At 42.0% G+C, this 48,730-nt stretch carries 48 protein-coding genes and 1 pseudogene; 32 read left to right on the top strand and 17 right to left on the bottom strand.

Features of this window, described 5'->3' with window-relative positions; all coding sequences use genetic code 11:
• From QZ076_RS13070 to QZ076_RS13055, 4 genes and pseudogenes are all read right to left on the bottom strand, one after another.
• Positions 1–207: pseudogene (locus QZ076_RS13070) on the bottom strand (hypothetical protein); the annotation flags it as partial.
• 25 nt (positions 208–232) lie between these two features.
• Complete coding sequence (locus tag QZ076_RS13065) at positions 233–1,057, bottom strand: hypothetical protein (RefSeq protein WP_293713749.1); 825 nt, start codon at positions 1,055–1,057, stop codon at positions 233–235.
• 6 nt (positions 1,058–1,063) lie between these two features.
• The gene (locus QZ076_RS13060) at positions 1,064–1,918 is read right to left on the bottom strand and encodes a hypothetical protein (protein WP_293713748.1); all 855 of its coding nucleotides are present in this window, start codon (positions 1,916–1,918) and stop codon (positions 1,064–1,066) included.
• A gap of 147 nt (positions 1,919–2,065) precedes the next feature.
• Positions 2,066–2,848: a DUF4469 domain-containing protein gene (locus tag QZ076_RS13055; protein WP_293713747.1), complete on the bottom strand. Its 783-nt coding sequence runs from the start codon at positions 2,846–2,848 to the stop codon at positions 2,066–2,068.
• Between the two features lie 376 nt (positions 2,849–3,224).
• Between QZ076_RS13055 and metA the strand changes: the two genes are divergently transcribed.
• The 5 genes from metA to QZ076_RS13030 all read left to right on the top strand — a co-directional run bounded on the left by metA (position 3,225) and on the right by QZ076_RS13030 (position 8,312).
• Entirely contained in the window at positions 3,225–4,157 is a 933-nt protein-coding gene (gene metA / locus QZ076_RS13050) for a homoserine O-succinyltransferase (protein ID WP_293713746.1), read from the top strand.
• 14 nt (positions 4,158–4,171) lie between these two features.
• Complete coding sequence (locus tag QZ076_RS13045; RefSeq protein WP_293713745.1) at positions 4,172–6,007, top strand: U32 family peptidase; 1,836 nt, start codon at positions 4,172–4,174, stop codon at positions 6,005–6,007.
• 36 nt (positions 6,008–6,043) lie between these two features.
• A complete protein-coding gene (locus QZ076_RS13040; protein ID WP_293713744.1) occupies positions 6,044–6,862 on the top strand; it encodes a peptidylprolyl isomerase in 819 nt (272 codons plus the stop codon).
• A 78-nt stretch (positions 6,863–6,940) separates the two neighbouring features.
• The gene (locus QZ076_RS13035; RefSeq protein WP_293713743.1) at positions 6,941–7,591 is read left to right on the top strand and encodes an NAD(P)-dependent oxidoreductase; all 651 of its coding nucleotides are present in this window, start codon (positions 6,941–6,943) and stop codon (positions 7,589–7,591) included.
• A 94-nt stretch (positions 7,592–7,685) separates the two neighbouring features.
• Positions 7,686–8,312: an HAD family phosphatase gene (locus tag QZ076_RS13030; RefSeq protein ID WP_293713742.1), complete on the top strand. Its 627-nt coding sequence runs from the start codon at positions 7,686–7,688 to the stop codon at positions 8,310–8,312.
• Positions 8,313–8,327: 15 nt separating this feature from the next.
• On the opposite strand, the gene QZ076_RS13025 is transcribed toward QZ076_RS13030, so the two are convergent.
• The 11 genes from QZ076_RS13025 to QZ076_RS12975 all read right to left on the bottom strand — a co-directional run bounded on the left by QZ076_RS13025 (position 8,328) and on the right by QZ076_RS12975 (position 19,531).
• On the bottom strand, positions 8,328–10,685 hold the full coding sequence (locus tag QZ076_RS13025; RefSeq protein WP_293713741.1) for a response regulator: 2,358 nt from the start codon (positions 10,683–10,685) through the stop codon (positions 8,328–8,330).
• Positions 10,686–10,701: 16 nt separating this feature from the next.
• Positions 10,702–11,061: an Hpt domain-containing protein gene (locus QZ076_RS13020; RefSeq protein WP_293713740.1), complete on the bottom strand. Its 360-nt coding sequence runs from the start codon at positions 11,059–11,061 to the stop codon at positions 10,702–10,704.
• A gap of 270 nt (positions 11,062–11,331) precedes the next feature.
• A complete protein-coding gene (gene galE / locus QZ076_RS13015; protein WP_075558431.1) occupies positions 11,332–12,372 on the bottom strand; it encodes a UDP-glucose 4-epimerase GalE in 1,041 nt (346 codons plus the stop codon).
• 22 nt (positions 12,373–12,394) lie between these two features.
• The gene (gene rsxA, locus QZ076_RS13010) at positions 12,395–12,967 is read right to left on the bottom strand and encodes an electron transport complex subunit RsxA (protein ID WP_007657600.1); all 573 of its coding nucleotides are present in this window, start codon (positions 12,965–12,967) and stop codon (positions 12,395–12,397) included.
• Positions 12,968–12,985: 18 nt separating this feature from the next.
• Positions 12,986–13,570, bottom strand: a complete 585-nt coding sequence (locus QZ076_RS13005; protein WP_293713739.1) for an electron transport complex subunit E — start codon at positions 13,568–13,570, stop codon at positions 12,986–12,988.
• Positions 13,563–14,195 (bottom strand): RnfABCDGE type electron transport complex subunit G, encoded by a 633-nt coding sequence (locus QZ076_RS13000; RefSeq protein WP_293713738.1) that lies wholly within the window; start codon positions 14,193–14,195, stop codon positions 13,563–13,565. Before QZ076_RS13000 ends, QZ076_RS13005 begins: the two co-directional genes overlap by 8 nt.
• 2 nt (positions 14,196–14,197) lie before the next feature.
• Positions 14,198–15,157 carry an RnfABCDGE type electron transport complex subunit D gene (locus QZ076_RS12995; protein WP_075558427.1) on the bottom strand — a complete coding sequence of 320 codons (960 nt, stop codon included), beginning with the start codon at positions 15,155–15,157 and terminating at the stop codon, positions 14,198–14,200.
• Positions 15,158–15,168: 11 nt separating this feature from the next.
• On the bottom strand, positions 15,169–16,500 hold the full coding sequence (gene rsxC / locus QZ076_RS12990) for an electron transport complex subunit RsxC (protein WP_293713737.1): 1,332 nt from the start codon (positions 16,498–16,500) through the stop codon (positions 15,169–15,171).
• A gap of 12 nt (positions 16,501–16,512) precedes the next feature.
• Positions 16,513–17,460 carry a Fe-S cluster domain-containing protein gene (locus tag QZ076_RS12985; protein WP_293713736.1) on the bottom strand — a complete coding sequence of 316 codons (948 nt, stop codon included), beginning with the start codon at positions 17,458–17,460 and terminating at the stop codon, positions 16,513–16,515.
• 9 nt (positions 17,461–17,469) lie between these two features.
• Positions 17,470–17,889 (bottom strand): SoxR reducing system RseC family protein, encoded by a 420-nt coding sequence (locus QZ076_RS12980; RefSeq protein WP_365325632.1) that lies wholly within the window; start codon positions 17,887–17,889, stop codon positions 17,470–17,472.
• 100 nt (positions 17,890–17,989) lie between these two features.
• Positions 17,990–19,531, bottom strand: a complete 1,542-nt coding sequence (locus QZ076_RS12975) for a DUF3078 domain-containing protein (RefSeq protein WP_293713734.1) — start codon at positions 19,529–19,531, stop codon at positions 17,990–17,992.
• A 183-nt stretch (positions 19,532–19,714) separates the two neighbouring features.
• On the opposite strand from QZ076_RS12975, the gene QZ076_RS12970 reads away from it, so the two are divergent.
• From QZ076_RS12970 to QZ076_RS12840, 27 genes are all read left to right on the top strand, one after another.
• Complete coding sequence (locus QZ076_RS12970; protein WP_293713733.1) at positions 19,715–20,674, top strand: site-specific integrase; 960 nt, start codon at positions 19,715–19,717, stop codon at positions 20,672–20,674.
• A gap of 630 nt (positions 20,675–21,304) precedes the next feature.
• Positions 21,305–22,477: an MraY family glycosyltransferase gene (locus tag QZ076_RS12965; protein ID WP_293713732.1), complete on the top strand. Its 1,173-nt coding sequence runs from the start codon at positions 21,305–21,307 to the stop codon at positions 22,475–22,477.
• 27 nt (positions 22,478–22,504) lie between these two features.
• Positions 22,505–23,545, top strand: coding sequence for a glycosyltransferase family 4 protein (locus QZ076_RS12960; protein ID WP_293713731.1), 1,041 nt, complete (start codon positions 22,505–22,507; stop codon positions 23,543–23,545).
• 2 nt (positions 23,546–23,547) lie between these two features.
• The gene (locus QZ076_RS12955) at positions 23,548–24,732 is read left to right on the top strand and encodes an O-antigen ligase family protein (RefSeq protein WP_293713730.1); all 1,185 of its coding nucleotides are present in this window, start codon (positions 23,548–23,550) and stop codon (positions 24,730–24,732) included.
• Positions 24,732–26,471, top strand: a complete 1,740-nt coding sequence (locus tag QZ076_RS12950) for an ABC transporter ATP-binding protein (protein ID WP_293713729.1) — start codon at positions 24,732–24,734, stop codon at positions 26,469–26,471. Before QZ076_RS12955 ends, QZ076_RS12950 begins: the two co-directional genes overlap by 1 nt.
• A 2-nt stretch (positions 26,472–26,473) precedes the next feature.
• The gene (locus QZ076_RS12945; RefSeq protein WP_293713728.1) at positions 26,474–27,256 is read left to right on the top strand and encodes a glycosyltransferase family 25 protein; all 783 of its coding nucleotides are present in this window, start codon (positions 26,474–26,476) and stop codon (positions 27,254–27,256) included.
• A gap of 306 nt (positions 27,257–27,562) precedes the next feature.
• Positions 27,563–27,805: a DUF4248 domain-containing protein gene (locus QZ076_RS12940; RefSeq protein WP_293713727.1), complete on the top strand. Its 243-nt coding sequence runs from the start codon at positions 27,563–27,565 to the stop codon at positions 27,803–27,805.
• A gap of 36 nt (positions 27,806–27,841) precedes the next feature.
• A complete protein-coding gene (locus tag QZ076_RS12935) occupies positions 27,842–28,744 on the top strand; it encodes a glycosyltransferase family A protein (RefSeq protein WP_293713726.1) in 903 nt (300 codons plus the stop codon).
• Between the two features lie 4 nt (positions 28,745–28,748).
• Positions 28,749–29,834 (top strand): hypothetical protein, encoded by a 1,086-nt coding sequence (locus QZ076_RS12930; protein WP_293713725.1) that lies wholly within the window; start codon positions 28,749–28,751, stop codon positions 29,832–29,834.
• A 282-nt stretch (positions 29,835–30,116) separates the two neighbouring features.
• Complete coding sequence (locus QZ076_RS12925; RefSeq protein WP_293713724.1) at positions 30,117–30,803, top strand: acylneuraminate cytidylyltransferase family protein; 687 nt, start codon at positions 30,117–30,119, stop codon at positions 30,801–30,803.
• Entirely contained in the window at positions 30,787–31,803 is a 1,017-nt protein-coding gene (locus QZ076_RS12920) for a glycosyltransferase family 52 (protein WP_293713723.1), read from the top strand. Before QZ076_RS12925 ends, QZ076_RS12920 begins: the two co-directional genes overlap by 17 nt.
• A complete protein-coding gene (locus QZ076_RS12915) occupies positions 31,769–32,701 on the top strand; it encodes a glycosyltransferase family 8 protein (RefSeq protein WP_293713722.1) in 933 nt (310 codons plus the stop codon). The genes QZ076_RS12920 and QZ076_RS12915 overlap by 35 nt, the downstream gene beginning before the upstream one ends.
• Positions 32,702–32,756: 55 nt before the next feature.
• Positions 32,757–33,734 carry a glycosyltransferase family 10 gene (locus tag QZ076_RS12910; protein ID WP_293713721.1) on the top strand — a complete coding sequence of 326 codons (978 nt, stop codon included), beginning with the start codon at positions 32,757–32,759 and terminating at the stop codon, positions 33,732–33,734.
• Between the two features lie 167 nt (positions 33,735–33,901).
• Positions 33,902–34,351: a hypothetical protein gene (locus tag QZ076_RS12905; RefSeq protein ID WP_293713720.1), complete on the top strand. Its 450-nt coding sequence runs from the start codon at positions 33,902–33,904 to the stop codon at positions 34,349–34,351.
• A 316-nt stretch (positions 34,352–34,667) separates the two neighbouring features.
• A complete protein-coding gene (locus tag QZ076_RS12900; protein WP_293713719.1) occupies positions 34,668–35,159 on the top strand; it encodes a hypothetical protein in 492 nt (163 codons plus the stop codon).
• Entirely contained in the window at positions 35,159–36,547 is a 1,389-nt protein-coding gene (locus QZ076_RS12895) for a DnaB-like helicase C-terminal domain-containing protein (RefSeq protein ID WP_293713718.1), read from the top strand. The genes QZ076_RS12900 and QZ076_RS12895 overlap by 1 nt, the downstream gene beginning before the upstream one ends.
• Positions 36,544–37,785 carry a CHC2 zinc finger domain-containing protein gene (locus tag QZ076_RS12890; RefSeq protein ID WP_293713717.1) on the top strand — a complete coding sequence of 414 codons (1,242 nt, stop codon included), beginning with the start codon at positions 36,544–36,546 and terminating at the stop codon, positions 37,783–37,785. The genes QZ076_RS12895 and QZ076_RS12890 overlap by 4 nt, the downstream gene beginning before the upstream one ends.
• A complete protein-coding gene (locus tag QZ076_RS12885) occupies positions 37,763–38,641 on the top strand; it encodes a sulfotransferase domain-containing protein (protein WP_293713716.1) in 879 nt (292 codons plus the stop codon). Before QZ076_RS12890 ends, QZ076_RS12885 begins: the two co-directional genes overlap by 23 nt.
• Before the next feature lie 17 nt (positions 38,642–38,658).
• On the top strand, positions 38,659–39,690 hold the full coding sequence (locus QZ076_RS12880) for a glycosyltransferase (RefSeq protein WP_293713715.1): 1,032 nt from the start codon (positions 38,659–38,661) through the stop codon (positions 39,688–39,690).
• Between the two features lie 36 nt (positions 39,691–39,726).
• Entirely contained in the window at positions 39,727–40,857 is a 1,131-nt protein-coding gene (locus QZ076_RS12875; protein WP_293713714.1) for a glycosyltransferase, read from the top strand.
• Between the two features lie 16 nt (positions 40,858–40,873).
• Complete coding sequence (locus QZ076_RS12870; RefSeq protein WP_293713713.1) at positions 40,874–41,149, top strand: HU family DNA-binding protein; 276 nt, start codon at positions 40,874–40,876, stop codon at positions 41,147–41,149.
• A 7-nt stretch (positions 41,150–41,156) separates the two neighbouring features.
• Entirely contained in the window at positions 41,157–41,936 is a 780-nt protein-coding gene (locus QZ076_RS12865; RefSeq protein ID WP_293713712.1) for a polysaccharide biosynthesis/export family protein, read from the top strand.
• Between the two features lie 6 nt (positions 41,937–41,942).
• On the top strand, positions 41,943–44,270 hold the full coding sequence (locus QZ076_RS12860) for a tyrosine-protein kinase (RefSeq protein ID WP_293713711.1): 2,328 nt from the start codon (positions 41,943–41,945) through the stop codon (positions 44,268–44,270).
• Complete coding sequence (locus QZ076_RS12855; protein WP_293713710.1) at positions 44,242–45,051, top strand: glycosyltransferase family 25 protein; 810 nt, start codon at positions 44,242–44,244, stop codon at positions 45,049–45,051. Before QZ076_RS12860 ends, QZ076_RS12855 begins: the two co-directional genes overlap by 29 nt.
• 257 nt (positions 45,052–45,308) lie before the next feature.
• Positions 45,309–46,454 (top strand): hypothetical protein, encoded by a 1,146-nt coding sequence (locus QZ076_RS12850; protein WP_293713709.1) that lies wholly within the window; start codon positions 45,309–45,311, stop codon positions 46,452–46,454.
• Entirely contained in the window at positions 46,454–47,395 is a 942-nt protein-coding gene (locus QZ076_RS12845) for a hypothetical protein (protein ID WP_293713708.1), read from the top strand. Before QZ076_RS12850 ends, QZ076_RS12845 begins: the two co-directional genes overlap by 1 nt.
• Positions 47,385–47,954, top strand: a complete 570-nt coding sequence (locus QZ076_RS12840) for a putative colanic acid biosynthesis acetyltransferase (RefSeq protein ID WP_293713707.1) — start codon at positions 47,385–47,387, stop codon at positions 47,952–47,954. The genes QZ076_RS12845 and QZ076_RS12840 overlap by 11 nt, the downstream gene beginning before the upstream one ends.
• 30 nt (positions 47,955–47,984) lie before the next feature.
• On the opposite strand, the gene QZ076_RS12835 is transcribed toward QZ076_RS12840, so the two are convergent.
• Positions 47,985–48,209, bottom strand: a complete 225-nt coding sequence (locus QZ076_RS12835; protein WP_293713706.1) for a hypothetical protein — start codon at positions 48,207–48,209, stop codon at positions 47,985–47,987.
• A gap of 6 nt (positions 48,210–48,215) precedes the next feature.
• The coding region (locus tag QZ076_RS12830; protein ID WP_293713705.1) for a glycosyltransferase at positions 48,216–48,730 on the bottom strand (515 nt) is incomplete at its 5' end.

Below are 48,730 nucleotides of genomic sequence, written 5' to 3'. Positions count from 1 at the left end.
CCCACCCGCCGTAGCGTTCAGAGCTATTTTTACTTCCGTAGTTGTGGCGCGGGTAGCAACGTTTCCCTCAAAAGCCGGACAGGTTGCCGAGATAGTGAGAGGCACTGTTTGCGAAGCTTCGTAATCTTCCTCCGCGCAGCCACACAGGATGCCGGCCAATGTCAGCATACCGGTGATGCCTTTGTTGAATAAACGATTTATTTTCATTTGAGATATATTTATTGACTGGTGATTATGGTTTGAGTTCGCCGGGGACGTCTACACCGTTAAAGTCACTGACTGTTATACTGGTTATCGTAAGATTAAACGATGCATCCAGTTTAACGGTGAGCGTAAATCGCTTACCGGATGCCTCATCATAATTTTTACTATTGGTGTAGGTTATGGTAGCAGTCTTCCCTCTTAGTGATTGTGGAGTGCCGTTGCCACTTCCTAATGTCAGGGTTCCCAGAGTGATGTTCGTGCCTGTTGGTACGGAGTTCGACGGGATGATTGTCCGGAAGGTGCTTCCCTGATGGTATGCCTTGAGTCTATATTTTCCACCTGCATAGACTATAGGGATGCTCAATCCGGCAGCATCGGCCATTGCGCTTGCAAACTGTCCGTTCCATCCGCTACCCTCTGTAATATTGATTACCATATCGGCATGCTTATGGGCAAGGCTGCCACTGATCGTGACAACGTTGAGCGATCCGGTGCCGCTCATATAGTCTGCAAGGCGGTAGGCACTTTCCGTCGTTTGATCTATAACGTATTCAAACTTGCCAAAAGTTAACAAGACACGATCCGTCGCCACCACGCCTATTGCTTCTTTGGTAAAAGAAGTATTCCCGCAACTCCATTTCCCATCGGCAGTACGTGTATAAACGGCGGTCTTACTGTTTGCCGTTACGGTCAGTTCATCCCCCGTTTTCCATTCCCACTCGCTTGTTTCGCCGGAGCGCGTGTCGATCTCCCCGATACGGAGAATGTTTTCTCCCCTATCGGTATTCTCTGCTATTTCGTTCGAGCAACTTACTGCTAGCAAAATAATGGCTGGTAAATAGAATCGTTTCATGAATTATCAATTGTTAGGGATTTCCCATACGGGATATGGGTATTTCAGGAGTACGTTTGTAATATGGCCGGGGGTTACAGTGAAACTATAGCTGTCATTTTCGGAGTCGAATCGTTCGAGACGTACTTCTCCTTGACGGTGTGAACGCTCCAATACTACACCACGTACTATAAAACCGCGATCCCCCCTATAAAAAGTTTCGAGACAGTTGTTGATTATGGGAAATGGATCAGGATCTCTAGCCCAATCTGTAATAAGCGTTGCATTTGTAAAGGTTACATATACATGTCCATTGGCATCCTCCTCTATCGGATCACCGGGATCCATTATATCAAATTCTATCTTTAGGCAAGAATAGAGCTCAGGACGCGTGAAGTTGAAACTGCAAGTATATGTTTTGGTTGATTCGTCATAGACAGGAGTAGCATCTTCTGACTGCAAGCAGTCGGTAGTGCCGAAACTCTCGTATCCCAATTCGGTTCCATATTCCGCAAAAATGGTATAATTGGTGTTGGGGCGGAGCATTAATGATGTGCCGTCTAGCTTTTTCCAAGTGCCGTCAGACTGCAGAAAAACATAGGTAGAGCCCTCACCGGAAATGTATAGTACTAATGCATCCCCCTCTCTGAATTCCATTCTGACGATATCCGGAAGTTCTGTCGTTCCGGCTTTACTCATCGGGCTTACTTCCATCTTTTCGATGCTGGCAATGTTGATTTCTAAGGGTACCCATTCCTCGTCTATGACTTCCGGCTCCGGCTCGCTGCTGCATGCCGTTAGTGCCGACAGGAATAACAGGCAGGCAGCGATGCAAATGCAAGCTGCCTGATTGTATGTATGATGATTCTTTTTCTTCAACATGTGAATTGATTTTACCTCTTTTGCTTTTTTTGTTTGGAAACTTTTTTTGACGACGATCGTCAACGCTAATTGACGGACATCGTCACCTCTCGTTGACGGTCGTCGTCAATGGGCATTGACGGTGACCGTCAAAGTGAGCGGGGGAAATTATTCGATTACCGGACGGTCGTCGTCGTCATCACCCGAACCTACGGTAAGGATATAGGGAAAACGGTTGCGTCGAACTTCTTTTACCAGTGTCTTGCTGTTTGTTCCTGCCTGGGTAGCTACTTCCAGATAATAAGTGCCGTCGGGCAGTTGCGGGATGATAAAGGAGAAATAAGAAGGATCGTTGCGCGAAAGGGCGGTCATGGGGACGGCTGTTTCGGTATCGTCGGCTGTGTTGATAAAGAAATAGCCGACTTTCTTGCCTTCTTCGCCAATGATGCGTACCCGTTTGCCTTCGCCGTTAAGGCTGCCGCCCGGGGTGATCGTAGCGTTTACCTGTCCTGTAACAACGTCGGTTACTTTGGTAATGGTTGGCAAACCTTCGGATACCTGGCCTACAATTACGTCTATCTCGGAGAGTTCCTTTTTAAAGATTGTGCGGGGCGTACAACGCATGACAACGTTGTTGACAGCAGGGTCGAACTTCGCCCCCGGCCCGATGAAAGGCCCGTCTACGCCCAATGAGTTGTTGGAGAAGCCGAATTCGACTGTGGCGGCGGAAAAGAGTTCGGTTTTCGCCACCTCTTCCAGGTCGTTGTAGGCACTTTCGAGTTCGGATGCGGTGAATTTACTTTTACCTTTTGCGGCTAACTGGCAGAGATCCTTGATACTACGGTTAGCGGTGTAGGTAACATTGAAGGTGTAATCATCTTCGCGTTCTGTTAGCATATTGGCTACTAAATTGCCGGTAATGCTGTGTTTTTTGGGTTCGTTGTTTGCCATATTGAGTTGTATTATACCATAGTTCTTAATGGACTATGGTGTTTTATTATTCCATATGAATCTATATATCAATATATTAAGTGTGTAATAAATTAAAAAAAATGACTATCGCCGGGTTTGCCTGAAATAAAAAACATTATATAAAGCTTTGTATATCAATATTTCTTTCTACATTTGCAACTGTTAACAAAATCATAGTCCATTAAGGACTATTATGTTAAAACCGGATGTCTTTTAATTTTTGGGATTCTAAATTGCTTCTTGCTCATTTACCAGATTCTGCGTAATAATCTAAAATTCTTGTATAGGATACGTTTCAAAATCGTATATTTTGCTTAAGTTTGTACTTCTTAAAAATAAATAGACAGGAATCGCGATGCCATTAAATTTACAAAAGAATTTACCCGCTATTGAGCTTCTTAAGAAGGAACACATCTTCGTGATGGATTCCTTACGGGCTTCGGAACAGGATATCCGCCCGCTGCGTGTGGTTGTATTAAACCTTATGCCGCTGAAGATCACGACAGAGACAGACCTGATCCGTCTGCTGAGTAATACCCCTTTGCAGGTTGAGCTTGACTTTATGAAGATAAAGGGTCATACCCCGAAGAATACCCCGATCGAACATATGCAGGAGTTTTATAAGGACTTCGATGATATAGAAAAGGATTATTATGACGGTATGATCATTACCGGTGCACCGGTGGAGCAGATGCCTTTTGAGGAGGTCAGCTACTGGGATGAAGTGACGACAATCTTTAACTGGGCCCGTACGCATGTGACTTCTACATTATATATATGTTGGGCGGCACAGGCCGGTCTGTATCATTTCTATGGTGTGCCTAAATATGATTTGCCTGCGAAGATGTTCGGCGTGTTCCGTCATACGTTGCGCGAGCCTTCTTTGCAGATATTCCGCGGGTTCGATGATGAATTTTATGTGCCGCACAGCCGTCATACGGAAATCCGCCGCGAAGATATCCGCAAGGTGCCCGAACTGACCTTGCTTTCAGAAAGTGAGGAGTCGGGTGTTTATATGGCGATGTCGCGTGGTGGTCGTGAATTCTATATTACCGGACATTCGGAATATTCGCCTTATACATTGAGCGATGAATATATCCGCGACTTGAATAAAGGACTTCCTATTTCGGTTCCTCACAACTATTATCGTAATAATGATCCGGCCCAGGGCCCGGTTGTCCGTTGGCGTGGTCACGCCAACCTGCTCTTTACGAACTGGCTGAACTATTACGTTTACCAGGAAACACCGTTCAATATCGAGGATATAAAGAACCTGGGAAGTCTGTAATAAGAAACAACAATATGCCAATAAAACCCCGCCGCATAGAATTACTATCGCCGGCTAAAGATCTGAACTGCGGTATCGAAGCCATTAATCATGGAGCCGATGCCGTGTATATTGGCGCCCCGAAGTTCGGCGCCCGTGCCGCAGCCGGTAATTCATTGGATGATATCCGTGCCCTTTGCGAGCATGCTCATTTATATAATGCCCGTATTTATGTCGCTCTGAATACGATCCTTCGCGAAGAGGAATTGCCGGAAGCGGAAAAACTGATATGGGATCTTTATCAGGCCGGTGCCGATGCCCTGATCGTACAGGATATGGGGATCACTCGTCTGAACCTGCCGCCGATCCCTTTGCATGCCAGTACCCAGACAGATAATCGTACACCGGCAAAGGTGAAATTCCTGGAATCAGCCGGTTTTACCCAGGTCGTCCTGGCACGCGAATTGTCATTGAACGAGATCAGGCAGATATCGGAACAGACGACTGTGCCACTTGAAGTCTTTGTGCATGGGGCGTTGTGTGTGAGTTATAGCGGACAGTGTTATTTGAGTGCCGCCCTTAGCGGACGTAGTGCCAACCGGGGGGAGTGTGCGCAGTATTGCCGCCTGCCTTATTCGATGGTCGATGCGAACGGAACCGAGATCGTGCATGATAAACATCTGTTGTCTCTTAAGGATATGAACCGTTCCGACCAACTGGAAGCTCTGTTGGATGCGGGGGCTTCCTCTTTTAAAATAGAAGGGCGCCTGAAAGATGTCACTTATGTAAAGAATATAACGGCTTATTACCGGAAGAAGCTCGACGCCATTTTGTCGCGCCGACCCGAGTATATCCGTGCTTCGGCGGGCAAAAGCACATACGACTTTGAGCCGGTAGCCGAAAAGAGCTTTAACCGCGGATTTACTCCCTTCTTTTTGCATGAACGAACAAACGATATAACAGCCTTCAATACGCCGAAGTCATTGGGTGAACCCGTCGGAACTGTCAAGGAACTGAAAGGTAACTCGTTTACCGTTGCCGGTGTGAAGCAATTGAATAATGGCGACGGTCTGGTGTTTTTCAATAGCCGTGGCGAGTTGGAAGGTTTCCGCGTCAACAGGGTAGAGGAGAACCGTGTATTTCCGTTGGATATGCCGGACATAAAGCCCAAGACACCTTTGTATCGTAACTTCGACCAGGTTTTTGAAAAGCAGTTGGCTAAACCTTCTGCCGAACGTAAGCTGGCTGTAAAGATGGAATTTCTTGACAATCCTTTCGGCTTTACGTTGGTTATGGAGGATGAAACCGGCGCACGTGTCATGCTGACCGAGCCTTTCAATAAAGAGCTTGCCCGCCGTGACCAGCAGGATAATATCCGTACACAGCTTGGCAAGCTGGGGAATACACCTTTCGAGGCGTCGGAAATACACATAGAGATGGGTGAGAATTGGTTTGTTCCGTCGTCTCTCCTGGCTGATATGCGTCGCAAGGCTGTCGAGAAGTTGCAGGCAGATCGTATGATCCGTTATCAGCGTGAGCTGTCGCGTAAGGTCGAACCTGTTCAAGAGGTTCCTTTCCCTGAACGCCAGTTGACTTATCTGGGGAATGTTTCGAACAGCCGGGCGGAGGCTTTCTATAAAGCACACGGGGTAGAGTCGGTTGCCACTGCTTTCGAGTTAAAACCGGAGAAAGATGTCCCGTTGATGTTTACGAAGCATTGCCTGCGATATAGCATGGGTTGGTGTCCGACATATCAGAAACAAAAGTCTCCGTATAAAGAACCGTATTATCTTTTATATAAAGACACCCGGCTCCGCCTGCAGTTCGATTGCAAGCGGTGCCAGATGTTGTTGTTTGCTGAAAACCTTTAATTGTAGCTGATTAATTATATGATAAAATAACTCATTATGAAACAACAACTGTTTACCCTTTTACTCGTATTGTTTACCCTGGCCTCCTGTGCCGATAAACCGCTCGATCCCTCTAAACCCGTTTATGTGACGGTAAAAACAACGATGGGGGATGTCACTGTCATGTTGTATGACGATACCCCGCTGCATCGTGATAACTTTATTAAACTGTGTCAGTCCGGTGAGTATGAAGGAATGCTTTTCCACCGTATCATCGAAGACTTTGTCGTGCAGGGCGGAGATCCGACAAGCAAAGCGCATGAACCAGGTGTCTTGTATGGCGATGGTGACGGAGGTTATACCGTTCCGGCCGAAATACTTCCCAACCATTTCAATAAACGTGGTGCTCTGATCGATGCCAAGGAGAGCGACGATGTAAATCCCGAACGTGCATCAGCCGGTACTCAGTTTTGTTTCGTGCAGGGAAAAAAACATACCGATGCCGAACTGGACGAGAAAGAGGCGCGGATCAACCAGATTCGCCGCAACTGGTTATATTATAAATTCATGGATCGACTGAAGAAGGAAGATCCTTCTCTGGCTGTCGATTCGATGGAAACGGAACTGACCAACCGTGCGCTGATCATGGTAGAAGATACATTGGCTGAACTCGGCCCGTACGAGATTCCGGCTGAATACCGTGAAGTGTATAAAACAGTGGGAGGAGTACCCCATCTGGATAGCTCCGTGACCATCTTCGGAGAGGTGGTAGACGGCTTCGACATTGTAGAAAAGATGTCGCTGGTAAAGACCGATAAGAACGACCGGCCCATCCGCGATGTTATGATTAAATCGACAAAAGTATTTCAGAAATGATTTCTCCCCGTGTCAGGCACGGGAACAGTTGGCTACTGTATGTTGTTCTATATAAAGTAATCAAACATACATATAGTCATGAAGAAAATAGTTATCATAGGCGCAACCGGTTATGTCGGTTCAGCTATTCTGAAAGAAGCGTTAGGAAGAGGACATCAGGTAAAAGCAATTGTACGGAATCCTTCGAAACTAACGATTGTAAACCCGAAATTGACAGTTGTAGGAGGCGATGTTACCGACACCGATTTCTTATCCCGCGAACTGGCAAAGGCGGATGCCGTGATCAGTGCTTTCAACCCCGGCTGGTCGAATCCTAATATTTATGATGAAACGATAGAAGGGTACGGCTCTATTCTTTGTGCTGTAAGAAATTCAGGCGTGCACCGTTTCCTGATGGTTGGCGGTGCCGGAAGCCTGTTTGTCGCTCCGGGGCGTTTACTGATGGATGAGCCGGATGTTCCGAAGAAACTTTTACCTGGCATACGCAGCCTGGCAAAAGTATATACCGACCTGTTACTTCCGGAAAAGTCGGTCGATTGGGTCTTCCTGAGTCCGGCGGCTAATATGGCGCCCGGGGAGCGTACCGGTAAATTCCGTCTGGGTAAGGACGAACTGATTGTCGACGAGAGTGGCGACAGTAATATCTCTGTTGAAGATTTTGCCGTGGCTATGATCGATGAGCTGGAACAGGAAAAACATCATAAAGAACGGTTTACGCTGGGGTATTGACTTAGAGTAGTACATGGGCTGTTTTTACACTTATTCTTCTTATCTTTGTTCTGCATTACGATAATAACAAGATAGACGTAAAAGAGTTATAGTTATGGCAAAGATTAAAAACATTGTATTTGATTTGGGAGGAGTCCTTATCGATCTGGATCATGGTCAGGCAGTCCGTCGTTTTAAAGAGATTGGCGTGACAGATGCTGAACAGCTGCTGGATCCTTATGAGCAAAAAGGTATCTTTCTGGAAGTGGAAAACGGGACGATCACTGCCGAAGAGTATTGTGAAAAGCTTCGTAAACATACGGGAAAAGATATTCCTTATGAGGACATAAAACATGCCTGGCTCGGATTTATCACCGATACGCCCCAGTATAAGCTTGACTACCTGTTGAAGCTCCGCGAACATTACAATGTTTATCTGTTGAGTAACACCAATCCCATCATTCAGGAAGGTTGGGCGAGGACGGATCAATTCACTCCGGCGGGTCGTCCGATCGGTGCTTATTTTGACAAAATGTACACCTCGTATGAAGTCGGTGTAACAAAACCTGACCGCCGTATCTTTGACTATATGATCAAAGACAGTGGCCTGATCCCTTCGGAAACACTCTTTGTGGATGATGGTGGCAGTAATATAGAAGTAGGGCAGGCGCTTGGCTTCGTTACTTACCAACCCAAAAACGGGGAAGATTGGCGTGAAGCCGTCGATGCCCTTCTGAAATAAGCTATTCCTGTTTATTTAATGAAACCATTTCCCCATGATACTGTAGAGTTTTTCAACCTCTATAGGCTTGGGGATATGTTCGTTCATACCCGCTTCCAGGCTTAACTGCACATCTTCGGCGAAAGCATTGGCAGACATAGCGACGATCGGCATGTCTTTTATATCCTTCCGGTCGAGCAGGCGGATGGCCTTTGTTGCTTCCAGACCATTCATCACGGGCATTTGAATATCCATGATTATCAAATCGTAATATCTTTCCGGAGAGGCGGATACCTTGTCTACTGCATCTTGCCCGTCAACGGCTGTTTCAATTTCTGCTTTGGTTTCCTTTAGCAGCTCGTAGGCTATCTCACGATTCAGGTCGTTGTCTTCCACCACCAGTATTCGTTTGCCGGGAAAAGAGGTGATGCTGGCAGGAACAATGGTCAGTAGTTCTTCCTCTTTCTTGTCCGTAACGAACCTTTTCATCAAGTGGAATAACTTTGATTTCATGATGGGTTTACTGATAAAGCCGTTGACTCCGGCTCTCAGGGCTTCGTTTTCGTAACCCGAATAGTCGTAAGCCGATATGATGATGATAGGGACATCTGGTCCTACATATTCCCGTATTTTCATGGTGGTTTCGATGCCGTTCATTCCGGGCATCATCAAGTCTACGATAATGGCAAAATAGCTGTTACCGTCGGTTACTTTCTGTACGGCCTCCTTGCCGGAAAGAACCGCTTCCGGTTTCATGCCCAGTTCCTGTAAGTTCTCGCAGGCTATTTCACAGGAGATATCATCGTCATCCACAACCAGTACCGGCAGGTCGACCAATATATTTTTATCATACTCGTCCATACCTCCCAGCTTAACATGGAATGTCATGGTGAATTTGGAACCTTTTCCGTATTCGCTTTCCACTACGATATCACCGTTCATCATCTGGGCGATATGCCGGCTGATAGACATACCGAGACCTGTTCCCTGAATATTGCGGATAGATATATCTTCCGAACGTTCGAAGGGATCGAACACTTTGTGCAAAAATTCCGGTTTCATGCCTATACCGTTGTCTTCGACTGATATCTCGAACCGTCCATAACCATTATATACCGAAGGTTTCTCTTCCACTACTATTTGTATCTTTCCTTTTTCCGGGGTATATTTGATGGCATTTGTCAGCATGTTCATCAATGCCTGCTGTATGCGTTGTACATCACCGATCAGGCATTCGTGTTTTACCTTGGTGTGTATAAGAAGTCTTTGCTTCTTCGTTTCGAAAGAGGATTGTACCATTATAAACAAACTCTCCAGCAGTTCGTCGAGTCTGAAAGTTTCTTCCGATAACATGATATGTCCGCTTTCCAGTTTCGACATATCCAATACTTCGTTAATCAGGTTGAGCAGAAGTTTGGAGGATATGGTTATTTTCTTCAAACAGTCGGCTATACGTTTCTGGTCATCCATGTGCAGGCTCGCTATTGCCGTCATACCTACGATGGCATTGATAGGAGTACGTACGTCATGACTCATACGGGATAGAAAGTCGGATTTGGCGCGGTTGGCGGCTGTAGCACTCTCCAGGGCTTCCTGCAACAGTAGCTTTTGTCGTCTTTCTTCCTTGATTTCCGTTATGTCGGTTCTTGTCATCAACCAGATATTTTTCTCTTTGTTGAAGTAACTGTACCGCATTTTTTTCTCCCGGTTTTCACCTTTCTCTATCATGGTTCCGTATAAGATATATTCTCCATATTTCCGCAGTATCGGATCGACATGGGCTATGTTCATTTTTTCAGTCATAGCATCGCAAAGTTCCGGGGCCATATATTGTCGGTTATATTCAGCAACGACAGCGTTGTAATTGCTGCTGGCGACAGGGGGAGGTGTTTCACTTGCTGAACCGGCTGTGTACATAACATAGCTGTTCTTCGAAGCTTCAATATAAACTACATAGTCGTATTCTGACTTTACGGCAGTTTCTATGATTTGTGATTTTCTGAAATCATTGACATTTCGGCTGGATAGAAGTACCCTGTCCGGCTTTCCTTCTTCATCGACAAGGATGTCGATAAAGGATTCGTGCCATTCAAAACCGAAAATATCATTGCTGAAGCGCATATCGAATGTTTTATGGAAACATCCTTCGGCAATCATTTTCTGAAAAGCTTCAAGTGAAACGGTTTCATCCCATACGCTATAATCAGAAGGATAGACATCCTTTTTTATGAAGCTATTGAGACTGATATAATCATGTTTTGTGTTCACTAGTTCCGGGTACATGGAATCTTTTTGTATTTCAATACATCCATCTTTCAGGTAGATAGTCCAGATGGTGTCCATGAGGTACCAGTAGTTTGCCAACGATCTGTTTGGCTTAAGTGTATTTTCCATGTTATTCGTTTTTATATCAGGCGTTATATTCAGAAATTAGTTCGCAGATTCGCTTATACTCTATTTTTAATTCATCGAATAAATCTTGTATACCTTCTGTTTCACCGGTTCTGAGTTGTTCAGTTATCGGAGTCAATATTGTTAATAGATTTGTCAGATCAAGTGTTGCCGCCAGTCCTTTCAAGGTATGGGCATGTCTGAATGCCAAGGGAATGTTATTCTCGTTGAGACTTTTTTCCATTAGGGTGAAGTTTTCATCCTTTGGAAATTTGGAAAGTATCCTTTCATAGAACTGTTCATTTTCCATGAATCGGTTTAATGCGCTGTCAAGGTCAACTCCATACGCTTGTAGCTTCTCTTTATATTCGCTTGTCATATTTCTTTAATACAATTTGTGTAACGAACATTTACCTGTGTCCGAAGGAATTGTACAAATGTAGATAAAAAATGAATATGGAAACAGAAAAGGCATTATAATTCAATAGGAATAGACGCTTTTCCCATCGTTTTGCTATTTATATCCCTTAAAGTGGCTCTTTTCTTCGTTGATATTGGTTATTAAGCTCTGTCGGGAAAAAAAACAAAGACATGAAGTATATAAACTCCATGCCTTTGTATATTTTGTAAATATGTCTGATCTGATACTTTATTGGATACCGCGTTCGCGCAGTCTTTCCTGCCATTTCCAGGCAGAAGCCAATGTATCAGCCAAGGTTTCTTTTGCAGTCCAACCCAATACTTTGTTAGCACGTTCCGGATTAGCCCAAACCTTTTCGATATCACCTTCGCGACGGCCTACAATTTTGTGAGGAACTTTTACGCCGGTAGCTTTTTCGAATGTATTGATCAGTTCCAGTACGGTTACACCGTTTCCGGTTCCCAGGTTGAAATATTCGACATTAGCATCTGTCTTACCGCCCAACATACGATCCATAGCGATCACGTGTGCTTTGGCCAGGTCGACAACATTGATATAATCACGGATACAAGAACCGTCGGGAGTATCGTAATCGTCACCGAATACACTTAGTTCCTTACGGATCCCCATAGCTGTCTGAGTCAGATACGGGATCAGGTTCTGAGGAACACCGTTAGGTAATTCGCCGATTTCTGCACTCGGGTGAGCACCGATCGGGTTGAAGTAACGCAGGATAATGCTCTTGAACGGAGCGTTTGCGTGAATAGTATCGCGGATGATTTCTTCGTTGATCTGTTTGGTATTACCGTAAGGAGAAGTAGCCGGTTTGATCGGTGCATCTTCTGTTACAGGCAGGTTTTCAGGATCAGGCTGTCCGTAAACGGTACAGGAAGAAGAGAACACGATACCTTCGATATTGAATTCAGGCATCAGTTCCAACAGGTTGACCAGCGTAACGACATTGTTGCGGTAGTACTTTAACGGTTGTTGAACAGATTCGCCGACTGCTTTGCTGGCAGCGAACAAGATGATACCGTTGATACCCGGGTGAGCCTTCAATGCTTCGCGGGTTCCTTCTTTATCTTTTAAATCCAGCTTGATGAATTCAGGGCGGATACCGGTGATCTTTTCGATGCCATCCAATACCTCGATATTGGAGTTTGACAGGTCGTCGATGATTACCACATCATAACCTGCATTCTGCAACTCAACTGTAGTGTGAGAGCCAATGTATCCGGTTCCACCTGCTACTAAGATTTTCTTTTTCATGCTAGTCTCTATTTAGATTAAATTATACGATTCCAGAGAATCCCATAAACGCCATAGCCAGTAAACCGGCTGTAATGAGCGCAATAGGGGTACCTTTCATACCTTCGGGAACGCGGGTCAAAGCCAACTGTTCTCTAATCCCTGCAAAGATAACTAAAGCTAGCGCAAATCCAATAGCTGTTGATATTGCATATACAACAGATTCCAATAAATTATACTCTTTTTGTATTACGAGGATGGCGACACCCAGGATACAACAGTTGGTGGTAATCAACGGAAGAAACACGCCGAGTGCTTGGTAGAGGGCCGGTGAAACTTTTTTGAGAATAATTTCCACCATCTGAACCAAAGCTGCGATGATCAGGATAAAGCTGATCGTCTGCATAAAGCCTAATCCGAACTTATCCAGGATATATTTCTGGACAAGGAAGGTAACAATAGTTGCGATAGTAAGCACGAATGTTACTGCTGCACCCATACCTGCTGCTGTTTCTACCTTTTTGGAAACGCCCAGGAAAGGACAGATTCCGAGGAACTGCGCTAATACAACGTTATTAACGAATACAGCTGCAATAAATATTAGTATATATTCCATATCTTTCGTTTTTTAATATCAGGCTTTACGCAATTTGTTTACAATAGCAATCAGGTAACCTAATGCGATGAAGGCACCTGGAGCCAGAACGAAGATCAGCGAACCATACTGTTCCGGCATCAATGTTATACTGAATAGTTTACCGGTTCCCAACAGTTCACGAACGGCTCCCAGCAAAGTAAGTGCAAGGGTGAAACCTAATCCCATTCCTAATCCGTCGAAAGCAGAAGATATTACACCGTTTTTAGCAGCGAAAGCTTCTGCACGTCCCAGTACGATACAGTTTACAACGATCAATGGAATGAACAAGCCGAGGCTGGCATACAAGGCTGGAACGAAAGCTTCCATACACATTTGTACCACCGTTACGAATGTTGCGATCACAACGATGAAAGCCGGGATACGTACCATATCGGGGATCAGGTTCTTTAAGGCTGAAATAACCATGTTTGAACAGATCAGAACGAACATGGTAGCAAGCCCCATACTCATACCGTTCAGTGCTGAAGAGGTTGTACCCAAAGTAGGACACATACCCAGCAACAATACAAATGTCGGATTTTCTTTGATGATACCGTTCATCAATACTTTCATATTACTCATTGTCGTTTCCTCCCTCTTTAGTGTTAGCGGTTGCACCTGTTACTCCATCAGTACCGGCAAATGCACTGTAAGCGCGGTTCACTGCGTCCAGGAATGCACGGCTTGTGATGGTTGCTGCTGTGATAGCATCTACGTCGCCACCGTCCTTGGTTACTTTTAAGCCTCCGTCTGCCAGATTGCGTCCCAGCACACTTTGTTTGTTCTTATCCGTACTGAACCATTCCTGCATCTTGGCTCCGAGACCCGGGGTTTCCGCATGCTGCAATACTGAATAGTTTAACAGTTTTCCTGTTTTATCGAATCCGACGATTACTTTGATCTCACCGCTAAATCCTTTCTTGGTGTTACTTTCAACGGCAGCACCTACGAATTCACCGCCTTTGGTGGCCGGGTAGATCTTCAGTGAGTCGCCTTCAGCTGTAACGGCCATATAGGCATCTTCCGACGGTTTGTTGTCGAACTCAGGGGTAACAGCTTTGATCGCTGCTTCCAGCGCAGCCGCTTTGGAGGCGGCAATCGGACCAGTGGTGTACATGTTCACTCCGGCTAATATAGCTCCGGCCGCCACACAAATGATGGTAAGCGACAAAAGCATATTGGGTAATGTTGATTTTAGTTTTGCCATGCTTATTTCCCTCCAAAATGTTTAGGTTTGATATAACTGTTGATCAGCGGGGTAAATGCATTCATAATAAGAATAGCAAACGACATACCTTCCGGATAAGAGCCGAACAAGCGGATCACTGTGGTCAGGATACCGATACCGACACCGTACACCAGCATTCCGTTCTTGCTCATCGGGGAAGTTACATAGTCAGTCGCCATAAAGATAGCTCCCAACATCAAACCTCCTGACAGCAGGTGAACGAACGGGCTTGCGTATTGTACCGGATTGACCAGATGCATAATACCTGTAAATACAAATACCGTAACCAGGATGGAAACAGGAATCTGCCAGGTAATGATCTTTTTCCATAACATATAGCATAGTCCCAGAAGCAATGCCAACGCACTTACTTCACCGAGGCTACCACCCATTTTTCCTAGCAGCATATCAACGAGTGTCGGTAACTTGTCTAAAGCACCTTCGTTCATTAATGACAAGACGGTTGCACCCGTTGTAGCATCTGTATAAGCAGTCAACTGACCAACTTCCGGCCAGGTTGTCATCTGTGCCGGGAAAGAGATCAACAGGAATACACGACCGACCAATGCCGGGTTGAAGATGTTGTTTCCTAATCCGCCGAACGACATCTTACCGATACCGATCGCAGCCAGCGCACCGATCAGGATGATCCATACAGGCAGGTTGGAGGGTAAGTTGAATGCGAGCAAGACACCGGTCAGGATGGCTGAACCGTCGCATACGGTCGGTTCCTTTTTCATCAGGAACTTCTGGATCAGATATTCAAAAAGGACACAGGCTATAACTGATGTTGCAGTAACGATCAATGCACCCAGTCCGAAATAGTAGAGGGATACCAGGAAAGCCGGAACAAGGGCAATCAGTACACCATACATATTTTTGCTTATGCTATCGCCACCGTGGATATGGGGCGAAGGAGATACTATTAAATTATTTTCCATATTGCTCTTTATTATGACTTTCGTGCCCGTATAATACCCATTACTTTTCCTTTACCTGAACGGATATAATCCAGTAACGGACGGTTGGCCGGACAAGTATAACTACAAGAACCGCACTCGATACAGTCGGTTATATAATTCTTTTCTGCCAGATCCCATTCGGTGAATTCTGTCGCATTCATCAGCAGGGTAGGGTTGAGGCCCATCGGACAAACATTTACGCATTTGGCACAGCGGATACAATCATACACCGGTTTGCGTACGGATTCTTCCTTAGTCAACAGCAGTACGCCTGAACTACCTTTGGTAACCGGCACTTCCGGACTGATCAGCGCTTTACCCATCATCGGACCCCCACCGATCACTTTACCTGTGTTTTCAGGAATGCCGCCGGCCGCTTCGATCAGTGCACTTATCGGTGTTCCCATACGAACCAGAAAGTTGGATGGATTGGCAACGGCCTTACCAGTGACGGTTACGACGCGTTCGAACAACGGTTTGTTTTTCATTACCGCTTCATATACCGCATAAGCCGTACCGACGTTCTGCACAACTGCTCCGGCAGAGATAGGAAGTGCCCCGCTTTTTACCTGTCGGCGTATCACAGCATCGATCAGCTGCTTTTCACCTCCTTGCGGATATTGTACTTTCAGCGGCATGATCTCGATACCTTTATAGGCGGTAGCGAGTTTTCCCAAATGAGCGATGGCATCGGGTTTGTTATTTTCGATACCGATCACGGCCTTTGTTACGTTTACGGCTTTCATCAGCAGTGTAACACCAACCAGGATCTGCTCTGCTTTTTCCATCATCAATGAATGGTCGGAAGTCAGATAAGGCTCGCATTCGACGGCATTGATGATAATGATTTCTGCTTTGCTTCCGGGAGGAGGCATCAGTTTTACCTGTGTCGGGAAAGTTGCACCTCCCAGACCAACGATACCGGCGGCAGCAATTTTGTCAACAATCTCTTTGGATGGTAGCGGGCATTCTTTTACGAGTGTCTCGCTGCGATCGATGGATTCTTCCCATTCGTCACCTTCCACATCAATATAGATAGCGGGACGTTTGTATCCGCTAGCGTCGAGAGCATTGTCTATTTTGTTTACTTTACCGGATACCGGCGAGTGGATATTTGCCGATACAAAACCTCCGGCTTTCGCCAGGAGCGTACCTACCTTGACCTGATCACCTTTCTTTACCACAGCCTGGGCTGGAGCTCCGATATGCTGGCTCAATGGTATAATGACCTGCTTGGGTATAGCCAGTCCGGTGATTTTCTTTCCGGCAGACAATTTATTTTCGGGTGGATGTATACCGCCGATTCGAAATGTCCTTAGCATACTATTAGATTTTTATTTTTGAGTTGTTTCTTCTGTTGTTTTTGTTTCGGGCGCTGTTGCTGGCGTAGCTTCGGCTTTCGGTGCCGGTGCTGCTTTAGGCATTACAGGCTTGACTTTGTCGGCGTCCACAGCCGGGGTAGCTTCTTTACGGGGCGGGAAGTTCAGTTCATGAATGGCTCCGGTAGGACATACGGCTACACATTTGCGGCACAGGCGGCATTTGCGGTAGTCGATGTAAGCTACATTGTTTTCAAGTGTGATTGCCTCGAACGGACATTCTTTCACACATTTACCACAACCGATACATGCATTGGCACAAGCTTTCTTGGCAACGCCTCCCTTGTCTTTATTCACACAGCTTACGAAAATACGGCGTGATTTCGGACCTTTCTTGCGCAGCTCGATGATATTTTTCGGACAAGCCTTGACACAGGCACCGCAGGAAGTACATTTGTCCTCTACCACTTCCGGTAGTCCGGTAGTCGGATCGATGTGGATCGCATCGAAAGCACAAACTGTCACACAATCACCGAAGCCCAGGCAACCAAACGTACAGTTTGTTTCGCCACCATACAGGGAAGATGCAATGGTACAACTTTGTACGCCATCATAACGGTTGGTACGCGGACGGGCTTCACAGGTTCCGTTGCAACGGACAACAGCTACCATCGGTTCGGCTGCTGTAGCTTCCATTCCAAGGATGGAGGCAACTTTTCCCATTGTTTCGGCTCCACCGACCGGACACAAAAGTCCTTCCAGCGAATCGGCTTTTACGCAGGCAGTAGCAAAGCCACCGCAACCGGGATATCCGCAACCTCCGCAGTTGGCTCCGGGAAGTGCTTCCTGAACTTGTGCGATACGAGGATCTTCGTATACTTCGAACTTCTTGGAGGCGGCGTAGAGAAATACTGCACCGATGGCTCCAATGGCTCCTAATGAAATAACGGCAATTAAAATCATGATATTTGATCAATTAAGTTTTTTCAAGGTAAATATGAATTTTCTTTTTAGTTTTTCGCGTAAAAAGTATAATATGCAGTAGTAGGGAACTAATAGTAATAGACCGGTTAACCCGCTGGTTGTTTCGTCCCATTGCAAATAATTTCCTGCTACAATGGCCGCGACTACAATGATCAACGGAAGAATAAAGGCCAGTAATACCGCTTGTAGTCCGAGCGAACTCTGACCGCATAGCGTAACTTCTTCGTTTATGTGGAATCTGCCGGAGTTGGGATCGTTCACTTCAATAATCTTTTCTTTCTGATCGGATGCACTGCACATACCCTTTGCGTGGCAACCGGAACAAGCCGATTGTTGAATGATCCTGACAAAGATCGTATCGCCTTCGATCTTTTCGATTCTACCGTTGTGATTGATACTTCCGCTCATGTTTGTAATCTCGACATTGCAAAACCAGGGCAAAAGTAAGGATTATTTAGATAATATGTCACGATTAACAAAGTTTATTACAGAAATAATTGAGCTTTGCTTACCATTTGTAATTAAAACCAAAGCTCAAGAGTTCGTTGATCTGTAAATAGCTGTCGAAGTCTTCGTTTTTCGCGATTCCGTCGTCATAACGTAAATTGAGTGAAATGATGGTTGAGAAGAATCGGCTGATCGCCATATTCAGTCGATTTTCAAATTCACCCTGGATACGTTGATAGTTGGTTGTATAGTTCAGACGCGAATACCAGCTAATATTACGGCTGAATTGGAATGTCATTGTTGCATTCACAGTGGAACCGAACAAGCTTTGTTTGTACGGATAATTTTCTTCGTTATCTTTCTTCTGGAAGTGGCGTCCTAAATCAATGTCTTTATCAATGGTACGTATGTACGTATAAGATATAGGGGCAATGTTAGCTGAAAGGGCAACTTTTTTATGCTTTGACGACGCGAACGTTTTATTCAGGTCGTACTGCATACCGAGACCGATATTGATACTAAACGGAGAAAGTAATCCAGCCAGTTTAACATCTTGATTCTCTGCATAACTACTGAATAACTGGGTTTTGAAGTCGACCTCCAATGTATAATACCATTTATTGAAAGCCTTGTAACCTAAGTTGCTGTAGATACGGAATACATCATCTCCGACCTTATAGTCACGTAAAGTATCTTTAGGCGCTGTATATAAATTATTCTTTATTTCGAGCGAGTTCGTAAACTTTACTTTATTCTTATTATAATTAAATGTAAACAATTCACGGTTTGTCAGGTTCAGCGTGCTTACACCTCCCTTATGCCAGTTAGGGGAGATATAGTTTTGTGCAAACTGAATAGCACTTTCAAAATGGGAAGTCCAGTAACGTATTTCCGGAATGAATTTCACCGGAGCATCCACATCGCTGAAATCGGCTTCGCTTTCTATTTTGATTAGTTCCGGTTCGTAATGGGTTTTCTTGATAACTTTGGCTACAACCTTATCTTGAGGCAGGTCTCTCATCGAATAACGGAAGTAATCCGGATAGTTCGATTGTACATATTTATATGCTTTGTCTTCTATCTCTTTTTTCAACTCTTCCTGCTTGAATAAAGTGTCGGGAGTGAACGGCAAAGGTAGCTGTTCATTCTTTATCCAGAAGTTCTCTTTATAAAATGTAAGATCCTTCGGTAATAGTTCGCCTTTAAACACTATCGGCAAAAACAATGGGTTGACGATCACTGTATCGCGAAAGGTCATATTATTATCGAATATGGTAGAGGCGTCACGTACCAGGCGGGCCCAGTACATTGCTTCATCGGATATTTCCACTTCGTCCTTTTTAAGGAAACGAAGTAGATTCTCATTGGGTACGACCGGAGCGGAATATGACCGGTTCTGTTTTTCGAACTGTCCTCGCAGACTTATGATGTTGTCCAGGTCCGGATCTTCTATTTCAATCATGGGGATAGTATCTGGTACATCACGTTGTGTTGTATTATTATTGACATTAGTTCCGGTAATAATAACTTTTTCCTGCGCTTCTGCCAGGCTTGCCAGTGATGTAAATATAGAAAACAGAATGAAGTACCTCTTGATAACCATAATACCTTATATTTTACACTCTTTAAGTATCTAGAGTGCGAAATTAGATAAAAAGTATGAGATGTGCTAATCTTTTACATGATATAACAATCTTAACAGGTCGTGTCGGTGTCGGGTGTGATTTTTTTACGAACAACATTTCAATTATTTTTGTTTCATGTAATCTAATTAAAAGCAATGAAAATGAGAACACAACAAGAAAATGAAAGTAAGAGGTCTATGTATCGCTGCGTACTGACCTATATGGATTATTTGGAAAAAGACAGGTTTGAATCCGGTAAAAAAGGAACAGCCGGTTTGTACAGGGCGACCCGAAACCAGTTGGCTTCTTTTTGTGATGAACGAAAGCTGAATCTGAAAAAAGTGAATACTTTATTGGTTCACGATTTTATCGCTTATCTGCAATCGCAGTCATTAAGTCATAATTCGGTGAGCAATTATGCCAGTATTTTCCGTGCGACATATAATAGTGCAATATCTGAGAAACTGGTTTCACCTAAAGAAAATCCTTTTTTCAAACTTCATTTGTCTCCTGTAAAGACTTACAAACGTTCAGTGAGCATCGATGTGATAAAGGAAATAACACGTCTTGATCTGCAAGAGAAGAAGCGATTGGATTTTGCCCGCGATCTTTTTTTGTTCAGCTTTATGGCTTGCGGAATGGCTTTTGTAGACCTGGCGCATCTTACCTATAAAAATATTCACGGGAATGTACTCGTTTATCACCGGGTAAAAACCAAGGCTGAAATTCGTGTTACCATTACTCCCGGTATGCGTCGTTTACTGGAAAAGTATGCGGATGAAAATTCGAATATGCTATTTCCTGTTCTGAGTGCAGAAGATGTTTCTTATGAGAAATATAAAGTTGCTTTGCGCACATACAATCGTCGTTTGGCTAAAATAGGGGATATGTTATCGGTAAGGGTAAAACTAACCTCTTATGTGGCCCGTCATTCCTGGGCAATGTGTGCAAAGAATAAATCGGCATCGGCTGCTGTTATCGGGCAGGCTTTAGGGCATACATCCGAAAAAACGACTAATTATTATCTGAGTGAACTCGATCAGTCGACGATCGATCGGATTAATTTGAAAATCATAAACTTTGCGGAAAAATGGATATTAAATCATCAGTACCGTGATTGACGCTTATTTATGGAATAAGGGTCATTGCCAAAAAAGTAGTAATGAAAAATTATAAATTGTAATACCCTATACTACCAAATGGCTTGAAATTCTATGTGAAAACAAAAGTAGGGAAAATTAACTGATAAAACTTCCTCTAGAAAGAGTTTTTGTGTCTTAAAAAAATATAAATTTAAATGAAGACCATTGATTTTAAATAAACATAAGGGGAAATGTGTTAATAGTCAATATATTATGAAAATAAAGATCTGTCACTAAAATTGCTTTAACTGAATTTAGCGAAAAGGAACCAACCACAGAAAAATACCTATTGACATTTATTTGAATAAATCTGGCAGAAATAATACTATTTCACTAAATAAACACTTAAACAATCTTCCTTTCATTCATCTCACTTTTTCATAGATCAAAAATCAATAATTCAGGAATAGAAAAGAATTCATAAACGTTTAAAAGTAATATTTTTTACCTCATTCTTATCTGGTGGTTGGTTTATTGTATTGGTAATTAATAGTTTAACTCTATTGACCCTTATTCCATAAATAAGGGTCAACAAAAAGTACACTAGTATGTCGCCCGAAGGAATGGGACTGACCACCTTTGTTATATCAATCCTCAAATATAAAGTAGATGTTAACAGGTTTATTATTAGCTGTTTTGGATATTATTTACGGAGAAACTTTGAAAAGTAAAATGTCTGTATTTCTTTGTTTGGCTTTATCTTTTTTCTTTTCATTGATCTTTCTTCCACAGATAATAAATATTTCGAAACGCAAGCAGTTGTATGATATTCCTAACAGCCGGAAAACTCATTCTGATAAAATACCTCGTTTGGGGGGGCTGGCTTTTTTTCCTTCTATTGTATTATCAATGTCTTTGGTAGTTGCTTATCGCTATCTGATTGCGTTTCCTTTAAATCAGGAATTGGTCGGATCGATTTTATTAGAATTCTTATTTTTAGCGGCAGGCTGTCTGATTCTATTTATGGTGGGAGTAGAAGACGATCTGATTGGTGTTCGCTATCGTAAAAAGTTTATTACCCAGTTTCTGGTAGCCTCCCTGCTTCCGCTTTCCGGCTTTTATCTGAATAATTTGTATGGATTGTTCGGTTTGTATATTCTTCCCGATTATGTGGCAATACCGTTCACTATTTTACTTATCGTCTTTATTACGAATGCTGTAAATCTAATCGATGGTATAGATGGTTTGGCGGCAGGAGGGAGTACTTTCTCTTTGGGGGTAGTAGGTTTGATGTTTTACAATAAAGGATTATGGTTATACTCGATGCTTGCATTTTCTGCAGTTGGTTGTCTGATCCCGTTCCTTTATTTTAATATATGGGCGCGTAAGACCCGTAAAATATTTATGGGGGATGCAGGTTCGTTATCGTTAGGCTATCTGCTATCTTTTCTAATAATCAAGTATCCCTTGTATTTCTCAGAAACGGAACCTCACGAAAGGAATTTGGTTATCCCCTTTACCTTATTATTCATCCCGCTGTTCGATGCTGTCCGTGTGTTGATAGTCCGTGCAATCCACCACCAACCCTTATTTATTGCCGATCGTAGCCATCTGCATCATAAATGCTTGGCAACAGGAATGACTCATCTACAATCGACAGAGCTTGTTCTGGCTTTTTCGGTTGCTTTGTTGATACTAAATAATTGGTTGGTAGATATTTGTAATATTAATATCCTGCTGGTGATAGATTTGCTATTGGGAATCGGATTTAGTCAATCTTTGAATATTTGGATAATGTATCGTCAGGGACAAAAAGCTAAGATAGAAAAGAATATAGACTAATTCAGCGGATTTATATTCCGATAAGATATGGTAACAATATTGATTTTATATACGGAGCTGATGCCTTATAACGTAGTTGTTATAAGGGAGTTAGTAAAGAAAAAATGTCGTGTGCATGTGGTATTGCAGGACACGGATAAGAAAACCCCTTATCTTCCACCTTTATTGGAAGGAGTTACTTATTATAATCGTTCGACATTCTGGTCGCCGGATCATTTATTTCGTTTGGTAAAAAAAGTGGAACCAGATTTGGTTTGGACAGCCGGTTGGATCGATCCTTTGTATAATGAGGTTGCCAGTATGATTCGCGAAAAACTGCATCTTCCGGTGGTTGCAAGTAGCGATACGCAATGGCGCGGAGGCAAACAATGGTTGAATGTGCTTACTTCCCGTTTTCGTCAGCGTAGGTGGTTCAGTCATATTTTTGTTGCCGGCGAATGGCAGGTGAAGTATGCCCGTAAGTTAGGTTTCCGTCCGGATCGGATACTGATGCATAATCTCTCTGCTGATGTCGGTTTATTCAGTCAGATAGATATAAATAGCCGGGAGAAGAAATATCCCAAAAGATTAGTATATGTCGGGCGCTTTTCACCGGAGAAAGGCTTAGTCCCTTTATTACGAGCCTGGCAGTCTATCCCGGATCGTAAAGGCTGGCAATTAACTCTGGTGGGAAATGGCCCGGAGAGAGAGATGCTAACCGGCTATCCGGATGTAGAGATATTGGATTTTATGAATCAGCAGGAACTACAAAAAGTAATAGAAAGTTCTGGTGCGTTTATTCTGCCTTCTCTGTTTGAACCCTGGGCATTAGTTCTTCACGAAGCAGCCTGTGCAGGTCTACCTGTTTTGGCTTCCGGTTGCTGTGGAGCAATTGCTTCGTTTGTTAGAGATGGAGAGAACGGCTATCTGTTTATTCCCGGAAATATACGTTCAATCCGTAGTTCGATTGAAAAGCTGATAATCCAACCGGATGCAGATTTATTACAGATGGGAAGGAATAGCCGGAAGTTGGGAATGAAAATCACTCCGGAAAGAGTAGCGGATACATTATTAACAGTACTGAAATAAATATGGAAAAGATACTTTTCTGGATTGTGTTACTGGCATCATTAACCAAATGTGTAAATCGTTTTCTGGTGTTACCTGATGTAATTTATTATGGCATCTATTTGGGATGTTTCATCTGGTTGTTATTCAGAGGAGGAATAGTTGCTCATAAAAAATATCTTTTTTTTATATCGGCTGTTTTTTTCTCTATTTGGCTAAATGATATTCCTGTTTTATTTCAACCCTCTTTACGATTGTTTGCTTTTTTCAGTCTGGTATTTATGGTTGGTCCTTTTTTTGTGAACGAACGATTGACTTATATGCGTCATTTTTTGTTTATTTATTCTTTGCTAATACTTCGTTGGGTTGTTTGGATTTCATTTGTATTGAAATTTATAGCTTCTTCTCTGGTTACAAATGATTCGGGTTTTAGTGGGCTGACTGTTCATTCGATGGTGTTATCTCCATTGGCAGGTATTTGTTTTTTGTATAGCCTTTACAGGCTTCATTTGTCGCAGACCCGTATTCAACGTTATAAAGAATTGGTATATCTGTGTATTTGTTTCCTGGTATTGTTGCTAAGTGGTTCTCGTGGTGCTTTAGCGGCGACTGTTGTTGCTGTTGCTATTTTTTACATCCGTTTATACAGGCAACAAATAGGTAAACAGCTTCAAATCGTTTTATTTGTTCTTCTTTTGGCAGTCTCTACTTCGGCTCTTTGGTGGCCCTATACGGAAAGGCTTCGCGAGAAAACAGAATCGAGTAGGGAGTATGGAGGAACTGTTGTTGCCACTCGTGAGCGGATCTGGCAGGATCGTATCGACGAATTTACTGCTTTTCCTATTTTTGGAGTGGGATTTGCCAGCTATAATCTGGATTATATTCAGAGCGAACATACTATAAACCGGCAGACAGGAACAATAGAGCCGGGAACCAGTTGGCTTTTTCTTCTGTCGTCTCTGGGACTGTATGGTTTTCTTTCATTCCTGCTGCCGTTTGGTTATGGGGTACGTATACTTTTTAAAGATACGGATACCGGTTTTAATGGAGGTTTGCTATGCTCCATCATGGTTCTGTTTGCTGTGCATATGCTTATTGAAGGTTATATCATTTCTTCCGGAGCTTATCTCTGCTTTTTATTGTGGCTTAGTTTAGCCGAATGCGAACAGATTGTATGGCAAATAAATAACAAAAAGCGATTATCATAATGATTACATTAATACCTTCGGTTATCACCCGTTTGTATAAACTATTACCCCGTCAATACCAGTTGCGCATCTGGATGACAGGTTTTTCCATTTTCGTGATCTCAGTTTTCGATTTATTGGGAACAGGCGTGTTACTTCCTATCTTATTATTAGTTTTGGATGAAACGGCCATAGAGAAGAATCAATATTTATCCGGACTTTATAGCTGGGGTGGGTTTGATAATTTTTCCTCGTTTCTGATTTTCATTTGTGTTATTATATTGTTTTTTTCCATAGTCCGGGTTTTGGTCTGTACCTGGCTGCAATATACCCAGAACAAACGGTTGTTTACTATTTCCAGTTATTTATCATTGAAGTTGTATAACTATTATTACCGGAAAGGATTTTTGTATATCAAACAGCGTAACAGCCATAAACTGATAAATCAGGTGAATGGTATTTCTGTAAGTTTGGTTCAGGGGTATCTGGTTCCTTATACGCAGTTGATTTGTGAATGTGTGGTTATGATCTCTATTCTTTCAGGTTTGATTTTATTTAATGTTTATGTATTCCTGTTGGTCCTGGTGACTTTTGTTCCGATCACGCTAACGTATTACCGTTTTTCACGCGCCCGTATAAAAGCATATGGAAATATGTTATTTCAGTTAGTACCTCAAAAGGGAAAATTGTTACAACAAACTTTTGTCGGTTATACGGATATGGAAATGAGTAATTCTTTCCCTCAAAGTTTTAAGAACTTTCAGGAGTTGATGGAAAAGCAGAACCGGATAAATGTGCGGAATCTTTTGTTAAACGGTTCTTTACAGAAAGCGTTGGAAATAGCAATCGTTTGTTCGCTGGTTGTTTTAATTCTGGCAACCCGTTTCTTCGATCTTCCGGCGTTGGGACTGATTATCGGATTGTTTGCCATCGCTGTTTATCGTGTGCTTCCCGGATTGGTTCGCAGTACCGGATTTGTTTTTGCAATGAAAAGTAATTCTTTTTCAGCCGATTTGTTGAATGATCTGGAAGCGGAACAGGAAGAAACTTATGTGCAGGAACAGCTATCTATCGATTTTCAAAAGGAAATATCGCTTCGTTCCCTTTCTTTTTCATACGATAAGAAGGTACAGGTGTTGAATAATTTCTCTCTGGATATTCATAAAGGAGATTTTATCGGTTTTCGCGGAGAATCAGGTTCCGGTAAATCCACCTTGTTTCATTTGTTACTGGGTTTTATCCAACCGGATCAGGGTGGAATTTATATTGATGATCTCGAGCTGACACCTGACAGGCTGGCTGCATGGCGAAATAAAATCGGATATGTATCACAACAATTGTTTATGATCGAAGGTACTTTGCTGGATAATATCGCAATGAGTTTGGAAAAAGGTAAAGCCGACAGGGTACGAGTGGAATATGCAATTCGGTTAGCCTCTCTGGATACTTTTATCAAAACCTTGCCACTGGGTATCGATACCCCGATAGGTGAAGGCGGTTGCTTGCTTTCGGGAGGCCAGCGTCAACGACTCGGCATTGCACGTGCTTTGTATAAGCAGGCTGAAATATTAATGTTCGACGAAGCGACCTCTTCTCTGGATGAAACAACGGAACATACCATTAATGACGCGATTGTCCGGTTGTCTGAAGAATGTTCGGGGCTGACATTACTGGTTATTTCCCACCGTTCGGAATCACTGGCTGTTTGTCGCAGAGTAGTAGATATTCAAGAATTGAATAATAACGATCAGATAAAATAAATATGGAACAATTACGAATAAAAACCTACATCATAAATTTACCGAAAGACATGGATCGCCGGATCAGTGTAACGAAAGAATTAAGTAAGATAACCTGCCTTGATCCAGAGTTTGTAGATGCGGTGGATGGGAGAGAGCTGGGTAAGGAAAAGCTGGGTAAATTATTCGATTTCGAAAAAAGTAAAAGTTATCAATCTAACGATTTGGCATTAGGAGAAGTCGGTTGTACTTTAAGCCATTATGAGTGCTATAAGCGGTTGCTTGCTTCAGATCAGGGGTTTGCTTTGGTTGTAGAGGACGATGTAGGCTTTAAGGGAAACGGGCCGTTTGATGAAATATTGGAGAAAGCTACCCGGTATGTTACTTGCGAAAAGCCAGTTGTGTTACAACTTTTTTCTTTTTTTGATTATAAGAGAAAAGCGATCTCTTTGGGTAGAGAAAATTTTATATATGATACATATAAAAGTACAATGGCAACTATTTATTTAATAAACAGACAAGCAGCCTGTATGATTGTGTCGGAAGGTTTACCTTTCTGGATTGCCGACGATTGGAGTTTGTTTCGCAGGAAAGGAATCCGGATAATGGCTTTATATCCTTCGTTTACTTATCATAAAGATGATACATTGGGATCTTCAATCGGTTGGGACGACAGGAAGAAGCGAGCGATAAGGATCCCCCGTTCATGGATGGAGTTTCGTGCCTTGACGGATGAATGCTTTCTTTTCTTGTTAAAAAAACTGGGGATTATGAAACATAAGGAATATATCCGATATCGGGAATAGAAAAACAAGGAAGATATGTATCTCATATCCTCCTTGTTTAGATGACCTATGCCAGTAATTTCATCAGATACCCGCTCAGTGCACAAATAATCAACGCCCACCCCATCAAGTTTTCGGGGGAGGGGGAGTTTTTCGGTAGAGCGATAGTATCGCCCCCATGATTGCCAGCGACACTTCCGTGTTTGTCTGATGGACTGCCAGCATTATATAATGAAATATCGTTGAATATAATTGTCTAAAGTGTTGTTTATGTGGTTGTTATTTAGTAAATTTAAACCATGTAAACCAATAAAAATACATTCTCGTATGAACACAAGTAATTATCCCGAAGAAAAGAAATTTGAAGTCAGGACATATGGCTTTATGGAACTAGCCATGTTGTATAATCCGGATTTACAACCGACATCTGCTGCCAATGCTCTTCGCAGATGGATCCATTACAATCCCAAGCTTATAAGTGCCCTCGAAGAAGTCGGTTGGAGAAAAGGACAACGCAAGCTCACTCCATTGCAAACCGAACAGGTAAGGCGTTTCTTGGGGGAACCTTGAGGCGGTTGAAATCTCCTAAATAAAAAGCTTCAATTTATGATTAATTATTCGATAATAATTCCGCATAAAAATATACCGGACTTACTTACTCGTTGTGTGAATTCTATACCACAAAGAGGAGATATTCAAATAATTGTAGTAGATGATAACAGCGATCAGGCATATTTGGATATTTTTCCGAGTTTTTATCGTTCGGATCTGGAGGTTATTTTTACGAAAGAAGGGAGAGGTGCAGGTTATGCCCGAAATATTGGTTTGAAAAGAGCGAAAGGCAAATGGCTTTTATTTGCTGATGCGGATGATTATTATACGGATGGTTTTTTGGACGTACTTGATAAATATAAAGAAACAGATATTGATGTTGTCTATTTTTGTGCGAATAAAATTCATGATCCTTCTATTCATGTAGGAATAGATTCTCGTAATGATCATATTTTCAGCTATTTGGAAAATCCGGTAGCCGGTTCGTTTATTCTGAGATTAAGATATTGGGAACCGTGGGATAAGTTGTTTCGTCGTGAATACATCGTGTCGAATAACTTTCTTTTTGAAGAAATACAAGTCGGTAATGATGCCATGTTTGTCGTAAAATCAGGATATTATGCCAACCATATAAAAGCAGATCCTTTCCCTTTATATAATTATGTAATAAGACCAGAGAGTTTGACAACTGCTGTGAATAATGAAAAATTACTGATTTGCTTCAAACTTTATTTAAGATTGAACACCTTTTACAGATCGATACATCAAAATAGTTTTATGTTTAGCTATGCTCATCTGCATAAGGCCATTCTCGAAAAAAAAGATATGAAATTATTTCTTGCTTGTTTCATGGAGATATTAAAACATAGACAATTTCTACATTTTGTGTATTCCTTTTTATTATATAGTCGAAGTAGGTTTTTTCGATTTTTACAATTAGCTGTTCAAAAATTGTAATAATATGGAAAACAAAATCAAATGTACCTGTTCTATTTGTGAGAAAAGGAACTATAACAGTGAAGATTATTACGTGGATATGTCTTTCCTTACGAAAGATCGGCCTGTAGGAATATCCGGTTTATTACGTGTCAGAAATGATGCTGAATTTCTTTCTGATTGTATCGATTCCTGTATAGACGCACTGGATGAACTGATTATTTGTTATCAGGATTGTGAAGATAATGCACCGGAAATTATTTGGAAAAAACAGCAACAGTATCCCCAAAAGATTAAAGTTTATTATTATGCTCCTCCAGTCTTGTGTTGGGGATTGACAGAGGAGGAAAGCAAGTTTGCTTTCTCTTTGCCGGATACGTCTATACATAAACTCTGTAATTATTATAATTATACTTTATCAAAGGCAACTTATCGGTATGCTATGAAAATAGATACTGACCAGATTTATTTTACTAATAAATTGAAGCGGTATTGTGATGCCTATCGGAAGGAAAGTAAACTAAGTATGTCTATAGGGGATTATTTGGGGAAATATTATAATATAATATATAGGTGTATAATGACTAAATATACTTTTTTGTTTCCATTGGATTTTTTTTCACAGATTCCCATGGTTCGCAGATGGATCATGAAAACCTATGAGAATTATCTGATTAAGGAGATAACAAACAATAAGTATGCTTTGTCTTTATCCGGTATCAACATGGAATATAAAGATGGTAAATGGAGAGTATTGAATAGGCTACCATTTAATGGTACAAATGATCATTTAATCTTTTGTATAACAAAAGATACTTATTATATCACCTTTGATGGATATTCTGCTCCTATTGAAAAAATGTGTTATTATAATCGTCTTTTGTCAGGAGGCTGGTTTTGGTATCATTTGCAAGCAATGAGGAAAAGATCTGTTGAATTGTCTAAAGAATGGTTGGACATAGCTTCTGTATCGGATGTAAGCGGTATACATACAGCCTGGTCGGGCGTTTATAAATCTTTATGGCTCTTTGGGGAGGCATATGAAAAGGATATACCGGCCCCCAGCGAGTTATTGAAAGATACGACTTGTAATTTGAAACGCCGAAAATAATCAATAAATATCTTATTATTATGCCGGAGGATTAAATGGTGGAACGACATCTGCTTTCCTTAAGATGGCCGAAACTCTTTGTTGTCATATTGATGGCGATGGTAAAAAGGGAGTTGTCGCTCTTATTGTTTTCCTGAAGATACCTGATTTGAATCTCTGAGATTATTCAATCAGTTTATCCTAAATATGAACGGATCGATTTAGGAGGAGCTTTCCTGAATAATATGGGAAGAAGAGTCGACAATACCTCGTTCATTGAAGAAATCATCAAATAAAACTAATATGAAGTATGTTATGTTGATCCCCGCTCGTGGAGGATCCAAGCGTTTTCCGGGTAAAAATATCCGGCCATTGATGGATAAACCTTTACTGGCTCATTCCATTTTATATTCGCAACGTGTATTGCCTGATACGGAAATATATGTGTCGACCGATAGTAAAGAAATTGCGGATGTTGCCTGTGGCTATGGGGCAAATATTATCTGGCGTCCGGGGGAATTGTCGGGTGATTTGTGTACAACCGATATTGCCTTGCAGCATGCTGCCATCGAACTCCTTTCGACAGGAAAGGAGTTCGATTATATGATCCATATACAGGCAACAAATCCCCTTCGTCCCGAAGGAATGATGGAAGAAGCTTTACGAAATATAGAAAGCGGTCGGTACGACAGCTTGTTTACAGTAAGCCCTTTGGTCAGGAAATTAGGTCGTTTGGTAGACGGAAAGTTCGTTCCTTGGAATTTCGTATTCGGCCAGCGTAGTCAGGATATGGAAACACTTTATTTTGAGAACGGATTACTTTACATCAGCCATCGCGACCTGATACTGAACGGTCGTATTCGAGGTGACTCTTTGTACTCTCAGGTAGTCGACCATCCCTTCGGTTATCTGGATATCGATACAAAAGAAAATTTTGAGGAGGTCGAATATTATTATATGAAATACCGGTATTTTGAAAATTATAAATAGAGATAAAATGTGGTGTTTTAAAAAATATAAAGCTATTGCTTACCTGCCTACTACTTATGCACTATTACAGTATTATTTGTTGGAACCCTACGAGGTGAAAGAGACTCTTTTTTTTATTAATACGACTTTCCCGGAATTAATATCCAACCGTTTATCAAATGTAATACCAGTAAGATATATCTCTTTATATTATCATTATCTTTTTTTAATGAAGATCCATCTTTATTCTTTTTTCAATCCTAAAACTCCGGTATATTTAGGTGGAAATCTCCCATTTGCGGATCTGTTTATGAAATCCTTTGAAACGGTTTTTTATCTGGAAGATGGAGTGGGATCTTATGAACTTGTTTATAATAGAGAAAGACAGGTAGTAAAAAGAAATAAGTCAATGTTAAGCAGATGGCTGCATGGTGATAGGTATCCCTGGTATGGTTTGGCAAATAATGTCAGAATAATCTATTTAACCGGTATTTTACCGATACCGGAAATTATTGCAAATAAAGTGGAGTTGATAGACTTGCAATTATTGTGGCAACAGAAAAATTTGAGTCAAAAAGAGAGTATACTGAAAGTGTTTTTGCCGGAAGGTATTGATAAATATATGTTTGTTGGCTATGAAACATTGTTGTTGACGCAGCCTTTTAGTGAAGATTCTGGTATTCATTTTTTAGAGTCGGATAAGATAGACGTATATCGGAAGTTGTTATCTGGTTATGACGAATCGAAAGTGCTAATTAAAGTTCATCCCCGGGAGAAAACAGATTATTCGTGTTATTTTCCGAAGGCTCGGATATTAAAAACACCTTGTCCTATGGAGCTTTTGACATTGATGGGTTTACCGGTAAAAAGAGCTATCTCTGTTAATTCAACGGCTATTTTCAATTTGGGAAGTTCGGTTGAAAAAATTATCAGCGGGTATGATATTACTCCGGCTTTGGCAGAAGAAGCGAAAAGACGTGGATTGCATGATGGTATTTCGAATAGATTTACAACAAAATAATTTGAAAATGAAAAAAAATCCTGTAGTTATAAGTTTCGACAGAGCTTTTTTGATTCCGGCAGGCGTTTGTCTGACATCGTTAATGTGTAATTCTTCAGAGGATGAGTTCTATCATTTTGTTTGTCTTCATAAGGGAGTGACCCAAAAAGAGCTAGACTTATTCTATACTTTGGAGCGGAAATATAAGCGTTGTAGTTTTCAGTTTGAAGATATGTCCGATAAATTTGTTGATGCTCGTTTATCAAAAGAAGCTCCCAATAGTGTTGTCGTATATTATCGTTTACTTATACCGACACTTCTGAGTGATTATGATAAAGCCTTTTTTGTCGATGTTGATTTTATCTTTCGCAGTGGTCTGGGAGCTCTTTATTATAAGGAAGATATGGATGATTATTACCTGGGAGGAGTTCGTGATACCTGGATGTCTGTAGTTAACAGGAAACATCCATTGGCATTGGGTTTAAATCCGGATGAATACATAAATGGTGGTTTTTTATTGATGAATATAAAAAAGATCAACCAGGATTGCATGGTTGAAAAATGGCTTCAGGAAGTTTCAAATACACGAATGTCTTATCTGGATCAGGATATATTGAATCTTACTTGTCAGGGAAAAATAAAGATATTGAGATTTAAATATAATACGTTTCAGTTGAATAATGCAAAGACTTTTTATTCTGAAGAAGAATTTGAGGAAGGACGAAAATGTGGGAATATACATTATGTAGAGATTAAACCCTGGTCTAAATTTCACAGAATGGGGTGGTTTTGGTGGAAGTATTATTGGAAGCTTCCTTTTGGACAGTCTAAACAAAGGTGTTATTATTTAAGGAGGTTATGTGAGCTGATCATCCGGCGAGTAATAGATATGTTGATATATAAACTTAAATTTATATAATTATGTAAATCGGGATTTTGTATATCTGTATAGATTTATTAACATAAATTGAGTTATGAAGAAAAAAATACATTGTTATTTTATCGATTTTTGGCCAGGATTTGATTACAAATATCATTTTAATTTTTTGTTGTCCGAGTATGAGTTTGTGTTTGATAAAGAAAATCCGGATTATCTTTTTTATTCTTGTTTTGGAACAGAACATTTACGATATGATCGTTGTATAAAGATCTTTTATGGTGGTGAAAATGCAATACCTGATTTGAATCTATGCGATTATGCGATCAGTTTATCCGAAATTCAATGTGGAGATCGTACATTGTATCATAATCTATTATTGTCTGCTCGGTATACATATCATCCGGAGATAAATAGAGGAGACTTACTTAACCGTAAATTCTGTAATTTTGTCTATTCGAACAATTGCTGTGCAGATCCTTTCCGCGAAAAGATTTTTCATGCGTTATCAAAATATAAACGGATTGATGCCGGAGGAGATTTCCTGAATAATATGGGAGGAAGAGTCGACAATAAATTATCGTTTCTGAAAGAGTATAAATTTACACTTGCAATTGAAAATTCGAGTCAACTGGGTTATGTGACGGAAAAAATATTTGATCCGTTTTTTTCTCAATCTTTGCCGATATACTGGGGTAGCCCCAGTATCAGTTTGAACTGTCGTTCGAACTCGTTTATCAATTTAATGGATTTCTCGACAATAGAAGAGGCTGTAGATGAAATTATCCGTCTGGATAATAATGATGCTGCTTACCTGGAAAAAGTAACCACTCCTTTCTGGCCGTATGGCGATACTTTTGAAGAGTGTTATGATATTCAAAATGAGAAAAGACTGGCTTTTTACCGGAATATATTCGACCAACCTTTGGATCAGGCACGAAGGCGGACTGAATATGGATGGGTAAAAGCTTATGTACAAGATATGAGAAAGTATTATCTTACTCCGGAACTGGTTGTGAAAGAAAAATATAAAGCCTCTTTGAAAAATATTGTAAAGAAACTGATCCGCAAATAAAATAAGGGACTTTTGAAATGTTAAGACCAGACTTTTGGAATCAAAATAAGGGACTTTTAAAATCACAATTCATGACTTTTTTTAGCTGGAAAAGCATCCTCTTTCGGGCATAAAATGTAAAAATATGAAAACAAATAAATTAGAGATAAATAAAAAATTTTTACAAGATGTCAGGAGGAAAACAATTATCCTTTCCTGTTTTTAAAGCAACAATGCATAAAGGTTATCATCCGGATAAAACGATTATGGAATGTGCGCTTTTCTTGTGCTCTACCGATCTGGTGAAAACAAGAAATTCGTGGAGGGCGTTTGCCGGTCGTTTTTTTGAATATTACCGACCGGTTATTCTCGGCTATTTCGGGTATGAGCCGGATGTGTTGACAATTTCTAAAGTGAAAGTGAACGACACCGGTTTGTTTATGGCGGTTATGACCGCCATGTTGAAAACATCAAGGTTAGATTGTCAGGCGAATGAATTGACTGTTGCTCTCGATTCTGTATTTGAACTACGGCTCAAACGGTCGAGCATTCAGCAAGGATTATGTAGCCAATTACTGGAATATGAGGAGGTTTTAAACTTCTTTAAGAATTTCGAAAAATACGATTTCAAAAAATAAATAATTAACCTGCTCTGAATGAGTGTGCTTTGCCAGTTTTTCTTTGCATTTTCATTAAAACCGTCGTACTTGAGTCAACCCTTATATTTGCCGGTAACCGGATAAGTATTTGGCAGGTCTTTAAATTTTTTTGAACAAGCCCCTTTGTATTTATTATATAGACTATTTATTCTATATTAAAGAGAGCTGCAATCGGGGCTGTAACCATTACTGATCGTAACAGATCGGACAATAATGAAAATCAAAAACTTTCGGATGAACCTTTGTCGGGACTTTTGCCGGGACATTTCAAGTCTTAAATAAATAGGGTAAAATTATGAAGAAATGTAAGGAAAACATGACTCCGGGTTACCGTAAATGTGGTTATCTGAAAGTGGGAAGAAATGTGCTGAAATCTTTTTTCAGTGGTGATTGCGAACAACGCCGTCTGGCTGGCGTATTGCTGTGTGTGCAGACTTTTGCCTATTTCAGTGAAGGGGTGGTGCGTTTGAATAATCTGTCGTATGTGTGTCGTCCGGGCGAATGGGTCACTTCGCTGACGGAGCTGGCAAGTCTGACCGGGCTGTGCCGCAAGTCGGTTAAAAAATGTCTGGATCGTCTGGAAAATGATTGTTTTCTACAGATGAAAGAACTGGACGGCTATAAGCTGATTGTGTTGATGAACTATGAACAGCTGGTCGAAATTAAGAGAAACGAAACGTATGTGCCGGATGTCCCCCGGTCTGAAACGGAAAACGAAAGCAGTCTTTTTGCTGCTGCAAGCAATTTTTATTCACTCCCAAACGAACGGAAAGGAGGGGTGAACTGATGAATGCAAATATGAACAACAACCTGAAGCAGGTACATGTAAGTCCTGAGATCGAGAAAGCGGTGATTGCCGGTTTGCTGAGTAATCCGGATGCCATCTTCGACGTGATGGGACGTTTGCGTCCCGAAATGTTCTATCATCCCGGGCTCGGGTTTGTATATACTTCGATCCTTTCGCTGGCGAATGCCGGCAAAGGGGTGGATATGCTGACGGTGGAGCAGGAGATGATGCGCCTGGATATGGCGCAGTACGAACGGCTGAACGGGTTGTCATTCCTTTCGGATATGCTGCTCGATGTGCGTAGTGATTACCATATCCGTTATCATGCCGACGAACTGGTGAACAATTATATCCTGCGCCGTATGCAGGACGAGTTGAAAAAGAAAGAAACGGAGGTGACCCATCCCTCAGCGGATGTGACGGAGCTGTTGAACGGGCTGGATCAACTGGTCGACTCGTTGCGTGGCGAGCAGATGAAGGTGTCGACACTGGAAGAGGCGGCAAAAGTGGCCACCCGCGTGTTGACCCAATCCTATCAGGAACAGGCTGATCGCGAATCGGGAACGAATACGCATATACGTACCGGTTTCGGTGAACTCGATCAGTTGACCGGTGGCCTGTATAACGGAGAACTGGTGGTCGTTCCCGCCCGTCCTTCGATGGGTAAATCGGCGGTGGCGCTCTGGATGGCTTTGTCGGCAGCCCGGCAGGGGAAGGCGGTTGCTTTCTTCAGTGTGGAGATGAGCAAGGAGCAGTTGGTGATGCGTTTGCTTTCAATGCTGAGCGGAGTGGATACCGACCGGATGCGCTTCAAAGGAACCTCGCAGTCGGAGCGCGAACGTTTGACAAAGGCGCAGCAGGAGTTGGAGCAGCTTCCGATCATTCTGGAATATTGCGGTTCGGACACGATCGAGGAGATGCGCGCCAAAGCGCAGGCTTTGCATAAGCAGAGGAAACTGGATGTGCTGTTTATCGATTATCTGAATTTGATCAATATCGTGGTGTCGAAGAGTAACTTGCAGGAAACAACCGATCTGGCATTGGGAAATGTAGTCCGTAAAATCAAACTGATGGCCGAAGAGATGGAGATCCCGGTGGTGTTGCTGGCACAGATGAACCGCGAGAGCGAGCGCCGTCCGGCTCCTCACTTGCCGGTATTGAGCGACTTGCGAAACTCAGGTGCAATCGAACAGATTGCCGATGTGGTAGTCTTTGTCTACCGTGCCGAGAAATACAATATTTATTATGATCCGAAAACGAAGGAAGACCTTCGCGGAGTAGGGTTGCTGCTGGTTGCCAAGAACCGTAACGGAGCCACAGGGGTTGCTAAATTCCGCTATAACCCGGCAATGACTTGTATGACGGATTATGATCCGAAAGTGATATGAACCTAAAAGATCAGATACTGCAAAAAACTTGTTTGGAGGAGGTAGTGGAACGCTACCTCCCTCTGCGGAGGAACGGAAGCTCGGCAAAGACCCTGGTGGGGCTTTGCCCTTTCCACGATGACCGGCATCCATCGCTGTTGGTCAATGTGAAGGGGCAATATTATAAATGTTTTGCCTGTGGCGAAGGGGGCGATCTGTTCAGATTCGTGCAGAAGATGGAGGATTGCGACTTTCGTGGAGCATTGAAAAAATTGGCGGGCTGGTATGGTTTGTCGGAAGCGGAGGAAGATTACCAACCGATGAAATATCCTCCGGTAAAGAAGAAACCGCAACCTCTGCCGGAAGCGTTGGTCAGCCCGCTGCAGATAGAGTGTTTGCTTCGTAACCACCGGATGATGCTTGATTTGTTGGAAGAATATATTCCTGAAAATGAAATTCTACGCGAAACATATAAAACATTTGAGGTCGGTATCGCTCCGGCATTCTTACCCCGCGATTATACTTATTTGAGTAGCCGTCTTGTTTTCCCGATCCGTAACGAGCGGGGCGATCTGGTTGCTTTTGCCGGTCGCTACCGGGGAGAAACGGTAGGGACGGATATTCGTAAATACATGAATTCCTCTAATAGCGCGATATATCATAAAAGTGAAATATTATATGGCTTGTATCAGGCGCAGGAGGAAATCCGCAAGCATGGTTTTGTGTATATCACCGAAGGCTACAAGGATGTGCTGGCGATGCATGCAGCGGGGTTTCGAAATACGGTTGCGTTGTGCGGTACGGTACTGACCGAACAGCACATAACATTGCTAGGCCGGTACACTCACTGCGTTATCGTGATGCTCGATGGTGACGAAGCCGGTCGGACAAACGGCTACAAATCAGCCCGGTTGCTGGCAGGCAAAGGCTTTTCTGCCGGGCGCATTATCCTCGAACCGGGACAGGATCCTGATTCGCTGCTTGGTTGGCTGGGGGGCGAAGAGTTTATCGGATATATCAGAAAAACAACTCGTTTCAGCCGTTTGGAAATATATGAAACAGACTTGCTGAAACAAATTAAGCATCTGTTAGCTGATTTGAGTATGGCATTGACTGTAGTGGAACGTTCGGATATTTTTTCTCAAATGATCCCTTTGCATAAACGGTTGGGGAAAGTAACGACACAGCTGACTCATTCTCCGGTACTGAAAGCTATGTGGTTGATTAATACTATAAATGAAAATGAATGTAACTCTTAAGAAACAATTGCTTATTCTTTTTTTAGAAGCATCCGGACTTGCTAAAAAGTTCGATTTCTTCATTATTGGTGCTCAAAAGTGTGGAACCACTTCTTTATTTGATTTTATGAATCAACATCCATCTTGTGTTGGAGCCGGTGGAAAAGAAACGTTGTTGTTCTCTTCCACCGGGTATAAGAAAGTGGGAGTAAAGGAAACATTATCTTCTTTCGTTGCAAAAGACTTACTGAAAAATAACAGGAATCGTTTATTTTTTGAAGCTACTCCTGATTATGTTTATTTGGAAGAAGTACCCGGGCGTCTGTATCAATATAATCCGGAAGCCTGTTTGATCTTTTTGGTACGTGAACCGGTGAGTCGTGCTATATCCGAATATAATATGGCATGTAGGTATGCTGTAGAGGATAATTTGTGTGTTAGAGAAGATCCCTGCCATGAGTATTTTGATTTTTTGAAAAATCCGGAAAAATATCCGTTCTCCTGGTTTATAGAGGAAGAATTTCGTAGAATTAAAGAAACCGGTTCTTATTTGCCATCGGCGTTTCATTTCCCTGATTTTATCCGTCATGGCTTATATGCAGATCAACTGAAGCGGTATTATCATTATTTCAAACCGGAGCAAATTTTAATTATTGAAGATAAAGAGCTGAGAAACCATAGAGTTGAAACATTATATCTTATTGAAAATTTTTTGGGAATACCTCACTATAACTGGAAAGAAGATAAGTTGGTAAACTCCAATGTTGGAGTTTACAATCAGCAGATATCTGCTGATTGTAAAGAGTTTTTAAAAAGTTTTTTCAAACCGTGGAATGAACGGTTTTTTCATATGATCGGACGTCGTATGGATTGGTAATATAAAAATGAGTCAGCATGAATCAATCAACTTTAATTTCCATTATTGTGCCTGTTTATAACCGGGCATATTGTTTGTCCCGATGCCTCGATTCTATAATGAATCAGTCTTATACCTATTGGGAATGCCTGCTGGTAGATGACGGTTCGACAGATACCAGTTTGTCTGTTTGTCGGGAATATGCGGATAAAGATAGCCGTTTTCGTGTTTTTCATCAGGAAAACCGGGGAGTCTCAATGGCCCGCAACCTGGGGTTGGATCATGCCGAAGGGCGGTATGTCGCTTTTATTGACAGTGATGACTGGGTGGCAAAAAACTATCTGGAAAAACTGTATGCAGGAACAGGGGAGAAGTGTATCGCTATATGTAATAGTAGTGAAACTTTTGAAAATACAACCAAAAGTGCAGTTGATGTTATTCCGGATGGATATTATGCCTTTGATAACAGCTCGGCTGATTTTTTAGCAGACTATTTTTTTTCCAGAGTACTTCCTCCTCCTGTTTGTCGCTTATATGACCGTGAGATTATAGAACGTGAAAAAATTCGTTTTGTCCGGGGGATACACTATGGCGAAGATACTGTATTCAACTGCTATTATTTAAGGTATGTGGATCATATACGCATGATGTCTGATGTCTTATATCATATTATGAAACAGGAAAATTCATTAACAACACAGGTTCGCATCGATTTTTCACTACCTGATTGCCATAAAAGAATAGTGGATGAAGCCGCTGTATTATTGCACTTTAAAAATCTTTACAACGGTAAAGTGGAAGAGATGTTTTACTTTGATTATATACTTAAGTGTGTGATAAGTATAAGCAGTATACAATATATGCATTCCTGTTTGTCGTTCAATGGTCGCTATATCTGGGTGAGAGATCAGGTTAGACAAGCAGACCGTAAACGAATAAAAAAATATCTTTCAAAAATCGATTTAAAACCGAATTTGTTTAAGCTGATTTGTATTTTAATCTATCTGAAGTATGCATCCTTACTTTTCCTGTATTATGAAATGAAATCTTTTTTCAGGAGATACATGTAACCTGACTGGAAATAACAATTAAATCGAGAATACAAAATGAAAATCATTCATGTAATAAACTCCATGAGCACCTCTCATGGTGGCCCTACACGTACAGCGTTGCTGACCTTGTTGGGAACCAGAGCGCTTGGTATGGATGTAGGAATCATAACCAATGAGCCTGCTTTGGGAGAAGAAGCAGTGTCGGATGATCCTTCCATTCGTTATCTTCCCCTTCCCCGTTTCTGGGATACACATTGGGGATATACGAAAGCAATCCCACGGGAACTGAAAAAAATAAAAGGAGTCGATATCTATCATATTCAGGGGATATGGTTGTACTCGGGATATGTTACCGCCCGATATGCCCGGAAGCAGGGACGACCTTATCTGGTTACTTTGCATGGAACTCTCTATCCGCAGGCTCTGGCACATTCGTCGCTGATAAAGAAAGCAACATTATTCCTGTATCAACGGCGGCTATTACAGAATGCTGCTTGTATTCATGCTACTTGCCGAGAAGAGATGGAATATTATCGGGCACTGGGGTTTACCAATCCGGTAGCCGTGCTTCCTTATCCGATGGTATGCGACGATAAAGCGGAACCTCTGTATCCGAAATCGATAAAACGGATCGGTTATCTGGGGCGTATACATCCTCGTAAACGAGTGGAACGATTGATAGAAGTCTGGTCGCAACTGAACGAACCCGGTGAGCTTTTGATTATGGGAGAGGGAGATCCTGTCTATATGAACTTTCTGAAAAAGGAGGTAAAGCGGTTAAATCTGAAAAATGTTCGTTTTGAAGGATTTGTAACCGGAGAAAAGAAGAATCGTTTGCTGGCCTCCCTTACCTGTCTGGTTGTTCCGAGTGATTTTGAGAATTGTGGAATAATAACGCCCGAGGCTTTGCTTCAGGAAGTTCCGGTTATTGCTTCTACCGGCTCCCCCTGGCAGGACTTAAACACTTGCTGTTGTGGATGGTGGGTGAATAACGATGTCGATACACTGACAAAGACAGTGCGGGAAGCTCTGTCGCTGGATGAAGCAGAATTGCAGGCGATGGGAAAACGTGGACGCAGGTTGGTACTGGATAAGTATTCGGTCGATGTCGTTTCCAGGCAGATGGAGCGGCTGTATGCCTGGGTAGCCGGACAAGGAGATAAACCTGAATTTGTATATAATTAAACAAATACTAATAAACATGAACAAGATTGAATTAGCAAAAGAAGTGGCCGGCCGTATGTCGGTGACGGTAACACAAGCCCTGTGTTTTATTGATACGATGAACGAAGTGATAAGTGATTCGATAACGCACAACGAATCTGTGTTGATACAAAACTTTGGTCACTATATGCCCTGGAAGCAGATTGAGCGTATAGGACGTAATCCCCGGACTGGTCAGGATTGTACGATCCCAAACCGGGTTAGCGTGAAATTCAAACCGGGAAAAGGTTTTATTGAAAAATTAAATAAATAGTAAATGTATGAAAAAGATTCTGATGCTTTTATTAAGTTGTCTCTTGATTGTTCTGTTGGCTTCTTGTGGTTCGGTAAAGGATATTGCTTATTTACAGGGGGACGACTTGCTGAAAAAGACAGCTATGATGGATACGGTGGTTTTGAAGATTCAAAAAGATGATTTGCTGGATATAAATGTGAGTAGTCCGGATCAGGAATTATTGCGCCCTTTTTTGCGATATGGTAGTGAATATAATAGTACCGGAAGTATCGGTGGAGGCAGTAGCTCCGGGTATCTGGTGGAAATAGATGGAACGATAAATTTTCCGTTGTTAGGTAAAATCAAAGTAGCCGGTTTAACTCGCAGGCAATTAATAGATCTGATTCAAAAGAGACTGGAAAATGAAGGATTTATCAAAAATCCGGTCGTAACGGTACGTTTTCTGAATTTCCGTATATCTATACTCGGTGAGGTTAGCAGACCAGGTACTTATGCTATTTCTTCCGAACGGATAACCTTGTTTGAAGCACTCAGCTTGGCAGGCGATTTAACTATTCACGGACGTCGTAACCGGGTGGCGGTTATTCGTGAAGCAGACGGGGTACGTACGATCTTATACCATGATTTGCGCTCGCGGGATATTTTTCAGTCGCCCGATTATTATCTGAAGCAGAATGATATGGTGTATGTGGAACCGAATCGTGTGAAGGCAGAGTCGAGCGTGCAGAATCAGTTTACGAATGTGGGAACCTGGATATCGCTTGTATCTTTCCTTGCTTCTATGAGTGTTTTGATATTTAAATAAAAGAATATGAAAGAACAGACCCCTTATACGAGTAGTTTTAATTTGGTGGATGAATTTAATCTCCGTACTATTTTAGATGTCTTGCTAACGAAATGGCATTGGTTTGCCATATCTGTGTTTTTGTGTGTGGGAGGTGCATGGGTTTATACAAAGACTGTTCCGGTCGTTTATAAGCGGGAAGCCATTGTGCAGTTAAAGAACAAAGTAAAATCGGAAGAGGCTTTCAATGAAAAGCAGATGTTCGATGACAGCAACAATAATATCGATGGAGAAGCGTTGGTATTCAAATCTCGTTTGTTGATGGGCGAAGTGATCCGGCGGTTGGGACTGGATATCGGGTATTCGACGGATGACGGATTGAAAGTCATGGATATATATACGGATATACCGTTGGAAATAAGTTTTCCGGACTCGACGTTTATCAAACCGGCTTCATTTTCGGTTATTCCTTTGACAAACGACCGTTTCCGGATAAAAGGCCTGGAAGATGATCCGAACGGGGTGATGGAATATACTTTCGGAACATCGATAGATACTCCAATCGGACGTATGGTGGTGAGCCGTACTTCTTTTTTCAATGACGAATGGTTGGATACCCCGATATTAATTACCTGCTATGATTATGAATCGCTTATTTCTTCCTTGTTGGGAGAACTGGATGTGAAGCGTTCTGTCAAGGATGCTAACTTGCTTACATTGACTTATCTGGATACGGATATTAAGCGAGCAGATGATATACTGAATATGTTGATACAGGTGTATGTGGATGAATCGATGAAAGATAAAAATCAGATTATCCAGGCGACGGCTGTCTTTATCGATGAGCGTTTGAAGTTGATCAATGAGGAACTGGGAAATGTAGAGAGTAATATTGAAGATTACCGGAAGCAAAACCGGTCGGCAGATTTTAATATAGAAGCTAAAATTTCTTTGGAAAACCGGAGCCGGTATGACCGTGAAGTTACAGATTTGCTTAACCAGATAGAGTTGATCGAACTGGTTCAACAGTATTTACATGATCCGTTAAAAAATGAATCTCTGTTACCGGCTAATACAGGAATATTAAGTAAGGGAGTCGAAGAGTTGATCAATAACTATAACGCTACCTTGCTGGAACGGGAAAAGTTGAAGGAAAACGGAGGAGAGAATAGTCCGGCAGTAAAGTCGCGGTCGAACGGAATAGCCTCACTGCGTCAGGTGATCAGTCAAAGCCTGAAAAATGCCAAAGGCGAACTGAATATGAAACTGGAATATGTCAGTCGGATGTTATCGCTTGAAGCTAGTCGGATCAGTAATATTCCTACCCAGCAGCGATATGTGCTTTCGGTAGAACGGCAACAGAGAATCAAAGAAGAACTCTTTCTCTATTTATTGAACAAACGGGAAGAGAATGCTTTGACATCGGCTACTTCCGAGAGTAATCTTTTTGTAGTTGATCCGGCTTATGGAAAAGGAACGGATGGTGCAAATCCACTGGTAGTTTTACTGGGAGCATTGCTTGCCGGTCTGCTTATTCCGGGATTATTCTTTTATCTGCAACCGATGCTGGATGTAACCGTGCGGGGGCGGAAAGATCTTGAAGATAGTCTGAGTATTCCCTTTTTGGGAGAGATACCGCATAACCGGAAGAAAGAAGAGTTGGTGGTCGCTAAACTGCAAAGGGATGGTGTATCCGAAGCCTTCCGCATAGTGAGAACCAATCTGGATTTTATGTTGGATAAGCAGAAGCAGTCGCATGTATTGATGTTTACATCTTCTAATCCCACTTCCGGGAAATCGTTTACTTCATCTAATCTGGCAGCCTCTTTGGTACTGACCGGAAAACGCACTATTTTACTGGAGATCGACCTTCGTAAGGGATCGAAGAAAGATAAAGACGGAAACGTTTTGCCGGGGATGACTCATTTTCTGTCGGGCAAGATAACCGACCTGTCACAACTAATCCGTCCGTATAACGATTTGGAGGAACTGGATGTCATTACCTCCGGTCCAATACCTCCAAATCCTGCCGAGTTGTTGCTGGGAGAGGCTTTGGATGATTTGATCGGGCAGTTGAGAGAGCGGTATGATTATATCATTATAGATACGGTTCCTTACGGAATGGTGGCCGACCCTCAGATAATCAGTCGTGTAGCCGACCTGTGTATTTATGTCATACGTGAAGGTTTGATGGATCGCAGGCGATTGCCGGATGTGGAAAATGTGTATACTGAGGGGAAACTTCCGCATATGTCTGTCTTACTGAATGATGCCTGTTATAAGCATGCCGGTTATGGTTATGGCTACGGGTATTATGGGTATGGATATGGGAAAAGTTATTATGGATATCAATAAATTGGAAATGAAAATAAAAACGTATGTGATCAACCTGAAAGACTCGGTAGATCGTAGAGAAGCTGTGCTGGTAGAGACTGCAAAATTTCCTTTTATGGATGTCGAACTGGTGGAAGCTGTTGATGGCAGAAAGTTGGATCCCCAAGAAGTTAAAGCCTGTTTCGATTTAAAGAAGTTCATCAATCGTTATCATCGTACTCCCAAAGGTGGGGAGATCGGTTGTACACTGAGTCATAGGAAGTGTTACCGGAAATTATTGGAATCGGATGAAGAATTTGCTTTGATACTGGAAGATGATGTGAATTTTCTATATCCGGAAGATGTTGGAATAACATTGAAAAATATATTGGATAACTGCAGTGATGATAAGCCTTATTTTATTACACTGGCGATGCACTATGTTTATTATACGGAGAAATACCGAAAGCTGGGTAAATATACTTTTTATAGAATTAATAATGCATACGGAACTTGTGCTTATTTAATAAATCGTAAAGCTGCACAGTGCATGCTTTCTGTCTCTCGTCCATTTATAGTAGCAGATGATTACCCTTATATTAGAAAAAAAGGGATACAGGTTAAAGGTATATATCCGACATTCACAGTAGATGCATCGGGAAAAGATATAATACCGACTGAAATTCAGCAAGAATCAGTTGTTCGGTATAAAATATCGGTATTCCAATATCTGGGAATGCTCTATGGAAGATTGTGTCAAAAAATATTGTTTCTGTTGGGTCGATTGGCTATCCGCCATTATCGGTTGGGTATTAACGAATAAAGTCCTTTGTAGATACTACCTTCTTATACAAAGGCTTTATTGACTCCAGGTTGGATGTTCTTTTGAATGGATATTATGTAGCTCTTTTTCATTCTCAGATGGAAGGTGTTCTATCTGTGCATGAACGATTATCGTGGACAGGGCGGTATAAGCGAATGAAATTCAATCTGTCAGTTCTTATTTTTTTCTTTTATGAGATAAAATATCTGTATCAGAGGAAATAGCTTGCTAATTGATGTTAACTTATAATCAAGTAAATGCGGAAAAGAGTCGTAATTATCAATAAATACGGCGCACTGCACCCTTCTGCAACCGGTCGTCCGGTTCGTAAACTGGCAGATTTTTTGTGGGAGAACGGGGTCGATGTTATCGTACTTTCCATTCATGCCTCTTACAAAGGGCAGGTTTCCGGACAACAGGAGCAATTGCCTTACCGGACAATCGAATTACCTGATTTTTATAGTGGAACGAATAAATATCTTCGCTTGTTGGGTAATTTGGTGGATGGTTTCCGGTTGATGTCCTATTCCATGCTGTTGCCACATCATCAACTGAAAGTGGTATTAACGGATCCTTCCTTAATAAATATCTGGGCTGTTTTGTTCCGTCCGTTATACCGAAGTAAGCTGGCATTTTGGACAATGGATTTGTATCCGGAAGCATTTGTATCGGCTGGGTTAGTGTTTCGTCATCATCCGGTTTACCGTATAATATCTTCTTTTGTTTATCGTCATGTGCCTGATTTTCTGATCACATTAGGAGAGCAGCAATATCGTTATCTGTGCCGGCAATATAACCGTTCTTTTATTCCTCATATCGTATTGCCTTGCGGAATCTGTCAAAGGGAAAATGCAATTGAACCTTTCTGGCGGAAAGCCCATCGGGATAAGATTATCTTTTGTTATGCCGGAAATATCGGAGAAGCCCACAATGATGTATTTCTGTTGGAGCTTATCAGGCAACTGGATCCGGAAAAACATTTGATATTACTTCGTCTATATGGGGCAAAAGCTCGGCGGGTATTGGATAATATCAGTGTTTTCGAGTCGGTAATCATACTTGATTATATAGCGCCGGCTGATATGCAATATATCGATATCTGTGTGGCGTCTTTATTACCTGCATGGAACCATGTTTGCGTACCATCGAAAGTGGTCAGTGCGATATGTAGCGGATTGCCTGTTTTATATAATGCCGATAAGGAATCGGAAGGGGCTTGTATGTTTCCTGATGCAATCTGGCTGTTGCCCGGTTCAACGGATTTATCGAAATCAGTTTCTTCTTTTTTGTTTGAACTATCTTTTGAAGATCTCACCTTGAAAAGAAGCGCGGCTGAAATATATTCACAGGAACTTACCCGTATGGAATATAAAAGTCAATCAACTTTATTAAAGATAATCTGATGAAAAAATCGATAAAAAAAATTTTGCTGATAGCAGGTGGAAGTATCCTGGTCTTATTTGTAGCAGGCGAAGTTTATCTTCGTCAGGTATGGGGATTTTGTGATTCGGTGTTAATGCAATCGGATCCTGATTTTGAATATATTGCGCGATCCGATCAAAAACGTTATCGTTTTAAAAAGCATATTATATACAATGAGTATTCGCAACGGAGTGAGCCGGTAGATTCTTCGGCATTTATTGTTTTAGGGTTGGGGGATTCTGTGTTGAACGGAGGGGCATTGACCGATCAGGACAGTACTGCCACTACCCGGTTATGTAATGATCTTTCATCTGTTACAGGTAAAAAGGTGCAGGTCTTGAATATCTCAGCCGGTAGTTGGGGGCCTGATAATTGTGAGGCTTATCTGAAGCGTTACGGTATGTTTAATGGTAAGGTAGCTTTTCTGATCTGCAGTTCCCATGATGCACATGATAATATAAATCATCAGCCGGTCATAGATGTAATTCCCGGCTTTTCCGGTCGGCAATATTTGCTGGCGTGGGGAGAACTGCTTCATCGTTATCTGATCCCCCGATATTTGTTGCCTTATTTAAAGCCTCATGATTCGGACAAGGTTATACCGACCGAAATATCCAAAGACGGTCAAGTCTTTAATACGGGTTTCGAGGCATTGGCTTCTCGTTTTCACGGAGCCGGTATTCCTTTCTTTGTGTGGCTTCATCCTGAAATAACGGAGTTGGAACAAAAGAAATATAATCAGGAGGGTGAGTCGATACTCGATTTCTGTGAGAAAGATTCTCTTTTGGTAATTAAAGGGATGGAATATATGTTACCGGAGGATTATCGGGATAACATTCATCTGAATGAAAAAGGACAAAAGAAATTAGCCCGATATCTGGAAATACAACTCGAAAAAATCATAGAACAGTATGAAAAATGAAGAACGGCTTCAGGTCGATTTATCTTTTTACCGAAACGAGTGGGGTATCAGAGATAAACTGAAAAGAGCCTGCTGGAATGTTGTGTATGTATTCGCATTCAGACCTTTGAGTTTGTCCGCTTTTAATTGCTGGCGTCTGTTCCTGCTTCGTTTATTTGGAGCAAAGTTGCATCCTACGGTACATATTTATTCTTCTGCCCGTATATGGGCTCCCTGGAATCTGGAAATGGATGCTTATTCTTGTCTGGCTCCCCATGTGGATTGCTATAATACGGATTTGATAAAGATAGGAGCTCATACGATAATCTCGCAAAAAAGTTATTTATGTGCTTCTTCACATGATATTTCAAATCCTTGTCATCCGTTAATTACAGCACCTATTGTGATAGAAGACCAGGTATGGATAGCTGCTGATACTTTTATCGCTATGGGGGTAAAGATTAAGCAGGGAGCAGTAGTAGGAGCCAGGTCTTGTGTCTTTAAAGATGTGGAGCCGTGGACTGTTGTCGGAGGAAATCCGGCAAGAGAAATAAAGAAACGTATCTTGAAATCAGAATAAACAGTATGGATAAAATTCCTGTATCGGTAGTTATTCCGGTAAAAAATGATTGAGCACATTGTACTGCGGAAATCTGTATATCTTTCCGCCGAGCAACTCAATTTCGTCGTCATAGTCATAGCGATCCGGAGTATGTACGATGAAATCGAACTGTATAGACGACCGGTCTATTGTGCGGTAGATGTTCATAACCAGCGTTTCTGCTCCGCCGCGTTTCAGTTTTCCGAGAACTATCAGTACTCTTTTTGCCGCCATATTAACTCACCCCTCGTAAAATTCAACAAGCGTGTTTGCGCAGTCGGCTATATCCCAGCCGCATTCCCTGACTTTTTCAAATGCGGCGGCGCGCAGCCCGTCGGGAACTGTTTCGATTTCTTTCGCCCAATCCGCGGGGTCGACGTCAATCGACAGGCGCTTTATATTATCCGTTATGCAGACCTCGTCCGTCACGGTATCGGACATCAGCACCGGCAGCCCGGCCGCCTGCGCCTCGACTACGGATACGGGCAAGCCCTCCCGCAAAGACGGGAATATAAAAGCATCCATTGCGCAGAGCAGCTGCGGTATATCAGAACGTCTGCCTAGGAAACGCGCACTGTCCGATATTCCGAGCCCGTCCGCAAGCTCTCCGAGCTCGTCCGTCTCCTCCGCGCCCGCCGCTTCTATCAAAAGCTCGGCTACGCCGAGATCGGCGTCGTGCCGTGCACGTTTAACGGTATCGCCGGTGTGCAGCTCGTGCTGCTTGAAAAGCGGCTGCCGCCGCTGCGACAAATCAC

Source organism: uncultured Parabacteroides sp. (assembly GCF_905196875.1).
Taxonomy (GTDB): Bacteria; Bacteroidota; Bacteroidia; order Bacteroidales; family Tannerellaceae; genus Parabacteroides.
The sequence above is the reverse complement of the archived record's forward strand: the minus strand, read 5'-3'. Positions and strand labels throughout refer to the sequence as shown.

Coding starts and splice junctions, on each gene's coding strand:
- QZ076_RS12945 (WP_293713728.1), top strand. CDS start 26,474: ATGGAACAATTACGAATAAAAACCTACATCATAAATTTACCGAAAGAC.
- metA (WP_293713746.1), top strand. CDS start 3,225: ATGCCATTAAATTTACAAAAGAATTTACCCGCTATTGAGCTTCTTAAG.
- QZ076_RS12975 (WP_293713734.1), bottom strand. CDS start 19,531: ATGGTTATCAAGAGGTACTTCATTCTGTTTTCTATATTTACATCACTG.
- QZ076_RS12900 (WP_293713719.1), top strand. CDS start 34,668: ATGAAGAAATGTAAGGAAAACATGACTCCGGGTTACCGTAAATGTGGT.
- QZ076_RS12940 (WP_293713727.1), top strand. CDS start 27,563: ATGAACACAAGTAATTATCCCGAAGAAAAGAAATTTGAAGTCAGGACA.
- QZ076_RS12910 (WP_293713721.1), top strand. CDS start 32,757: ATGAAGAAAAAAATACATTGTTATTTTATCGATTTTTGGCCAGGATTT.
- QZ076_RS12845 (WP_293713708.1), top strand. CDS start 46,454: ATGAAAAAATCGATAAAAAAAATTTTGCTGATAGCAGGTGGAAGTATC.
- galE (WP_075558431.1), bottom strand. CDS start 12,372: ATGAAAAAGAAAATCTTAGTAGCAGGTGGAACCGGATACATTGGCTCT.
- QZ076_RS12985 (WP_293713736.1), bottom strand. CDS start 17,460: ATGATTTTAATTGCCGTTATTTCATTAGGAGCCATTGGAGCCATCGGT.
- QZ076_RS12885 (WP_293713716.1), top strand. CDS start 37,763: ATGAAAATGAATGTAACTCTTAAGAAACAATTGCTTATTCTTTTTTTA.
- QZ076_RS12835 (WP_293713706.1), bottom strand. CDS start 48,209: ATGGCGGCAAAAAGAGTACTGATAGTTCTCGGAAAACTGAAACGCGGC.
- QZ076_RS13060 (WP_293713748.1), bottom strand. CDS start 1,918: ATGTTGAAGAAAAAGAATCATCATACATACAATCAGGCAGCTTGCATT.
- QZ076_RS12965 (WP_293713732.1), top strand. CDS start 21,305: ATGTTAACAGGTTTATTATTAGCTGTTTTGGATATTATTTACGGAGAA.
- QZ076_RS12980 (WP_365325632.1), bottom strand. CDS start 17,889: ATGAGCGGAAGTATCAATCACAACGGTAGAATCGAAAAGATCGAAGGC.
- QZ076_RS12905 (WP_293713720.1), top strand. CDS start 33,902: ATGTCAGGAGGAAAACAATTATCCTTTCCTGTTTTTAAAGCAACAATG.
- QZ076_RS13025 (WP_293713741.1), bottom strand. CDS start 10,685: ATGGAAAATACACTTAAGCCAAACAGATCGTTGGCAAACTACTGGTAC.
- QZ076_RS12950 (WP_293713729.1), top strand. CDS start 24,732: ATGATTACATTAATACCTTCGGTTATCACCCGTTTGTATAAACTATTA.
- QZ076_RS12895 (WP_293713718.1), top strand. CDS start 35,159: ATGAATGCAAATATGAACAACAACCTGAAGCAGGTACATGTAAGTCCT.
- QZ076_RS13045 (WP_293713745.1), top strand. CDS start 4,172: ATGCCAATAAAACCCCGCCGCATAGAATTACTATCGCCGGCTAAAGAT.
- QZ076_RS13055 (WP_293713747.1), bottom strand. CDS start 2,848: ATGGCAAACAACGAACCCAAAAAACACAGCATTACCGGCAATTTAGTA.
- QZ076_RS12860 (WP_293713711.1), top strand. CDS start 41,943: ATGAAAGAACAGACCCCTTATACGAGTAGTTTTAATTTGGTGGATGAA.
- QZ076_RS12870 (WP_293713713.1), top strand. CDS start 40,874: ATGAACAAGATTGAATTAGCAAAAGAAGTGGCCGGCCGTATGTCGGTG.
- QZ076_RS12875 (WP_293713714.1), top strand. CDS start 39,727: ATGAAAATCATTCATGTAATAAACTCCATGAGCACCTCTCATGGTGGC.
- QZ076_RS13005 (WP_293713739.1), bottom strand. CDS start 13,570: ATGAGTAATATGAAAGTATTGATGAACGGTATCATCAAAGAAAATCCG.
- QZ076_RS12935 (WP_293713726.1), top strand. CDS start 27,842: ATGATTAATTATTCGATAATAATTCCGCATAAAAATATACCGGACTTA.
- rsxC (WP_293713737.1), bottom strand. CDS start 16,500: ATGCTAAGGACATTTCGAATCGGCGGTATACATCCACCCGAAAATAAA.
- QZ076_RS13030 (WP_293713742.1), top strand. CDS start 7,686: ATGGCAAAGATTAAAAACATTGTATTTGATTTGGGAGGAGTCCTTATC.
- QZ076_RS12925 (WP_293713724.1), top strand. CDS start 30,117: ATGAAGTATGTTATGTTGATCCCCGCTCGTGGAGGATCCAAGCGTTTT.
- rsxA (WP_007657600.1), bottom strand. CDS start 12,967: ATGGAATATATACTAATATTTATTGCAGCTGTATTCGTTAATAACGTT.
- QZ076_RS12865 (WP_293713712.1), top strand. CDS start 41,157: ATGAAAAAGATTCTGATGCTTTTATTAAGTTGTCTCTTGATTGTTCTG.
- QZ076_RS12880 (WP_293713715.1), top strand. CDS start 38,659: ATGAATCAATCAACTTTAATTTCCATTATTGTGCCTGTTTATAACCGG.
- QZ076_RS12955 (WP_293713730.1), top strand. CDS start 23,548: ATGGAAAAGATACTTTTCTGGATTGTGTTACTGGCATCATTAACCAAA.
- QZ076_RS13035 (WP_293713743.1), top strand. CDS start 6,941: ATGAAGAAAATAGTTATCATAGGCGCAACCGGTTATGTCGGTTCAGCT.
- QZ076_RS12850 (WP_293713709.1), top strand. CDS start 45,309: ATGCGGAAAAGAGTCGTAATTATCAATAAATACGGCGCACTGCACCCT.
- QZ076_RS12930 (WP_293713725.1), top strand. CDS start 28,749: ATGGAAAACAAAATCAAATGTACCTGTTCTATTTGTGAGAAAAGGAAC.
- QZ076_RS12890 (WP_293713717.1), top strand. CDS start 36,544: ATGAACCTAAAAGATCAGATACTGCAAAAAACTTGTTTGGAGGAGGTA.
- QZ076_RS12915 (WP_293713722.1), top strand. CDS start 31,769: ATGATGGTATTTCGAATAGATTTACAACAAAATAATTTGAAAATGAAA.
- QZ076_RS12970 (WP_293713733.1), top strand. CDS start 19,715: ATGAGAACACAACAAGAAAATGAAAGTAAGAGGTCTATGTATCGCTGC.
- QZ076_RS13065 (WP_293713749.1), bottom strand. CDS start 1,057: ATGAAACGATTCTATTTACCAGCCATTATTTTGCTAGCAGTAAGTTGC.
- QZ076_RS12840 (WP_293713707.1), top strand. CDS start 47,385: ATGAAAAATGAAGAACGGCTTCAGGTCGATTTATCTTTTTACCGAAAC.
- QZ076_RS12995 (WP_075558427.1), bottom strand. CDS start 15,157: ATGGAAAATAATTTAATAGTATCTCCTTCGCCCCATATCCACGGTGGC.
- QZ076_RS12960 (WP_293713731.1), top strand. CDS start 22,505: ATGGTAACAATATTGATTTTATATACGGAGCTGATGCCTTATAACGTA.
- QZ076_RS13000 (WP_293713738.1), bottom strand. CDS start 14,195: ATGGCAAAACTAAAATCAACATTACCCAATATGCTTTTGTCGCTTACC.
- QZ076_RS12855 (WP_293713710.1), top strand. CDS start 44,242: ATGGGAAAAGTTATTATGGATATCAATAAATTGGAAATGAAAATAAAA.
- QZ076_RS13020 (WP_293713740.1), bottom strand. CDS start 11,061: ATGACAAGCGAATATAAAGAGAAGCTACAAGCGTATGGAGTTGACCTT.
- QZ076_RS13040 (WP_293713744.1), top strand. CDS start 6,044: ATGAAACAACAACTGTTTACCCTTTTACTCGTATTGTTTACCCTGGCC.